The sequence below is a fragment of the Psychroserpens mesophilus genome, from assembly GCF_050617655.1.
In the GTDB taxonomy this organism is placed as follows: domain Bacteria; phylum Bacteroidota; class Bacteroidia; order Flavobacteriales; family Flavobacteriaceae; genus Psychroserpens; species Psychroserpens mesophilus_A.
Genome location: NZ_JBODQC010000001.1, coordinates 115,344 through 173,014, shown reverse-complemented (window position 1 = coordinate 173,014; position 57,671 = coordinate 115,344). Strand labels below are relative to the sequence as shown.

Annotated in this window: 50 protein-coding genes and 2 tRNA genes (2 of these 52 cut by a window edge); 27 read left to right on the top strand and 25 right to left on the bottom strand. The window is 33.3% G+C overall.

Annotated elements, in window-relative coordinates; genetic code table 11:
* On the top strand, positions 1-786 hold the end of the coding sequence (locus tag ACRHNM_RS00715) for a reprolysin-like metallopeptidase (protein WP_431132647.1). The gene continues 2,550 nt to the left of window position 1, outside the view; only the last 786 of its 3,336 coding nucleotides appear in the window; its start codon lies off the left edge, out of view; its stop codon occupies positions 784-786.
* A gap of 52 nt (positions 787-838) precedes the next feature.
* Here ACRHNM_RS00715 and pth read toward each other — a convergent pair whose 3' ends face one another.
* The 3 genes from pth to ACRHNM_RS00700 form a co-directional block, all read right to left on the bottom strand.
* The gene (gene pth, locus ACRHNM_RS00710; RefSeq protein ID WP_431132645.1) at positions 839-1,405 is read right to left on the bottom strand and encodes an aminoacyl-tRNA hydrolase; all 567 of its coding nucleotides are present in this window, start codon (positions 1,403-1,405) and stop codon (positions 839-841) included.
* Positions 1,406-1,551: 146 nt separating this feature from the next.
* A complete protein-coding gene (locus ACRHNM_RS00705) occupies positions 1,552-2,205 on the bottom strand; it encodes a 50S ribosomal protein L25/general stress protein Ctc (RefSeq protein WP_431132643.1) in 654 nt (217 codons plus the stop codon).
* A gap of 24 nt (positions 2,206-2,229) precedes the next feature.
* A complete protein-coding gene (locus tag ACRHNM_RS00700; RefSeq protein ID WP_431132641.1) occupies positions 2,230-3,171 on the bottom strand; it encodes a ribose-phosphate pyrophosphokinase in 942 nt (313 codons plus the stop codon).
* 145 nt (positions 3,172-3,316) lie between these two features.
* Between ACRHNM_RS00700 and ACRHNM_RS00695 the strand changes: the two genes are divergently transcribed.
* Positions 3,317-3,398, top strand: a tRNA-Leu gene (locus ACRHNM_RS00695).
* A 40-nt stretch (positions 3,399-3,438) separates the two neighbouring features.
* On the opposite strand, the gene ACRHNM_RS00690 is transcribed toward ACRHNM_RS00695, so the two are convergent.
* The 5 genes from ACRHNM_RS00690 to ACRHNM_RS00670 form a co-directional block, all read right to left on the bottom strand.
* Positions 3,439-3,888 (bottom strand): LexA family protein, encoded by a 450-nt coding sequence (locus tag ACRHNM_RS00690; protein WP_431132639.1) that lies wholly within the window; start codon positions 3,886-3,888, stop codon positions 3,439-3,441.
* A complete protein-coding gene (locus ACRHNM_RS00685; protein WP_431132638.1) occupies positions 3,879-5,147 on the bottom strand; it encodes a Y-family DNA polymerase in 1,269 nt (422 codons plus the stop codon). Before ACRHNM_RS00685 ends, ACRHNM_RS00690 begins: the two co-directional genes overlap by 10 nt.
* Before the next feature lie 235 nt (positions 5,148-5,382).
* Positions 5,383-5,470, bottom strand: a tRNA-Ser gene (locus tag ACRHNM_RS00680).
* Between the two features lie 65 nt (positions 5,471-5,535).
* Entirely contained in the window at positions 5,536-6,567 is a 1,032-nt protein-coding gene (locus tag ACRHNM_RS00675) for an asparaginase (protein ID WP_431132636.1), read from the bottom strand.
* Positions 6,568-6,569: 2 nt separating this feature from the next.
* Positions 6,570-7,337 (bottom strand): TatD family hydrolase, encoded by a 768-nt coding sequence (locus ACRHNM_RS00670; RefSeq protein ID WP_431132634.1) that lies wholly within the window; start codon positions 7,335-7,337, stop codon positions 6,570-6,572.
* Between the two features lie 51 nt (positions 7,338-7,388).
* On the opposite strand from ACRHNM_RS00670, the gene ACRHNM_RS00665 reads away from it, so the two are divergent.
* A complete protein-coding gene (locus ACRHNM_RS00665; RefSeq protein ID WP_431132632.1) occupies positions 7,389-7,829 on the top strand; it encodes a retropepsin-like aspartic protease in 441 nt (146 codons plus the stop codon).
* 41 nt (positions 7,830-7,870) lie between these two features.
* A complete protein-coding gene (locus tag ACRHNM_RS00660; RefSeq protein WP_431132630.1) occupies positions 7,871-8,503 on the top strand; it encodes a response regulator in 633 nt (210 codons plus the stop codon).
* 708 nt (positions 8,504-9,211) lie between these two features.
* Here ACRHNM_RS00660 and odhB read toward each other — a convergent pair.
* Entirely contained in the window at positions 9,212-10,492 is a 1,281-nt protein-coding gene (gene odhB, locus ACRHNM_RS00655) for a 2-oxoglutarate dehydrogenase complex dihydrolipoyllysine-residue succinyltransferase (RefSeq protein ID WP_431132629.1), read from the bottom strand.
* 66 nt (positions 10,493-10,558) lie between these two features.
* Positions 10,559-13,315, bottom strand: coding sequence for a 2-oxoglutarate dehydrogenase E1 component (locus tag ACRHNM_RS00650; protein WP_431132627.1), 2,757 nt, complete (start codon positions 13,313-13,315; stop codon positions 10,559-10,561).
* Between the two features lie 115 nt (positions 13,316-13,430).
* Here ACRHNM_RS00650 and ACRHNM_RS00645 point away from each other — a divergent pair, with 115 nt between their 5' ends.
* A complete protein-coding gene (locus tag ACRHNM_RS00645; protein WP_431132625.1) occupies positions 13,431-13,958 on the top strand; it encodes an alpha-ketoglutarate decarboxylase in 528 nt (175 codons plus the stop codon).
* Here ACRHNM_RS00645 and ACRHNM_RS00640 read toward each other — a convergent pair.
* Both ACRHNM_RS00640 and ACRHNM_RS00635 read right to left on the bottom strand, forming a co-directional pair.
* A complete protein-coding gene (locus ACRHNM_RS00640; RefSeq protein WP_431132623.1) occupies positions 13,955-14,305 on the bottom strand; it encodes a hypothetical protein in 351 nt (116 codons plus the stop codon). The genes ACRHNM_RS00645 and ACRHNM_RS00640 overlap by 4 nt on opposite strands.
* Positions 14,305-15,279 carry a polyprenyl synthetase family protein gene (locus ACRHNM_RS00635; RefSeq protein ID WP_431132621.1) on the bottom strand — a complete coding sequence of 325 codons (975 nt, stop codon included), beginning with the start codon at positions 15,277-15,279 and terminating at the stop codon, positions 14,305-14,307. The genes ACRHNM_RS00640 and ACRHNM_RS00635 overlap by 1 nt, the downstream gene beginning before the upstream one ends.
* Positions 15,280-15,403: 124 nt before the next feature.
* Here ACRHNM_RS00635 and ACRHNM_RS00630 point away from each other — a divergent pair, with 124 nt between their 5' ends.
* The 11 genes from ACRHNM_RS00630 (at position 15,404) to ACRHNM_RS00580 (ending at position 28,648) form a co-directional block, all read left to right on the top strand.
* Positions 15,404-16,015 (top strand): TetR/AcrR family transcriptional regulator, encoded by a 612-nt coding sequence (locus ACRHNM_RS00630; RefSeq protein WP_431132619.1) that lies wholly within the window; start codon positions 15,404-15,406, stop codon positions 16,013-16,015.
* Between the two features lie 3 nt (positions 16,016-16,018).
* Positions 16,019-17,353 carry a TolC family protein gene (locus tag ACRHNM_RS00625; protein WP_431132617.1) on the top strand — a complete coding sequence of 445 codons (1,335 nt, stop codon included), beginning with the start codon at positions 16,019-16,021 and terminating at the stop codon, positions 17,351-17,353.
* Between the two features lie 17 nt (positions 17,354-17,370).
* Entirely contained in the window at positions 17,371-18,558 is a 1,188-nt protein-coding gene (locus tag ACRHNM_RS00620) for an efflux RND transporter periplasmic adaptor subunit (protein WP_431132615.1), read from the top strand.
* Positions 18,551-22,063 carry an efflux RND transporter permease subunit gene (locus tag ACRHNM_RS00615; protein ID WP_431132613.1) on the top strand — a complete coding sequence of 1,171 codons (3,513 nt, stop codon included), beginning with the start codon at positions 18,551-18,553 and terminating at the stop codon, positions 22,061-22,063. The genes ACRHNM_RS00620 and ACRHNM_RS00615 overlap by 8 nt, the downstream gene beginning before the upstream one ends.
* Positions 22,064-22,276: 213 nt before the next feature.
* Positions 22,277-24,031, top strand: a complete 1,755-nt coding sequence (gene aspS, locus ACRHNM_RS00610; RefSeq protein WP_431132611.1) for an aspartate--tRNA ligase — start codon at positions 22,277-22,279, stop codon at positions 24,029-24,031.
* Positions 24,032-24,076: 45 nt separating this feature from the next.
* Positions 24,077-24,628 (top strand): hypothetical protein, encoded by a 552-nt coding sequence (locus ACRHNM_RS00605; RefSeq protein ID WP_431132609.1) that lies wholly within the window; start codon positions 24,077-24,079, stop codon positions 24,626-24,628.
* Complete coding sequence (locus ACRHNM_RS00600) at positions 24,600-25,406, top strand: tetratricopeptide repeat protein (protein WP_431132607.1); 807 nt, start codon at positions 24,600-24,602, stop codon at positions 25,404-25,406. Before ACRHNM_RS00605 ends, ACRHNM_RS00600 begins: the two co-directional genes overlap by 29 nt.
* Positions 25,406-27,184 carry a chloride channel protein gene (locus ACRHNM_RS00595; RefSeq protein WP_431132605.1) on the top strand — a complete coding sequence of 593 codons (1,779 nt, stop codon included), beginning with the start codon at positions 25,406-25,408 and terminating at the stop codon, positions 27,182-27,184. The genes ACRHNM_RS00600 and ACRHNM_RS00595 overlap by 1 nt, the downstream gene beginning before the upstream one ends.
* Before the next feature lie 133 nt (positions 27,185-27,317).
* Positions 27,318-27,554 carry a hypothetical protein gene (locus tag ACRHNM_RS00590; RefSeq protein WP_431132603.1) on the top strand — a complete coding sequence of 79 codons (237 nt, stop codon included), beginning with the start codon at positions 27,318-27,320 and terminating at the stop codon, positions 27,552-27,554.
* 23 nt (positions 27,555-27,577) lie between these two features.
* Positions 27,578-28,192 carry a MarC family protein gene (locus ACRHNM_RS00585; RefSeq protein WP_431133992.1) on the top strand — a complete coding sequence of 205 codons (615 nt, stop codon included), beginning with the start codon at positions 27,578-27,580 and terminating at the stop codon, positions 28,190-28,192.
* Between the two features lie 264 nt (positions 28,193-28,456).
* Positions 28,457-28,648 carry a cold-shock protein gene (locus ACRHNM_RS00580; RefSeq protein WP_040252334.1) on the top strand — a complete coding sequence of 64 codons (192 nt, stop codon included), beginning with the start codon at positions 28,457-28,459 and terminating at the stop codon, positions 28,646-28,648.
* Between the two features lie 139 nt (positions 28,649-28,787).
* On the opposite strand, the gene ACRHNM_RS00575 is transcribed toward ACRHNM_RS00580, so the two are convergent.
* Positions 28,788-29,237, bottom strand: coding sequence for a nucleoside deaminase (locus tag ACRHNM_RS00575; protein ID WP_431132601.1), 450 nt, complete (start codon positions 29,235-29,237; stop codon positions 28,788-28,790).
* 56 nt (positions 29,238-29,293) lie between these two features.
* Between ACRHNM_RS00575 and ACRHNM_RS00570 the strand changes: the two genes are divergently transcribed.
* Positions 29,294-31,072, top strand: a complete 1,779-nt coding sequence (locus ACRHNM_RS00570; protein WP_431132599.1) for a 1-deoxy-D-xylulose-5-phosphate synthase — start codon at positions 29,294-29,296, stop codon at positions 31,070-31,072.
* On the opposite strand, the gene ACRHNM_RS00565 is transcribed toward ACRHNM_RS00570, so the two are convergent.
* The gene (locus ACRHNM_RS00565) at positions 31,047-31,226 is read right to left on the bottom strand and encodes a hypothetical protein (protein WP_431132598.1); all 180 of its coding nucleotides are present in this window, start codon (positions 31,224-31,226) and stop codon (positions 31,047-31,049) included. The two genes, ACRHNM_RS00570 and ACRHNM_RS00565, sit on opposite strands and share 26 nt — an antisense overlap.
* 113 nt (positions 31,227-31,339) lie before the next feature.
* Positions 31,340-32,683 carry a deoxyguanosinetriphosphate triphosphohydrolase gene (locus ACRHNM_RS00560; RefSeq protein WP_431132596.1) on the bottom strand — a complete coding sequence of 448 codons (1,344 nt, stop codon included), beginning with the start codon at positions 32,681-32,683 and terminating at the stop codon, positions 31,340-31,342.
* A 179-nt stretch (positions 32,684-32,862) separates the two neighbouring features.
* Between ACRHNM_RS00560 and ACRHNM_RS00555 the strand changes: the two genes are divergently transcribed.
* Positions 32,863-35,700 (top strand): TonB-dependent receptor domain-containing protein, encoded by a 2,838-nt coding sequence (locus tag ACRHNM_RS00555; RefSeq protein WP_431132594.1) that lies wholly within the window; start codon positions 32,863-32,865, stop codon positions 35,698-35,700.
* A gap of 46 nt (positions 35,701-35,746) precedes the next feature.
* Complete coding sequence (locus ACRHNM_RS00550) at positions 35,747-36,946, top strand: multidrug transporter (protein WP_431132592.1); 1,200 nt, start codon at positions 35,747-35,749, stop codon at positions 36,944-36,946.
* 64 nt (positions 36,947-37,010) lie between these two features.
* On the opposite strand, the gene ACRHNM_RS00545 is transcribed toward ACRHNM_RS00550, so the two are convergent.
* Positions 37,011-37,370: a toxin-antitoxin system YwqK family antitoxin gene (locus tag ACRHNM_RS00545; RefSeq protein WP_431132590.1), complete on the bottom strand. Its 360-nt coding sequence runs from the start codon at positions 37,368-37,370 to the stop codon at positions 37,011-37,013.
* Between the two features lie 382 nt (positions 37,371-37,752).
* Between ACRHNM_RS00545 and ACRHNM_RS00540 the strand changes: the two genes are divergently transcribed.
* Positions 37,753-38,955 carry a porin gene (locus tag ACRHNM_RS00540; RefSeq protein WP_431132588.1) on the top strand — a complete coding sequence of 401 codons (1,203 nt, stop codon included), beginning with the start codon at positions 37,753-37,755 and terminating at the stop codon, positions 38,953-38,955.
* Between the two features lie 77 nt (positions 38,956-39,032).
* Entirely contained in the window at positions 39,033-41,369 is a 2,337-nt protein-coding gene (locus ACRHNM_RS00535) for an inorganic phosphate transporter (RefSeq protein ID WP_431132586.1), read from the top strand.
* A gap of 51 nt (positions 41,370-41,420) precedes the next feature.
* On the opposite strand, the gene chrA is transcribed toward ACRHNM_RS00535, so the two are convergent.
* Entirely contained in the window at positions 41,421-42,548 is a 1,128-nt protein-coding gene (gene chrA / locus ACRHNM_RS00530) for a chromate efflux transporter (RefSeq protein ID WP_431132584.1), read from the bottom strand.
* A gap of 120 nt (positions 42,549-42,668) precedes the next feature.
* Between chrA and ACRHNM_RS00525 the strand changes: the two genes are divergently transcribed.
* Positions 42,669-43,391, top strand: coding sequence for a DUF6503 family protein (locus ACRHNM_RS00525; protein WP_431132582.1), 723 nt, complete (start codon positions 42,669-42,671; stop codon positions 43,389-43,391).
* A 17-nt stretch (positions 43,392-43,408) separates the two neighbouring features.
* On the opposite strand, the gene ACRHNM_RS00520 is transcribed toward ACRHNM_RS00525, so the two are convergent.
* The 3 genes from ACRHNM_RS00520 to ACRHNM_RS00510 form a co-directional block, all read right to left on the bottom strand.
* Positions 43,409-45,154 (bottom strand): Na/Pi cotransporter family protein, encoded by a 1,746-nt coding sequence (locus tag ACRHNM_RS00520; protein ID WP_431132580.1) that lies wholly within the window; start codon positions 45,152-45,154, stop codon positions 43,409-43,411.
* A gap of 124 nt (positions 45,155-45,278) precedes the next feature.
* A complete protein-coding gene (locus ACRHNM_RS00515) occupies positions 45,279-47,756 on the bottom strand; it encodes a ribonucleoside-diphosphate reductase subunit alpha (RefSeq protein WP_431132577.1) in 2,478 nt (825 codons plus the stop codon).
* A 199-nt stretch (positions 47,757-47,955) separates the two neighbouring features.
* Positions 47,956-48,945, bottom strand: coding sequence for a ribonucleotide-diphosphate reductase subunit beta (locus tag ACRHNM_RS00510; RefSeq protein WP_431132575.1), 990 nt, complete (start codon positions 48,943-48,945; stop codon positions 47,956-47,958).
* Between the two features lie 706 nt (positions 48,946-49,651).
* Between ACRHNM_RS00510 and ACRHNM_RS00505 the strand changes: the two genes are divergently transcribed.
* Positions 49,652-50,386 carry a LytR/AlgR family response regulator transcription factor gene (locus ACRHNM_RS00505; protein ID WP_431132573.1) on the top strand — a complete coding sequence of 245 codons (735 nt, stop codon included), beginning with the start codon at positions 49,652-49,654 and terminating at the stop codon, positions 50,384-50,386.
* Between the two features lie 61 nt (positions 50,387-50,447).
* On the top strand, positions 50,448-52,376 hold the full coding sequence (locus ACRHNM_RS00500; RefSeq protein ID WP_431132570.1) for a tetratricopeptide repeat-containing sensor histidine kinase: 1,929 nt from the start codon (positions 50,448-50,450) through the stop codon (positions 52,374-52,376).
* On the opposite strand, the gene ACRHNM_RS00495 is transcribed toward ACRHNM_RS00500, so the two are convergent.
* Together ACRHNM_RS00495 and ACRHNM_RS00490 are read right to left on the bottom strand one after the other, a co-directional pair.
* Positions 52,373-53,080: a DUF4412 domain-containing protein gene (locus ACRHNM_RS00495; RefSeq protein WP_431132568.1), complete on the bottom strand. Its 708-nt coding sequence runs from the start codon at positions 53,078-53,080 to the stop codon at positions 52,373-52,375. The genes ACRHNM_RS00500 and ACRHNM_RS00495 overlap by 4 nt on opposite strands.
* Before the next feature lie 106 nt (positions 53,081-53,186).
* A complete protein-coding gene (locus ACRHNM_RS00490) occupies positions 53,187-53,753 on the bottom strand; it encodes a DUF3109 family protein (protein ID WP_431132566.1) in 567 nt (188 codons plus the stop codon).
* A gap of 111 nt (positions 53,754-53,864) precedes the next feature.
* On the opposite strand from ACRHNM_RS00490, the gene ACRHNM_RS00485 reads away from it, so the two are divergent.
* From ACRHNM_RS00485 to ACRHNM_RS00475, 3 genes are all read left to right on the top strand, one after another.
* Positions 53,865-54,452, top strand: coding sequence for a MarC family protein (locus tag ACRHNM_RS00485; RefSeq protein ID WP_431133990.1), 588 nt, complete (start codon positions 53,865-53,867; stop codon positions 54,450-54,452).
* A 99-nt stretch (positions 54,453-54,551) separates the two neighbouring features.
* Positions 54,552-54,755 carry a hypothetical protein gene (locus tag ACRHNM_RS00480; protein ID WP_431132564.1) on the top strand — a complete coding sequence of 68 codons (204 nt, stop codon included), beginning with the start codon at positions 54,552-54,554 and terminating at the stop codon, positions 54,753-54,755.
* On the top strand, positions 54,755-55,357 hold the full coding sequence (locus ACRHNM_RS00475) for an FAD-dependent oxidoreductase (RefSeq protein WP_431132562.1): 603 nt from the start codon (positions 54,755-54,757) through the stop codon (positions 55,355-55,357). The genes ACRHNM_RS00480 and ACRHNM_RS00475 overlap by 1 nt, the downstream gene beginning before the upstream one ends.
* A 4-nt stretch (positions 55,358-55,361) precedes the next feature.
* Here the strand turns inward: ACRHNM_RS00475 and ACRHNM_RS00470 are convergent, their stop codons facing one another.
* The 3 genes from ACRHNM_RS00470 to ACRHNM_RS00460 all read right to left on the bottom strand — a co-directional run.
* Positions 55,362-56,969 carry a S41 family peptidase gene (locus tag ACRHNM_RS00470; RefSeq protein WP_431132560.1) on the bottom strand — a complete coding sequence of 536 codons (1,608 nt, stop codon included), beginning with the start codon at positions 56,967-56,969 and terminating at the stop codon, positions 55,362-55,364.
* A complete protein-coding gene (locus ACRHNM_RS00465) occupies positions 56,970-57,401 on the bottom strand; it encodes a deoxycytidylate deaminase (RefSeq protein ID WP_431132558.1) in 432 nt (143 codons plus the stop codon).
* 174 nt (positions 57,402-57,575) lie between these two features.
* On the bottom strand, positions 57,576-57,671 hold the 3' end of the coding sequence (locus tag ACRHNM_RS00460) for a HupE/UreJ family protein (protein WP_431132556.1). It continues 495 nt past the right edge of the window; the window shows 96 of its 591 coding nt (coding positions 496-591); its start codon lies off the right edge, out of view; it ends in the stop codon at positions 57,576-57,578.

Here is a 57,671-nt window from a genome sequence, read left to right as displayed (position 1 = left end):
TGGAGAGTTACGGCTTCTAATTTATGTGATACAGCTCCAGTATCATCTGTATTTAGTTTTACTACTGCCAATGTAATATGCAATGATTTTTTAGATAATGTGCCGCAAGTAATCCCTGCTTTTGCTTTTAATCCGATTATTTCAACAATTAATGTCGATTCAGATCTTTTGGTTGTAGATGTAAATGTTACATTAAATATAACCCATAGTTATGTTGAAGATTTAAATATTACACTTACAAGTCCGTCAGGTACTGTTGTAGATTTAATCATGGGTCAAGGAGGAAATGGAGACAATTTAATTGATACTACTTTTGATCAAGAAGGAACAGATGGTTCAATAACTGGTGCTTCTCCTCCATTTACAGGAAGTTTTATTCCTGAAGGTGATTTATCTACCATTTATGGAGAAACTTCTGGTGGAGATTGGGTATTAACAATAGTTGACGCTGCTTTTTTTGATGGAGGTACATTTAATAGTTTTGATCTTAATTTATGTGTTGAAGGAACATTGTCAGTTGAAGATGAAATTGGTAGTCTTTCAGATGTTGTGATTTATCCAAACCCGAATAAAGGAATGTTTAATGTTAAGATTAATAATTCTAATTCTGAAGATGTGAATATTTCAGTTTTTGACATTAGAGGAAGACGAATTTTTGATAATATATATAAGGGGTCATCATCTTTTAATCAAACAGTAAATCTTAATAACGCTCAATCTGGTGTGTATCTTATTACTGTTGAAAACGGAAACAGAAAGATAACGAAGCGAATAGTAGTTAATTAGAATAAATGTGTTTTGATACTTATTAAAGAGAGGCTTTTTTAAGCCTCTCTTTTTATGTTCCGTTAAATGTATTCATAGTATTATTTACACCTGCAGTTCCAAAAGATTTTATAAGCTCAATAGATTTATCTAGTCGTTCTTTTAATTGTTCAGATTCCTCATCACTCCATTCTCCTAAAACATAATCAACTTGTCTGCCTTTATTAAATTGGTTACTAATACCAAATCTAAATCTATTGTATTTTGTGGTTTGAAGTTTATTTTGAATGTCTTTTAGCCCATTGTGTCCTCCGTCGCTACCTTTTGTTTTTAGTCGAAGACTGCCAAACGGAAGATTGAGATCATCGGTTACGATAAGTAAGTTGTCTAATGGTATTTTCTCTTTTGTTAACCAGTAAACCACAGCTTTTCCGCTTAAATTCATGTATGTGCTTGGCTTTAATAGAATAAAAGTTCTTCCTTTAAACTTATAGGTCGTAATATCACCCAATTTTTGTGTTTCAAATTTAAGCTCTTCTTTCTCTGCTAAGGCATCTAAAACTTTGAAGCCTATATTATGTCTCGTATTTGCATATTGTTCTCCAATATTACCAAGTCCAACAATTAGAAATTTTTTCATAGAATTAGTGTCTTCGATATCTATAGTTGTCGAATTCCATTTAAATAGATTTTTTATAAGCGTCCAGATAATACAAAATTTTTGTAAAAATAAAAAAGCATTCTAATATATTAGAATGCTTTTCGTGTATAAAGAATATGTGAGTTTTATTCTTGAGTTTCAGTTGCTTCTGCTGCTGGAGATTCTCCTCCTTCTGCAGTTGCTTCTGCACCTTCTTCAAGTTCATCTTCGTCTTCATCTTCAGTAAGAATAGCAGTTCTGGCTGTTTTAATTTGAACCACAACTGTATTATCTGTATGTAACAACTTGTAACCTTCGCCTTCAAGAGCAGTAACGTACAATTTGCTTCCAATTTTTAACGGTGTAATATCAGCTTCTAAGAAATCAGGTAAATTTTTAGGTAAAGCTTTCACTCTTAATTTACGTCTGTTTTTACGAAGAACACCTCCATTTAAAACACCTCTAGATGTTCCAATAACATGTACAGGAATATCCATTGCAATTTCTTTATCTTCAAATAAACGGTAAAAGTCTATGTGTAAGATTTTATCCGTTACAGGATGAAATTGAATGTCTTGTAATACGGCATCATACGTATTACCATTGTCTAAGGCAATCACAACTGTATGCGCATTAGGCGTGTATACCAGTTTTGAGAACGCTAATTCAGCTGCTGAGAAATGCACTGTTTCGTCTCCTCCGTATAATACGCAAGGAACCTGACCAGCATTACGTAAGGCTTTTGTTGCTTTCTTGCCTACGCTTTCTCTTTGAGATCCATTGATTGTAATTGATTTCATTGTTTTTGTTTATATTAATATTAATTACATTATAAATTGAGAACTTATTGATTTGTTGTAATGTACATTATGCATGACATTAGCAAAAAGTTCTGCACAACTTAAAACTCTAATTTTAGAATGTTGTTGTTTTAAAGGAATTGAATCAGTAACAATTAATTCTTCTAATTTTGAGTTTTCAAGCTTTTTGTAAGCATCACCAGATAAAATAGGATGTGTGCAAATTGCTCTAACGCTAAGAGCTCCTTTTTCTATCATTAAATCGGCAGCTTTTGTTAATGTTCCAGCAGTATCTACCATATCATCAACTAATACTACATTTTTTCCAGTGACATCACCAATAAGTTCCATATGTGAAATAACATTGGCTTTAGCACGTTGCTTATAACAGATAACAACATCACTTTCTAATGCTTTTGAATAGGCATAGGCTCTTTTAGAACCTCCCATATCTGGAGAAGCAATTGTTAAGTTACTTAAATTAAGTTCTCTTAAGTATGGTAAAAATATAGTTGAAGCAAACAAGTGATCTACAGGCTTTTCGAAAAAACCTTGAATTTGGTCTGCATGTAAATCCATTGTAATAATACGAGTTGCTCCAGCTGCTTCAAGCATTTTTGCAACTAATTTTGCTGCTATAGGAACTCTCGGTTTATCTTTTCTGTCTTGCCTAGCCCATCCAAAATATGGTAGAACCGCTGTAATGTGTCTTGCAGAAGCACGTTTTGCTGCATCAATCATCAAAAGCATTTCCATTAAATTTTCAGGACCTGGATGTGTAGAACCTATAATAAAGACACGAGTACCTCTAATAGATTCTTCGTAAGATGGTTGAAATTCACCATCGCTGTAAGTAGACGTGATAACATTACCTAAAGGCACACCAAAAGAAACTGCAATTTTTTCTGCGAGTTCTTTACTTTGGTTACAAGCAAAGATTTTTGCTTCTGTTGCTAAATTAGGCATATCTAATTGTTTGTTTGATAATGATTTAAACCGCTTACTTTTAACGAGGTGCAAATTTAGGAATTTATTTGGACTGCAAAAGCATAAAAGCTACTATTTTTAATGGATTGTAATAAATTATTTTATAATTTTGCAGTCCGAAATAGCTCAAGTGGCGGAATTGGTAGACGCGCTGGATTCAAAATCCAGTTTCTTCGGAAGTGTGGGTTCGATTCCCACCTTGAGTACTTTAGAACCTTCAACCAAAACGGTTGAAGGTTTTTTGTTTCACATCCTCTTAATCACATGTGTCACAATACCCCAAATTTGAAAATCACTATGTTCTGTAACTAAAATAGGATCGTACACTGGGTTTTCAGGTTGTAGATAGACACCTTCAGAAGTAACTTTTAGACGTTTTACGGTAAATTCACCATCAATAAAACAGACCGCAATTTTATTATGTGAAGGCTCTAAGCTTTTATCAACGACCAGTAAATCACCATCGTCTAATCCTGCTCCAATCATTGATTGTCCGCTGACTCGAGCATAAAATGTAGCTTCTTTGTTTCTAACTAAGGTTTTGTCTAAACTAATTTTATATTCTTTAAAATCGTCTGCAGGAGAGGGGAAACCAGCTGAAATACCTGTTTGGGCTAAAACAATTTCTAAAGATTGGGTGTCGTCTGGAGTATAAAACTCAAGTGCATTTTTGGGAGTTAAGAATTTTAAAGACATTTTACAGTAAGGATTTCGTTAATATTGGTGGTGTATTTTGGAGATAACCGTTCTTGTCGCATTTTCCATGTACGTTTTAAATCTTGATTACCTAATTTTATTTTATGTGATTCGTATTTTTTATTAATGCGATCAATGGTTTCCATCAATGGCTTGTGTTTTGGGTTTTCAGTTGTAAACAAGTTGAGTTGCCGCTCGTTTTTTGGTACTAAACCCATTAGTATGATACCAGCTTTTTTGTAATGTAAGCCTTTTTTATAAATTTCGTTTAAGGCTTCAGTAGCATATTTACTAATAATTAAACTTGAGTCTGTTGGATATGGTAAATTTATAATTGTACTTATAGACTCATAACGTTCCCCTATTTTGTTGTGTTTATTATTTTTTATAAATACATAAACCATATTACAACATGAATGTTGCTTGCGTAGTTTTTCAGCACAACTGGTAGCAAATGTAGAAATACGCTCTTTTAAATTATCAAGATCAGAATAGGTATATTCAAAACTACGTGTTGTAGCAATCGCCTTTTTTTGTTTTATAGGTTCTTCTAACGCTAAAGTAGGAATACCTAATAATTCTTTTTTTAAACGCAAACCCACAACAGCCATATTGGTTCTTACCCATTCATCGCTGAGCTGTGTAAAATCATAAGCGTTGACACAGTGTCTTGATTTTAATCGTTTCTGTAAACCACGACCAATACCCCAAACCGATTCTATTTTTATCCATTTTAAAGCTTTTATGCGTTTGTCTTCAGAATCTATAACATATACACCATTGGTGTGTTTTGGAAACTTTCGGGCAATTTTATTGGCAACTTTAGATAAGGCTTTAGTTGGAGCAATACCGACACATGTAGGAATGCCTGTCCATTTTAAAACGCGCTGTCTAATCTGAAGGCCATAATCATTAAAATCATAATTATCAAAACCCTTAAACTGTAAAAATGCTTCATCAATACTATAGACTTCTACGTCTGGAGTGAATTGTTCTAAAATAGACATTACACGACTACTCATATCACCATACAAGGGGTAGTTTGATGAAAATACTCGAATATGATGTGCTTTAAAAAATGCTTCATATTTGAATGCAGGAGCTCCCATTGGCAAACCCAAAGCTTTGGCTTCATCACTACGCGAAATCACACAACCATCATTATTAGATAAAATGGCAACAGGTTTGTTGTTATATTGTGGTTGAAAAACGCGTTCACATGAAGCATAAAAATTATTACAATCAACGAGTGCGAACATGATATAAAGATAGGATAAAACTTTTAGTTTTAATTCTGTTTTTTTGAGAAGAGAATGTTAAAATTCAGACTAGTTATGTGAATTTTAACTTCAACACATTGGGGATTGACTACGTCCATCTCATAAAGGTTATGCTGGTAATGAGGCAACAGCAAACATTCGTTTGCAACCAAAAAACTCAATAAATTTCCTGAAGTAAACTTCGATAAATTTCTCAATTTTTTTGTTCTATTCGCAGAGAGGAAGGGATTCGAACCCTCGAAACGCTTTTGACGTTTACACACTTTCCAGGCGTGCGCCTTCGACCACTCGGCCACCTCTCTTTTTAATTTAATGAGCGCAAAGAACTATAAAATTTATGAAACTGTAAAATTTGATTTATAATTTATTAACTCATTTCGCCACGTAAAGACGTTTCAAAAATAGTTTTAAATGTTTTCATAGAAATGGCTTCACCTAACATGAACATTAATTTGGTCAATGCAGCTTCAGTAGTGATGTCTTTTCCAGAAATTAATCCTATTTGTTTTAGTTGAGAGCTGGTTTCATATTGTCCCATTATCACACTTCCGCCAGAACATTGCGTTACATTTATAATTGGGATACCTTTTTTTATTGTTTGTTTCAACAAGTCTATAAACCATTGTCGTGTGGTTGTGTTTCCTGCACCATAAGTTTCTAAAATAACACCTTTTAAGTCTGCAGTGGTTAAGATGCTTTTTAAGATAGGTTCAGAAATTCCAGGAAATAGTTTTATTAAAGCAATATTAGTATTGAAGGTTTTATGCACCACCATCTTTTTTCTTATGTTAGGTTTTAATAAGGCGTCTTCTGAAACATTTAAATGCACACCAGATTCTGCTAAATGTGGATAATTTAAGGATTCAAAAGCTTCAAAATGTTCTGCATTAATTTTGGTGGTACGATTGCCTCTGTATAACTTATATTCAAAATAAAGTCCGACTTCCCGAATTACAGCTTTGCCATTTTTTTGAAGCGATGCCATTTGAATGGATGTGATTAGGTTTTCTTTGGCATCTGTTCGCAAATCACCAATAGGCAATTGTGAGCCTGTAAAAATGATAGGTTTTGCTAAATTTTCGAACATGAAACTCAAAGCAGAAGCCGAATAACTCATCGTATCACTTCCGTGTAAAACGACAAACCCATCAAACGTCTGGTATTCTTTTTCTATTATTTCTGCAATTTGAACCCAGTAATCGGGATGCATGTTGCTGGAATCAATTGGGTCATCAAAAGAAATGGTGCTAATATCGCAATCTAGGAGTTTCAATTCAGGAATACGATCAAGTAAATTTTCAAAATCAAAAGATTTGAGAGCTCCAGTATCAGGATCTTTAATCATACCAATGGTACCACCTGTATAAATCAATAAAATATTAGGTTGTGATTGTGACATGATTAAATATTAAAAATTTCTTTTGAATTCTGAGTTGTAATTTCGGCAATTTTTTCTTCGGAAACTTGATAAATCTCAGACAATTTTTCTAAAACCTTTATGATGTATGAACTTTCGTTACGTTTCCCTCGATATGGTTTTGGTGCGAGATAAGGCGAATCAGTTTCTAAAACAATATGTTTCAAATCAATCTGATTTAAAAACTGATCTATTTTTCCATTCTTGAATGTTACTACACCACCAATTCCTAATTTCATATTATAAGAAATAGCTTTATCAGCCTGCTCTAAAGTACCTGTAAAACAATGAAAAATTCCGAAAAGCTTATCATCTTTTTCAGTTTCTAAGACATCAAAAATTTCATCGAAAGCCTCTCTACAATGAATTACAATTGGTAACTCATACCGTTTAGCTAATTGTATTTGATGTTTGAATGCTTTTTTCTGTATGTCTAACGTTGAAGTATCCCAATACAAATCAATACCAATTTCGCCAATAGCATAGAATTGACGTTTGGCGAGCATGTCTTCAACATGTTGTAATTCCTCTTTATAATTATCTTTTACAGAGGTTGGATGTAAACCCATCATTAAAAATATATGATCTGGGTAATCCGTTTCAAGTTGAAGCATTGATTTAGTATGACTAGAGTCTATGGCAGGAATAAAAAAGCGGGAAACATTTGCGTTCAAAGCACGCTGAATCATCTCTTTTCTATCTTCATTAAATGCATCACTATATAAGTGCGTGTGTGTGTCTGTAATTGTCATGTTGCAAAAATAAATGTTTTATAAGACTATATTTGTAAAAAAGTAAATGATATGGAAACCTTAAAAGAATTCCTTTTAAATAAAGGTTATACGAAGATAAAGTTGCATTTAACAAAGACCAACCATTTTGAAATTATAGCCAAAATTAACGGACAAAAAGGCTTGTTTATTTTAGATACTGGCGCATCTAGTTCTTGTGTTGGTTTTGAAGCTATAGAAACCTTTAAGCTTAAGGCAAAAGATAGTGAGGTTAGAGCAGCAGGAGCAGGAGCTACAGATATGTTGACTCAAATATCTAAACGGAATAAATTAAAGATAGGAAAATGGAAAAAAGACAAAGTTGCGCTCATCTTGTTTAATTTAACTCATGTAAATACAGCATTAATTAACCATAACTCTAAACCTGTTGACGGAATTATTGGAGCAGATGTGCTTAAAAAAGGTAAGGCAGTGATTGACTATGAAAAAAAATATTTATATCTAAAGTTGTAAGATTTTATTTATCTTTATAAAAATCCCTCAATTAATAGCAAATGCCTACAATAATCATCGCAGATGACCATCCACTAATTCTAAAAGGGCTTAAAGATTTTCTCATTGAAAAAGAATATAAGGTCATTGCCAGTGCAAAAAACGGAAAGGAAGCGTTTACACTTATTAAAGCACACCAACCAGAAATAGCTATTTTGGACATACAAATGCCTTATCTTACAGGTTTACAGGTCGCTAAAAAGTGTAAGGAAGCAGGTCTTACCACAAAAATTATTATCATCACTTTTGAAAAAAGTGAAGAAATTTACAATGAAGCCAAAACCCTTGGTATTTATGGTTATATATTAAAGGAATTTGCAATTGAAGAAGTCGAGCATTGCATTTCAAATGTGCTACTGGAGAAATCCTATTTTAGTCCAGAACTTATTGAGTATTTAGAAATCAAACAGATGCCTGAGGCGCTCAAAACGCTTACTGAGACCGAAATACGAGTGTTGCAGCTTACTGCTAAAAATAAAACAGCCAAAGAGATTGGAGATATTATAGGCTGTTCAAATAGAACTATTGAAAAACACAAAAGCCATATCAGGTCTAAATTGAAGTTATCTTCTAATTCAAATAGTATAGCGATTTATGCAAAAGAGCAAGAAGAATATTTATCAAAATATACGTAGTTCTACGTATTGTTTGGTATAGCATTAATGGCGAAGTTTGTAATGCTATTAATTCTTTAGGGAGAGTTATTTTACGAAAAGCCTTGAATTGTCATTGATTCAAGGTTTTTTTATTGAAAAAAAGTAAAATATACGTAGAACTACGTATTGCGTTGCATTAATTTAATACCGAAGTTTGTAATGCTATTAATCAATTGTCCTTTTGAAATAAAGGATTAAAGCTCTGAAGTTTTAAGATTTCAGAGCTTTTTTTATAAAATTTTAAATTTTAACATTTTCCAAAAACCTGTTAAACAGACAGTTACAAAAAAAACAGTGCTTTATACGTAGTTCTACGTATTGTGCCACGTTGATTAATTACCGAGTTTTACAGTATGTTATTTATATAGGGATTATGAATAGCAACTAATTAATCTTAATTAACAAGATAATTAGTTTTAGGGTGTAAAGTTCTGGGGTGTTTCATCCCAGGACTTTATCAAAAAAAACAATTTAAAATGACAATAAAATGGATACAATGAAACACAAAACAAGTCTAATCAATAAACTATTTATAACAGGCTTAATTGTGAGTGCTGTTGTAATCATTACGGTAAATATTCTTGTTAATTTTTTTTAGTTATTAGTTAGTTATTTTTATTAGGGGAAAAAGCGCAATCCAAATCTTCGGAATGCGCTTTTTTATTTAAACTGAATATGTAAAAAGGATTACATTTCTAAAGCCTTTTTAATGTTGTTATTCATTAATAATTCTGTTGGATTTTCCAGAGCCTCTTTAACAGCAACTAAGAATCCTACAGATTCTTTTCCATCAATTATTCTGTGGTCATAAGATAATGCAACATACATAATTGGTCTGATTTCTACTTTACCATCTATGGCAACTGGTCTTTCAACGATGTTGTGCATTCCTAAAATTCCACTTTGAGGCGGATTAATAATAGGTGTAGATAACATACTTCCAAAAACACCTCCATTGGAAATGGTAAAGGTTCCTCCTGTCATTTCATCAACAGTAATTTGTCCGTCACGAGCACGAATAGCCAAACGTTTTACTTCAGCTTCAACACCTCTAAAACTTAAATTTTCTGCATTTCTAATCACAGGAACCATCAACCCTTTTGGTCCTGAGACAGCGATACTAATATCACAGAAATCATAGCTTAGCATTTCTTTTCCGTCAATCATTGAGTTTACTGCTGGATACATCTTTAAGGCACGAACCACAGCTAATGTAAAGAAACTCATAAACCCAAGTCCTACACCATGCTTTGCTTTAAAGTCTTCTTTGTATTGATTTCGCAATTCAAAAATAGGAGACATATCAACTTCGTTAAACGTTGTTAACATGGCTGTTGTATTTTTAGCTTCTACTAAACGCTCAGCAACTTTACGTCTTAACATAGACATTTTGCTTCTAGATGTTCCTCGATTTCCTCCAGTTGGAGTTCCCATAGATGGTACAGCATTTACAGCATCATCTTTAGTGATACGACCATCTTTTCCGGTTCCTGAAACAGTAGATGCATCAATTCCTTTTTCAGCAAGTACTTTTTTGGCTGCAGGACTGGCTACTCCTGAAGCGTAAGTTTTATTCGCTGGATTTGGTGCTTTTTCATGATTTGATTTTTCTTTTCCAGAATCCAAATCTTTCATTAATTCTTTAGTTTCCGCTTTATTGGCACCTCCTTCATCACCACCACCTTTGTAAGTTTCAGGTGTATCTTTTGCAGCATCTCCACTCGGTTTTTCTGCGGCAGTATCTATTAAGCAGACCACAGCTCCAACTTCAACAGCATCACCTTCTTCGGCTTTAAGTGTAATCGTTCCACTTGCTTCTGCTGGCAGTTCTAAAGTTGCTTTATCACTATCTACTTCAGCAATAGCTTGATCTTTTTCAACATAATCACCATCTGAGACTAGCCATTCTGCAATTTCTACTTCTGTGATTGATTCTCCTGGAGAAGGAACTTTCATTTCTAAAATCATCGTTCTGTAATTTTATTTTTAAGCGTTTATATGTTTTTTTAATTCCAAATAAAGGAATTTAATACTCTAACGTTGGTTGTTTTTGGATTTATCAAATACGTAATTAATAACTTCTTGATGGCGTTTTTTAGAACGTACACTACTACCTGCAGCAGGTGCTCCATAAGGTCTTCGTGTCGCAGCTCTAAATGATTTTGCTTCTTCTAAATGCATTAACATATGGCTGTAAGCTCCCATGTTTCTAGGTTCTTCTTGAGCCCAAACAATATCATCTGCATTTTTGTATTTTGCAATGGCATCTTTGATTTGTTGTTCTGGTAATGGAAATAATTGTTCAACTCTTACCAGAGCAACATCATCTCTTTTAAGTTCTTCTCGTTGTTCTAATAAATCATAATAGAATTTACCAGTAACAAAAACCAAGGTTTTAACGTTATCGACTTTTACTGTATTATCGTCAATAACCATTTGGAAACTTCCGTTGGCAAATTCATCTACAGAAGACACTACTAAAGGATGACGTAATAAACTTTTAGGTGTAAATACAATTAATGGTTTTCTAAACTCTGCCTTCATTTGCTTACGTAACAAATGATACATATTTGCTGGTGTTGTACAATCCATGACAAACATATTATCTTTTGCACATAATTGTAGATAACGTTCCATACGACCAGAAGAGTGTTCCGCACCTTGGCCTTCATAACCATGAGGCAGCAACATCACTAATCCATTTTGAAGTTTCCATTTATCTTCTGCGGCAGAAATATATTGGTCCAGCATAATTTGTGCACCATTACTGAAATCTCCAAATTGTGCTTCCCAGATGACTAGTGTTTTTGGACTTGCCATGGCATAGCCATAATCAAAACCTACAACACCATATTCAGATAACAGGGAATTGTAAATAAAGAATTTGCCTTGTTTGTCACTAATTTGATTAAGTAATAATATTTCTTCTTCACTATCTTCAACTTTTACCACAGCATGTCTGTGAGAAAATGTGCCTCGTTCTACGTCTTGTCCAGAAATACGAACGTCATAACCTTCTTCTAGTAATGTCCCATAGGCTAAATGCTCTGCCATGGCCCAATCTAATTTATCTTCATCAAACATGGTTTGACGCGATTGTACGAGGCGTTCTATTTTACGTATGAATTTTTTATCTTCAGGTAAATTTGAAATTACTTTTGTGATTTTAGCTAAGCCTTCTTTAGAGAAAGTGGTATCAATGGGTTGCATCATTTTATCTTCAACAACCGTATGATAGTTTGTCCATTCATCTTCCATAAATGGTGTGATGACTGTTTTATCTATTTTTCTTGAATCTTCTAATTTAACTTCAAGTTTGTCTTTGTACTCTTTTTCTAATTCTGCAACATAACCATTGTCAATAACGCCTTCAGCAATTAATTTGGCTGCATAAATGTCTCTAGGATTTTGATGCTTAGAAATGGCTTTATAAAGTTTAGGTTGTGTAAAACGAGGTTCGTCACCTTCGTTATGACCATATTTTCTGTAACCTAATAAATCGATAAACACATCGCGTTTAAATTTCATTCTAAAATGAAGTGCAAATAACATGGCATGAACAACAGCTTCGGCATCATCTGCATTTACATGCATTACAGGAGAGAGTGTCACTTTGCCAACATCTGTACAATAGGTACTTGAGCGTCCATCGAGATAATTGGTTGTGAATCCAATTTGATTGTTCACTACGATATGAATGGTTCCATTCGTTTTGTAACCCTCTAACTGTGCCATTTGAACAACTTCATAAACTAAGCCTTGACCAGAAATAGCAGCATCACCATGTACTACAATTGGTAAAACCTGTGAAGGGTCTTCACTGTATTTGTCGTCTTGTTTAGCTCTGGCTATGCCTTCAACAACAGCACCAACTGTTTCTAAATGCGAAGGGTTAGGTGCAATGTTTAAATTAATTTGTTTTCCACCATCAGTTACACGATTGCTAGTCCATCCTAAATGATATTTTACATCTCCATCAAATACTTCTTGCTCGTAATCTTTACCATCAAACTCGCTAAAAATGTCTTTTGCAGATTTGCCAAAAATATTGGTTAATGTACTTAAACGGCCACGATGTGCCATTCCCATTACAAATTCTTTAACACCGTGATTTGCGGCACTTTCAATAAGCGAATCCAAAGCAGGTATTAAAGATTCATTTCCCTCTAATGAAAAACGTTTTTGACCAACATACTTTGTGTGTAAAAAGCTTTCGAAAGAAACAGCTTCATTTAATTTTTTGAGGATGTATTTTTTTTCATCAGCAGTAAATTGAGGCTGATTGTCTTTAATATTTAACTTGTTTTGAATCCACTGAATTTCTTCAGGTTTTCTTATATACATATATTCAACACCAATTGATTCACAGTAGATTTTTTCTAAGTGATCAACTATATTTTTGAGTGATGCCTTTCCAATACCCAAAATTTCACCTGCAGAGAAAACGGTATTCATATCACTTTGTGAGAGTCCGAAATTTTCAATTTCTAACGTTGGTGCATATTTCCTTCGTTCGCGAACAGGATTGGTTTTTGTAAATAAATGGCCTCTGTTTCTATAACCATCGATAAGCTTAACGACTTGGAATTCTTTTTGAACATGTTCAGGAATTTGAGTCGTAACACCTTCTGCAATTTCACCATCCATTCCATAACTTTCACTTCCGAAGTCATAACCTTGAAAAAAAGCTCTCCAGCTTGGTTCAATAGAATCAGGATGTTTTTGGTATTGTTCGTATAAATCAGCAAAGTATGCTGTGTGCGCTGCGTTTAGAAAGGAATATTTATCCATTATTTGGTATAAGTCGTTTTCGCTTCAACAAAATTTATTCAAAAATACAACATTTACTAAAAATAGGTGTGTTTTTGGTATATTTATAGATGTAATTTAACTCAAATTTTAGATAATGAATTTTTCACCTCTTTTCAATTGTAAAACTTACCTTGTTATTTTTATGATTTGCTCCTCATTATCCTTTTCTCAAAATCAAAATAATGCAAGTGATTTCTGGAACCATGTGCGTTTTGGAGGTGGTCTAGGTCTCAGTTTTGGTGATGGCTTTTTTAGCGGAACAATTGCACCAAGCGGAATCTATGAGTTCAATACAAAATTTGCGGTTGGACTAGGATTAAATGCCACATATAATAAGCAGGACAATTTTTTTAAATCTACTGTTTTTGGAGCAAGTGTTATCGGATTATTTAATCCTGTAAGAGAACTACAGGTATCTGCAGAGTTTGAACAACTTAATGTAAATCGAAAGTTTGATGACCCAATATTTGAAGATGATAATTATTGGTATCCAGCGTTGTTTATGGGATTAGGTTATGGTAGCAGAAATGTGACTTTCGGAATACGCTATGATTTACTTTACAATAAAGATAAAAGTATTTATGCAGATCCATTCATTCCGTTTGTAAGAGTGTTTTTTTAAGAATACTTATGACGAAACCAAACTTTTTGCCATTCACGTTGAAGAATTAAAAAGGTGACATTTTCAGACAGTTGGAGTGTGTCACTCCCATCTAATTGCTTTATTTTTTCTTCTGAAACATCAATGATATATAATAGATTCAAATAGTCGGCAAATTTCTCTTGAATGAGTTTAAAGACGACTTCATGCAGTAGGTATTTTAAACTTGATGGAAGAATGTCTTCTTCAAAATCAAGGTTGATATTAGCAAGTAAAAAATCTTTGTTGATTTGTTGTATCAGTTTTGAATACAGTTCTAAACGTTCGGCTTCAGAAATTAAATTTTCAAAGGTTTGTGGTAGTTGCATTAGACATTTCTGGTCATTAAGTCGTTTCCAAATGCTCTTAGTGCATTTTTATGCTCTTCGGAAATCTTTACACTATTCAATACTGAAAAAGCTTTATTTGTATAATTTTCAATTTCCTTTTTTGTGGCTTCTGAAGAACCACTGGATATAAAAAATTGTTTTACAGCATCTATTTTATCAGTAGGATCTGATGGATTTACACTGTATAAATGCTCTAATTGACGTTTATCATCAGCGCTCGAAAACTCTAATCCTTTTAAATATAAGAATGTTTTTTTATTTTCAATAATATCACCACCAACTTGTTTTCCAAAGGTTTCAGGATTGCCAAAAGCATCTAAATAATCGTCTTGCAACTGAAAAGCAATTCCCAGATTTTTACCAAACTCGTAAATTGAATTTTGACAACTTTCCGAAGCATTAGCAACAATAGCTCCCATTTTCATAGCAGCACCAACCAAAACAGCAGTTTTGTATTCAATCATTTTTAGATATTCTGGAATAGTCACATCTTCACGAGTTTCAAAATCAACATCATATTGTTGCCCTTCACAAACTTCTAATGCTGTTTTGCTAAATAGTTTTGCTAAATCTTGAAAAATTTTTGGTTCATAATTTTCAAATAGCTGATAAGCCATAATAAGCATGGCGTCACCAGAAAGAATTCCGGTATTAAGATCCCATTTTTCGTGAACCGTTTCTTTTCCACGACGTAAAGGAGCATCATCCATGATATCGTCATGAACTAATGAAAAATTATGAAAGACTTCTACACTCAAAGCAGCATCAAGTGCCAGTTTATAATTACAACCAAAAATTTCTGCTGTCATTAAAGTTAAAACCGGACGCAAACGCTTTCCTCCAAGTTGTATGATATAATGAATAGGATTGTAAAGTGAAGTAGGCTCCTTAGGTGTTATAAAAGTGTTGAGGTGATTTAAAAATGCCTCATGATAAGATTGAATATTCTGCATTGCACAAAAATAATGTAAATGCATAAATCTACAATCACACTTTAACTATATGTTAAAAAAAGAATAAAACCAAGGAAACTTTTTTTGTTTTTAAAGTTTCCTATTGTAGCTTTGCACTCAAATTATGAGAGATAAAATTATAAATAAGTCGGAAGAACTCTTTTTAAACTTTGGTTTTAAGAGTGTTACAATGGATGATTTAGCCAATGAATTGGGTATTTCTAAGAAAACCATATATGTGCATTTTCCTAATAAAACGAAATTGGTAGAGGCAACAACGTTGCACATGTTCGAAACTATTTCTTGTGGAATTGACTGTATAAGTCAGTTGAAAAAGAATCCTATTGAGGAAATTTTTGATATCAAACAGTTTGTGATGGAGCATTTAAAAAACGAAAAATCTTCTCCACAATACCAGTTGCAAAAGTATTATCCTAAAATCTTTGCAACCTTAAAGACAAAACAATTTGATGTGATGCAAAACTGCGTTACAGAAAATTTAAACCGAGGAATAAAACTAGAACTTTATAGAGATAACATAAATGTTGATTTTATTTCCAGACTCTATTTTAATGGTATGGTGGCTTTAAAAGATCAAGATTTATTTCCTTTAAAATCGTTTTCTATGAACTCATTGATGGAATATTACATCGAGTATCATTTAAGAGGTATTTGCACATCTAAAGGCTTGGAAACTTTAACTAAATTATTAAAAATCAATCAAATTAATAAATAACTAATGAGAAAAACACTCATATTAATAACAAGTTTAATCTTAACTTCTGTTGGGTTTTCGCAAGAAAAACCTACAAGCTTATCACTTCAAGAGGCTATAGATTATGCTTTACAAAATAACCGAACTGCAATAAATGCAGGACGTGATATCACAGCTGCCGAAAAACAAAAATGGGAAACGATAGCATCAGGTTTACCTCAGGTTAGCGCAGGTATAAATTATCAAAATGCATTAAAGCAACAAGTCACACCTGTCGATATTAATGGTGATGGGATAGATGAAGATTTTGTTTTAGGTGATCCGCAAAATATAACTGCAACTGCAATTTTAAATCAAAAAATATTTGATGGCTCATACCTTGTTGGATTACAGTCTGCGAAAGTATTTTTAGAAATATCAAAAAACGCTAAAGTCAAAACAGATCTTGAAGTTAGAAAATCGGTTATAGAAGCCTATGGTAATGTGCTTTTAGCAGAAGAAAGCATCACGATTTTAAATAAAAACATCGCAGTTCTTCAAAAAAATCTTGAGGAGACAACTAAAATCTTCGAAAATGGTCTTGAAGAAGAAGAAAGTGTAGAACAACTAAAAATCACCTTATCTGGTGTAGAAAGCCAATTAAATAATACCAATAGATTAAAAACATTAGCCTATCAAATGCTAAATATTACGATTGGTTTAGATCTAAATTCTGAAATTGTATTAACGGATGATTTAGAAACTTTAACAGCTCAAAACCTTAGTATAGAATTATTAAATACAGATGCATCTGTTGAAAACACGATTGATTATCAAATTGCTGAAAATGATAAAGTGTCAAAAGAATTATTGGTAAAACTTGAAAAAAGTAAAGCCTTACCAACATTAAATGCATTTATAAATGGAGGTTATGCTGGGTTTAGTGAGTCATTCACTTTTGCTAACAGTTCGCAACGATGGATTGGCTCTTCTATATTTGGAGTTAGTTTAGACATCCCTATTTTTAGTTCAGGTATGCGAAGTGCTTCCACACAGCGTGCTCAAATCAACCTAGAAAAAGCTCAAACCGATTTAACCGAAACCGAACAAAAAATAAAACTGCAAATAGCTTCAGCGAAAAGCGATTACCAGTTCGCTATTGAAGATTATGAAAATAAAAAGGAAAATTTGGCCTTAGCAGAGCGTATTGAAAACAAAAATCAAACTAAATTTTTTGAAGGTATCGCTTCAAGTTTCGAATTACGACAAGCCCAAACTCAATTGTATACAGCGCAACAAGAATTATTACAAGCCATGCTGGATGTTATTAATAAGAAAGCCGCTTTAGAAACCGCATTAAATACCATAACACTAAACTAATCAACCATAAAAACACTATGAAAAATATATATTCACTATTTCTTATCACTTTTCTTTTAGTTTCATGTAGTAGCGAAAAGAAAAATTCTGTAGAAAATGTTATTGAAAGTAACAGTTTAGAAACAATTCGTAAAAAACGTGAAGCACTCGTCAATGAACAGCAAACCATTAACGATAAGATTAAACTCCTGGATGAAAAAATTAAGAGTTTAGATACGAGCAAACACGTTCCGCTTATCACAACATTTACTGCTAAACCTGAAAAATTTGAACATATTTTAGAATTACAAGGAAATGTAACCACGAAAAACCTTTTAGTTATCACGCCAGAGTATAATGGTATTTTAACGCATGTGTATGTAAAAGAAGGACAAAAAGTAAGCAAAGGACAGCTGCTTGCTAAAATTGATGATGGCGGATTGAGCCAGCAACTGGCACAATTAAAAATTCAATCCGATTTAGCAAAAACAACTTACGAGCGTCAAAAACGCCTTTGGGAACAAAACATAGGTAGTGAAATACAATTCTTACAAGCAAAATCAACGTACGAGTCTCAGCAAGAAGCTGTAAATCAATTGCAGCAACAAATAGCTAAGACAAATGTAAAAGCACCTTTTTCTGGAACAATTGATGATGTCATCACAGAACAAGGAAGTGTTGTTATAGCAGGACAATCTCAACTAATGCGTATAGTGAACCTTGACGATATGTATATTGAAGTTGAAGTTCCTGAAAGTTATGTTTCAGATGTTGTAAAAGGAAAAAAAGTTAAAGTTGAACTTCCTGTTTTAGGAAAAACAATAGAGACTAAAATTCGTCAGGCTAGTGATTTTATCAATCCTGCAAACCGAACCTTTAAAGCAGAGATCGAAGTTCCTAATAAGGATAAAGATATTAAACCAAATCTTACAGCAAGATTAAAAATTAATGACTATACCAGCGAAAATGCAATTTTAATTCCACAAAGTGTCATTTCAGAAAATTCAGAAGGAGAACAATATGTATATGTCGTAACTGATAAAAATGCAGAAGGTATTGGTACCTCAAAACGAATCATTATTGAAACTGGAAAAACACAAGGTGATATTATTGAAGTCGTAAAAAATCTTGAGCAAGGTGCTGAGATTATTAAAGAAGGTGCGCGAAGCGTAAAAGATGGTCAAACGGTTGAAGTTATTAATTATAAAGAAGATAATAATGATTAATAAAAAGAAAAAAAATACTGAAAAAGAATTTGGACTCTCGTCGTGGGCAATAAACAACAAAACGACCATGTATGTCCTAATTGCAGTCTTTTTCTATTTAGGTGTTTCTGCTTTTTTTAGCATGCCCAGAGAAAATTTCCCTGAAGTTAATGAGACCAAAATTTATGTGAGTACAGTATATCCTGGTAATACTGCTGAGGATATAGAAAAATTAATCATTGATCCTTTAGAAGACCAACTAAAAACGGTTAGTAACGTGGTAGAAACGTCTTCTACATCTCAAGAAGATTATGGTATGTTGGTAGTTGAATTTGATGAAAACATCACTGTTCAGCGTGCTTTGCAAAAAGTAAAAGACGAAATTGACACCGAAACATCTAATGAAGACTGGCCAACCTTTAATGGTGCTAAGGTAGAACCTGATGTTTTTGAATTAAGTCTTTCTGAAGAAATGCCGATTCTTAATATCAATATTTCTGGAGATTATACCATTGAAAAACTCAAAGATTTTGCGGAATACCTTCAAGATGAAATTGAAGATTTACAGGAAATTAAAAAAGCAGATATCAGAGGCGCTCAAGAAAAAGAGGTTGAAGTAGCTGTAGATATTTATAAAATGATGGCAGCAAAAGTCACTTTCAGTGATATTCTTGGAGCTATCAGTAATGGCAACATTACGCAGTCTGCAGGAAATTTAAAAACCAGCGGACAACGTCGTACGATTAGAATTATTGGTGAGGTAGAAAAGCCTTCAGAATTAGAAAACTTTGTGGTTAAAGCTGAAAATGGTAATGCGATCTATCTTAAAGATGTGGCTACGGTTTCATTTGAAGAAGAAGATAAAACAACCTATGCCAGAAAATCTGGAGAACCTGTTGTAATGCTCGATGTTAAAAAACGAGCAGGAAAAAATATGGTTGCGGCTGCAGAACAAATTCAAGTGATTGTTCAAGATGCCATAGACCATGTTTTTCCGCAAGATTTAGAAGTGTCGATTACCAACGACCAATCGTCTGTAACTATCGGTCAAGTTGATGATTTGGTTAACAATATCATTTTTGGTGTGATACTAGTGGTCACTGTTTTAATGTTCTTTTTAGGATTTAAAAATGCACTTTTTGTTGGGTTCGCCATACCAATGTCTATGTTTATGTCACTTATGATACTAAGCCTTATTGGTTACAGCTTAAATACCATGGTGCTTTTTGGACTTATTATGGGTCTCGGAATGCTTGTAGACAATGGAATTGTAGTTGTTGAAAATGTTTATAGATTAATGGACGAGGAAGGTATGAGTCGCATTGAAGCCGCCAAAAAAGGTATTGGTGAAATTGCTTTCCCAATTATCATTTCAACTTTAACAACAGTTGCTGCTTTTGTGCCATTAGGACTCTGGCCAGGAATTATGGGAGAATTCATGAAGATCTTACCAATCACATTGTCTATTGTTTTAGGATCATCTTTATTTGTTGCTATATTTTTTAATTCGGTTTTAGTATCGCGTTATATGACTATCGAAGATAAGGATATGCCATTGAAACAAATTATTAAAATAACTGTTATTGTAGGTGTTGTTGGGTTACTTATTCTTTTGTTTGGTGGAGCCTACAGAGGATTAGGAACCATTATGATATTTACAGCCATAATGCTTTGGGCATATCGTTTTTTTATCAGAAAATGGGCTAATAATTTTCAAAATAAATCATTAGTAAAACTTGAATCGTGGTACGAAGGTCAGTTGCGTTGGGCATTATCAAAAAGACGTCCGTATATTTTAAGTATCGGTACATTTTTGTTACTAATTGCAGCATTTATTGCTTTTGGAATTTCTTTAGCAACCCAACGTACAAAAGTGGAGTTTTTCCCAGATAACAAACCAAATCAGATTATTGTTTATATCGAATATCCTGAAGGTACAGCTATAGAAAAGACAAATGCCATCACTAAACAAATTGAAAAACGTGTGTACGAGGTTATCAACCAAGATCAATACATGGATGGTGACAGAAACGTCTTAGTAGAAAGCGCTGTGTCACAAGTTGGAGAAGGTGCTGGAAATCCACAGACCGATATGGGTTCTACTGCCGAAATGCCTCACAAAGCTAAGATTACAGCTTCTATGAGAGAATACAAATACCGTAGAGGAAAAGATAGTGAGTTATTGCGTCAAAAAGTACAGGAAGCATTAGTGGGTATTTATCCAGGAGTTTTGATTTCTGTTGAAAAAAATGCAGACGGTCCACCTGCTGGATCTCCAATTAATATTGAAATTGAAGGTAGTGATTATAACGAACTCATTGCAACTGCAGAGCGAATGCGTGAGTTTATTAACTCTAAAAACATAGCTGGTATTGACGAACTTAAAATAGATGTTAATAAAGATAAGCCAACAATGCTAGTTCAAATTGACCGAGAAAAAGCTGGTGAATTAGGCATTAGTGCCAGTCAAATAGGGAATCAATTACGAAACTCAATTTTTGGTGCTAAAGCTGGAATATATAAGGAAGATGGTGACGACTTTGATATCTATGTGCGTTTTAACGAAGCTAATAGATACAATACCAGTGCATTGTTCAATCAAAATATTACATTTAGAGATAATACAGGACAGATTAAGGAAATCCCTTTGTCTGCGGTTACCATGCATAATAATAATTCAGGATTTAGTGCTATAAAACATAAAGACACAAAGCGTGTTGTTACTGTGTATTCAGCTTTAGCACCAGGTTTTACTGATGCAGGAGCCATTGTAACACAGATTCAAAATGAAATGAAAAGCTTTGAAGGTTTACCTGAAGATATAAAAATAGATTACACAGGTCAGATTGAAGAACAAAACAAACAAATGACTTTTCTAATGGGAGCATTTTTTACAGGATTGGGATTAATTTTCTTCATTCTTATTTTTCAGTTTAACTCAGTTTCTAAGCCTACAATTATCATGCTTGCCATATTTTTAAGTTTTATTGGTGTGTTTGGCGGAATCGTACTTTCTGGAAGTGCTTTCGTAATTATGATGACCATGGTTGGTATTATTTCACTTGCGGGAATTGTTGTTAATAATGGTGTGGTGCTTTTAGATTATGCACAACTTTTAATGGATAGAAAGAAAAACGAATTAGACCTTGAAGAAACAGACTATTTAAAAAACGAAGATCTTTTTGAAAGTATTGTTAAAGCAGGAAAAGCGCGTTTAAGACCAGTAATACTTACCGCAATTACGACCATTTTGGGGTTAATTCCGTTAGCTATTGGTTTAAATATCAACTTCTTTACACTATTTGCCGATTTTAATCCTAATATTTATATGGGAGGAGATAATGTCGTGTTTTGGGGACCATTAGCATGGACTGTTATTTACGGATTATTAATTGCAACTTTCTTAACACTGATTGTAGTACCAATTTTATTCTTCTTAAGTATAAAACTTAAAATGTGGTTACGTATAAAATTTACATCTGAACCTTTAAGGGCTTCTGAAGTAGCAGCAGAACAAGTAAGTTAGTATAGATAAAAGAATTGAAACTCAATTCTAACAGCACACATTTGATGATATACAAATGTGGAAGAACCTTTTAAGGAATGAAAAAGGTTTGATTAATAGCGGAAAAAGCCTCGACAATTGTTGAGGCTTTTTTATTCAAAAATCATTTAACTTCATTAAATTTGCATCCTCATACATCGAAGCAATCGCCAAGGTGTAAATTAAAAATACGATATGTACAGAAGTCATAATTGTGGTGAATTAAGAGCATCACATATCAATACAGAAGTTACTCTTGCAGGTTGGGTTCAAAAATCACGTGATAAAGGATTTATTGTTTGGGTAGATTTACGTGACCGTTACGGCATAACACAATTAGTGTTTGATGAAGAGCGTACGTCTAAAGACATGATGCAGCAAGCTCAAGATTTAGGTCGCGAGTTTGTGATTCAGGTCAAAGGAACTGTTATTGAGCGTGCCTCCAAAAACCCTAATATGCCAACTGGTGATATTGAGATTTTAGTGTCTGAATTAACAATTTTAAATAAAGCACAATTACCTCCTTTCACAATTGAAGATGATACTGATGGAGGCGAAGAACTGCGTATGAAATATCGCTATTTAGATATTCGTCGTAATCCTGTAAAAAACAGCTTGATCTTTAGACATAAAGTGACCCAAGAAGTTAGAAATTACTTATCAAAAGAAGGGTTTATTGAAGTGGAAACACCTTATTTAATCAAATCAACACCTGAAGGAGCCCGTGATTTTGTTGTACCTTCTCGTATGAATGAAGGTCAGTTTTATGCACTTCCACAATCGCCTCAAACCTTCAAACAACTCTTAATGGTTGGTGGCATGGATAAGTATTTTCAAATCGTAAAATGTTTTAGAGATGAAGATTTACGTGCAGACAGACAACCAGAATTCACACAGATAGACTGTGAAATGGCATTTATTGAGCAAGAAGACATTTTAAATGCTTTCGAAGGTTTAACACGTCACTTATTAAAAGAAGTCAATGGTGTTGAGGTAGAGAAATTTCCAAGAATGCTTTATGATGATGCGATGCGTCTTTACGGCAATGATAAGCCAGACATTCGCTTCGGAATGGAGTTTGGAGAATTAAATGATGTGGCTCAACACAAAGATTTTGGTGTGTTTAACTCGGCTGAATTAGTTGTTGGTATCGCAGTTCCTGGCGGAAATAATTATACAAGAAAAGAAATAGATAAATTAATCGATTGGGTAAAGCGTCCGCAAGTTGGAGCCCTAGGAATGGTGTATTGTAGATATAATGAGGATGGAACCTTTAAGTCTTCCGTTGATAAATTTTACGATCAGGATGATTTGGCAAAATGGGCTGAAAAAACTGGAGCACAACCTGGTGATTTAATCTGTATACTTTCAGGTCATACGCATAAAGTTAGAGCGCAATTAAGTGCTTTACGTATGGAATTAGCTGAGCGTTTAGGATTGAGAGACCCGAAATCATTTGCTCCGCTTTGGGTAATGGATTTCCCTTTATTAGAGTGGGATGAAGATACAGAGCGCTATCACGCAATGCATCATCCGTTTACCTCACCTAAACCTGGACAGCTAGAATTATTGAAAACAAATCCTGGCGACGTAAAAGCGAATGCTTATGATTTAGTTCTTAATGGAAATGAAATTGGAGGCGGTTCTATTCGTATTCACGATAAAGAAACACAAGCCTTAATGTTCGATTATTTAGGGTTTACACCTGAAGAAGCTAAAGCACAATTTGGGTTCCTTATGGACGCTTTCCAGTATGGAGCACCTCCTCATGGTGGACTCGCTTTTGGGTTGGATAGATTGGTCGCCATTCTTGGCGGACAAGAAACCATTCGAGATTTTATAGCGTTTCCAAAAAACAATAATGGTCGAGATGTCATGATTGACGCACCTGCTCCAATTGATGATGAGCAACTAAAAGAATTAAGTTTAAAGCTTAACTTAAAATCATAAATAGAAAATCCTGCTTCATGCAGGATTTTTTAGTAGATTTAATCAATGGGAATAAAAAAGGGTTTTAAAATATTAGGAATTATTCTTGGCGTTATTGTAATAGCTATAGCTTGCTTTGTAGGTTATGGTTATTATATGTTTAGTGCGAGTTTGATACCCGAAAATGAACCTTTTGAACATGCATCTCATTATATTGATCCTGAAACGGCATTGCTAAATGAAGGATTTCATGTTTGTAATGAAAACTACATTGCACAATATTATAACACACCAGAGTTGCCTTATCCGAATGGGAAGAATGGTTTTAGAAATTATATAAATCTAGCTTATGTGAATGATAACTATTCAGATTCTGGATATCTAAACATAAGGTTTATCATTAATTGTGAAGGGGAAGCTGGTCGATTTGTGATTCACGAAAACAATCTAGATTTAGAGCCTCATACCTTCAGTGAAGATTTAAAAAATCAATTGTTTAAACTTACTTCAGAAGCCAAAGGGTGGAAACCAATTTTTTTATACGAAGAAGCCAGAGATTCATATATGTACGTATCATACCGAATAGAACATGGAGAGATTACTGAAATTATTCCTTAGTATCGTTTTAGTGTTTTCAGTGCAGTCTTGTGATTCGAAACGAGAACGTGCTGAAGCTGTATATAAAAGAGCCATTCATTATCCGCAAGGATCGATGATGAGTATTAATGGTATCAAGCGAGCAACAGAAATTGATTCCACATACCAGCAAGCAGTTTATGAGCTTTCCGTAGCTTATTTAAAACGTGGCTTACCTCATAAGTGGAAACCACAATATAATAAAGCGGTTCTTTTAGATTCTGTAGAACGTATTCCGTGGAGAGGCTATTTGTATCTTTGGTTTTACAGAGATTATGAAAACGCCATTGCAGATTTTGATGCTAGTGATACACTAACACCAAAATTTATTGATGCACCTCAAGGTCATAGTGTCGATTACTGGAGAGGGATTTGTTATTTAGGATTAAAGGATTATAAAAACTCAATCGCCTATTTTGATAAATACATCAATACTGAAATTGAAGAGTCAGGTGAAGATTGGGTTGAGGTTACTGCATTTTTATACAGAGGAATTGCTTACTACGAAACAGAGAAATATGAACAAGCACTTTTAAATTTTGATAAGCAACTACAATATTCAAGAAATCGGAGTGCTGATGCGAAATATTACAAAGCCCAAATTTTTAAAAACCAATATAAAACTGAAGATGCCAAGGCTTTAATTGAAGAGGCTATTAACGATTACGATATAGGTTATTATAACCATAGACCTTATGTTGAAACACTACGTCAAATTTACCCAGAAGATTTAGAAGCACTAAAATTAGAATTACAATAATGTCAATTCAAAGCATTATAAAACATGTATTATTATTGAGATACAAATACATCTCGCAGAAGAATTTTGTGTTTTTATTAGCGATGCTTATTGGTTTATTGTCTGGATTGGTTTCTGTAACTATTAAAAATATCACCTATAGTATTCAGTGGGTGTTAGATCACCTCGCGATAGTCTCTAGAAATAGTATTTATTTTATTCTGCCTGTCATCGGACTTTGGCTGGTGTATTTGTTCGTCAAATATGTATCCAAACAAAAAGTAGAACACGCTATACCCAGTATACTATTTTCATTGTCTAAAAAGAATGGTTTACTCAAGCCAAGTAAAATTTATTTACCATTAATTACAGCGCCAATAACAGCTGGTTTCGGAGGCTCAGTTGGATTACTTGGTCCTGCAATCGCTTCAGCATCTGCTGTAAGTTCCAATATTAGTCAGTTGTTTCATGTTGACAGAAAGACTAGAACCTTATTGATTGGATGTGCTGCGGCTGGAGCCATTGCATCTATTTTTCAGTCGCCAATTGCAGCGATTATTTTTGCTATAGAAGTTTTTAGTTTAGATTTAACATTCGCTTCATTATTACCATTATTGATTGCATCAGTATCTTCAGTGCTAACCTCTTATTTTTTTGTTGGAAATAGTGTGCTTTTAAACTTTAATGTATCAACACCTTTTGCTTTAAGAGACACCTTGTTTTTTTTGATTTTAGGCATAGGAACTGGGATAGCCTCCATCTATTTCTCAAAAATATATTTTGCGGTCTATAAATTTTTCGAACGTTTCAAAACCAGCGGACAAAAACTCATAGTTGGAGGTTTGGCCATTGGTGTCATGTTGTATTTTATTCCGCCTCTCTATGGAGAAGGCTTTGGATTTATAAACGATTTACTGGATGGTAATCACTTGCATGCTTTGGGAAAAACACCTTTCGATAATCATTTAGATAATATTTGGGTGGTTATTGCTTTGTTAATCGGAATCACAATTTTTAAAGCAGTTGCCATGACCACTACTTTTGCAGCAGGAGGAGCAGGAGGAATTATCATTCCAACCATGGTTATGGGAAGTGCCTTGGGAAACGTAGTTGCAAAAATTATTAATAATATCGGACTAGGATTTCAAGTGTCTGAATCTAATTTTACGCTCATTGGTATGGCAGGTTTGATTGCTGGAGTTTTACACGCACCATTAACAGCTATTTTTTTAATTGCAGAAATTACAGGAGGCTATCAGTTGTTTGTTCCACTGATGATTACGGTATCTATGTCTTTCATTATTACTAAAAATGCCATAGATCATACAATTTATACTAAGGAACTTGCCGAAAAAGGAGCATTATTGACACATGATAAAGATCAATCAGTCTTAACATTAATGCAATTAGACAGCGTTATAGAACAAGATTTTACAGTGCTTTATCCCGAAATGTCTTTAGGTGAGATGCTCCATCAAGGTGTGGCCAAGTCGAGCCGAAATTTATTTCCGGTTGTTAATAAATACCAGCAAATGGTGGGCATTATTTTATTAGATAATATTAGAGATGTCATGTTTGACCAGACACTTTATGAGTCAACAACCGTTGAGACCTTTATGCATAATCCACCAGAGCATATCTATTATGAAACAGATTCCATGAAAATCGTAATGAAAAAGTTTCAGGATACAGGAGCCTGGAATCTACCTGTGATTAAAGAGGGAATTTACTACGGATTTGTTTCTAAATCAAAACTATTAACCGCTTACCGAAGAGAATTGATTAATTTTACATCTTAGATGAAATAATAACCATAAAATGAGCTGAGTTGTCAGTTCTGGCACAGTCGAGAACTTAGAATTAATGGTTTTATAAATAAATGAATCAGCTTATTGTGACAGATTAAAAGTTTTTGTTAAACACAATCCTATTATGAAATATATAATTCTTATCGCATTTTTAGCCTCTTTTGGAAGCATTGTTTGTGGTTTTTTATTAGAGGTAGAATATTCTCAAAAGCTCATAGGTTTTGGTGTTTTAGGACTTGTAGTTATTGTTTTCCCGCTGTTTTCTTACCATCGATGGAAAGATAAAAATGTTAAAGATTACATGTTGAGTAAAGAAAACCTGGACAAAATGCGAGAAAGTCAAAAAGAGAAAGACTTTTAAAACATCAAAAATTGATATCAATGGTGGCAGAAATTATCACTAAAATTTTCTTTTTAATTGCAGTAATTGACCCACTTGGTTCAGTTCCTGTTTTTTTAGAAGCTACAAAACAATTAGATTTAAAACATAAACGAAAGGTAGCAATCAGAGCCTCTTTTATTGCTTTTCTTATTCTTTTATTTTTTATAGTCGTCGGTCAGTTTATTCTTGATGGGATGGATGTTACCCTTGATGCATTTCAGATATCAGGAGGTGTTATATTATTTTTGTTCGCATTGACCATGATTTTTGGTGAAGGCAAACCAGAGTCTGAAAAGCATTTAATAAATGATTATAAACACGTCACTATATTTCCTGTTGCAATTCCATCTATTGCTTCACCAGGAGCAATAATGGCAGTTGTTTTATTAACAGATAATAATGTGTACTCTATCCAACAGCAGGCAATTACTACAGGATTAGTTTTTGTTGTAATCATGATAACCATGTTAGTTTTATTAGGCGCAAGTATGGTTCAAAAAAGAATTGGTGAATATGGAATTACAGTCATTAGTAAGGTCATGGGCTTGATATTGGCTGCCTATGCAGTTCAAAGTATACTTAGTGGCTTAAAAGATTTCTTTGTAGTGCTGAGATAAAGATAATTCAACACAAGTTATTATGCAGTTTAGGGACCTCTATGATTTCGAAAACCTCAATATTTACAGGTCGTTCGTATCTAATGATTAATCTAACATCACTTAATTTGACTGGTCAAGTACTAAGACTAGAATTATTAAACATAATACATTGATTTTTTAATATGTTAACTTTCAGTAATTTAAAAAAATACAATAAATTAACACATGACATCATTTTATACCGTACATTTGTAACTTAAATTAATTTTATATTTTATTACCATGACTGGAACAGTTAAATTTTTCAATGATTCAAAAGGATTTGGATTCATTACCAACGACGAAACAGGAAAAGACATTTTCGTACACGTATCAAACCTTAATGGTGTTGAGTTGCGTGAAGGCGATAGTGTAGAGTACAACGAAGAAGAAGGAAGAAAAGGGATGGTTGCCGCTAACGTGCAAGTTCTCTAAGAATATACTTTATTACAGTTTCAACGTCTAACGAAAGTTAGGCGTTTTTTTTGGGCGTTACCACAAGGGTCGCGCTCTCACTACTCGCTTTCTGCGAAGAGCTCAAACAAGCCGTTCCATCGCTAACGCAAATTGTAACTCAATTCAAATTCCGTTTTTCAAGAAAGAAGCGCTTCATAAGTGAAGAGGCTTCTTCAGCTAGAAGACCAGAAACAACTTCAGTTTTAGGATGAAGTCTCGTCCCTAAAGTTTTAAATCCGCGTTGTTCATCACGAGCACCAAATACAATTTTAGAAATCTGACTCCAGTACAAAGCTCCAGCACACATCTGGCAAGGTTCTAATGTGACATAAAGTGTGCAATTGGTTAAATACTTTCCACCTAAAAAATTAGCAGCAGCAGTAATGGCTTGCATTTCAGCATGTGCAGTAACGTCGTTTAATAATTCGGTAAGATTATGTGATCTGGCAATAATCCGATCATTAATAACGATTACAGCACCAACAGGAATTTCACCTTTATCATAAGCCGCTTCAGCCTCAAGCAAAGCTTTTTTCATAAAGTACGTATCGTCAAAAGGGTTTTTCATTTATACAATAGGTTCTTAATCAAAAATACAATTTCAAATGGTACATTTGCAATGGAATGAAAAAATTATTAAATCATATCAATTTCCCTTCAGATTTAAGACAATTAAATCAAAACGAGTTGCCTCAGCTCGCCAAAGAGCTACGTGAGTTTATTATTAATATCGTAGCCACTAAAGAAGGACATCTTGGTGCTAGCCTTGGTGTTGTAGAATTGACAATAGCATTGCATTACGTGTTTAATACTCCTGAAGATTTGCTCGTTTGGGATGTTGGTCATCAGGCTTATGGTCACAAAATTCTGACAGGACGAAAAGCGGTTTTTCATACCAATCGCCAGTTTGGTGGTATTAGCGGATTTCCAAAACGAGAGGAAAGCAGATATGATGCGTTTGGTGTCGGCCATTCATCAACGTCTATTTCTGCTATTTTAGGAATGGCAATTGCTTCTAAACTTAAAGGAGAAAACAAACATCATATCGCAGTTATTGGAGACGCATCTATTGCCAGCGGAATGGCTTTTGAAGGTTTAAATCACGCTGGTGTTACCGATACTAATATATTGGTCATTTTAAATGATAATGCGATTGGAATTGATCCAAGTGTTGGTGCTTTGAAACAGTATTTAACCAACGTTAAAAAAGGAAAAGAAAAGCAAGATAACATCTTTGAAGCACTAAATTTTGATTATTCAGGTCCAATTGACGGACATGATTTACCAGTTTTGATTTCAGAATTAGAACGTTTAAAAACAATTAAAGGACCAAAGTTCTTACATGTTATTACAACTAAAGGAAAAGGTTTAAAACAAGCTGAAGCCGATCAGGTCAAATATCACGCACCAGGAAAATTTGATGCACAAACTGGAGACATCCATGTGAAATCTGCTGTAAGCCAACCACCAAAATTTCAAGATGTTTTTGGATATACCCTTGTTGAGTTGGCGAGAAAGAATAAGAATATTGTTGGGATTACTCCAGCCATGCCCACAGGAAGTTCTTTAAAGTTTATGATGGAGCAAATTCCAGAGCGAGCTTTCGATGTTGGTATCGCTGAGCAACATGCAGTCACTTTAGCTGCAGGAATGGCAACACAAGGATTAATTCCATTTTGTAATGTTTATTCTACTTTTTTGCAACGAGCCTATGATCAGGTAATCCATGATGTGGCACTTCAAAAACTTCCTGTAATTTTTTGTCTAGATCGTGCTGGTTTGGTTGGTGAAGATGGTGCAACGCATCATGGCGTTTTTGATCTGGCATACTTACGCAGTATACCAAATTTAATCCTGTTTGCTCCCAGAAATGAGTTAGAGTTGCGAAATATCATGTACACTGCCCAATTAGGATTAGATCAACCAATTGCCATTAGATATCCAAGAGGGAGAGGTTCTGTTTTAGACTGGAAGCAACCTTTTTGTAAAATAGAAATGGGTAAAGGTGAATTATTAAAAGAAGGGAGTCATCTAGCTGTGCTAAGTATAGGAACTGTTGCTGATGTGATTACTGAAGCACTTGAAAATGTTAGTAATTATGATGCGATTGCTCATTACGATATGAGATTTGTAAAACCTTTAGACGCGTTTTTATTACACCATATCTTAAAAACATATACACATATAATTACTGTTGAAGATGGAACGGTTTCTGGAGGTTTTGGAAGTGCTGTTATTGAGTTTGCATCAAAATACAACTATAAAACCACAATACAGGTATTAGGAATTCCTGATGTTTTTGTGGAACATGGGAGTAAAGAAGATTTACAGGCATCTTTAAACATTGATGCAACAAGCATATGCAACATTTTAAATACTACTCTTGGTCTTCTAAATCTGTAGTCGCTATATCTATATCTGATTGCTCAACAGACTGGTATATTTCGGCAGAATTTCGATACTCAGGATTTTTATTGTTTGTGATATCATTTAACATAATTAAAAACGCTAAAGTCACAAAAAAGATAACAACGACAAACTGGATATTTTTTCTCATAATAGTAGGTGTTATGATTTGGGAATATCAATATAGGTAATTATGCAGATAAAGTGCAAATTTATTCGATGAAATGCATTAAATAAAAAAGATAACAACTGGTTTCTTTTTCATTACAAATGGTTTCCTTTTAATTTATTAAACGTTAGAATAGCGTTTCTATCAGATAATTTGGAAATATAAAAGCATACTGATAATAAGTTTTCGTATAAACTATCTTGCTTGACGTTCATGTTTTTTGGGAAGACTTTTAATATTAATTTGTCAAAACTTGATAAATTCCCTGAAAAATTGTTGGATACGGCTGTTGTGAAAATCTCTAAGAGTTCATTAATGACTTTGAATCCTGCAATTTCCTTATCTATAACATCCTTAGACTGGTAAATGTTTTCAACACTTAGTTTGATGATGTCTTTTATTTGAGCTTCATATTTACTGTGGTCTAATAGAGCTTTTGAGTAGGTTCCGTTGAGAATGTCTTCTTCATTAGCCATGAATAATTCAACAGCTTCAGTAATTAAGGTGTTAATTGCTAATGCTCTTAAGTAACTTACTCTATCTTGTGTCGTAGATAATAGGTTGTATTTTTTAGTGTTAATAGTGTCTCTTACCAGTTTAATCAAATACTCGAGAGCATATTCTTCTTGAATTAAACCAAGATTTATACCATCTTCAAAATCAATAATAGTATAACAAATATCATCTGCAGCTTCAACTAAAAACGCTAAAGGGTGTCTGCAAAAACTAATGTCATGTTCTGCACCTCTTTTAATAAGGCCAAGTTCTTTAGCAACATCTGAAAATGCTTCAGTTTCACTTTGGAAAAATCCATATTTTTTATCTGCGATATGTTTTGTTGGTTTTTTAGGAAGCGATTCCTTAGGGTATTTCATAAAAGCACCAAGTGTTGCATAACTAAGTCGTAAACCACCTTCCCTTCCTTGTCTGCTTTCGGTTAAAATTTTAAACCCATTAGCATTACCTTCAAAATCACAAAGATCTTGATATTGCTTGTCTGTTAATTCAGCTTTAAAACGCTTACCTTCACCTGTTTTAAAAAACTCACCTATTGATTTTTCACCACTATGACCAAAAGGCGGATTTCCAATATCATGCGCTAAGGAAGCAGCCGCAACGATAGTTCCGAAATCATTAGCTCGATAGCCTAATGCATCTTTTAAATGTGGATGTTTTTCAAGAAGTTTTTGACCAACTTTTCTTCCAAGAGACCTTCCTACAACACTAACTTCTAAACTATGGGTTAGTCGCGTATGTACAAAATCGGTTTCAGATAATGGAATCACTTGAGTTTTGTCTTGAAGGCTTCTAAATTCTGAAGAAAATATAATTCTGTCATAATCAACTTCAAAGCCTAATCGCGTTTCATCTTGTTCTTTACGTAATCTTTTATGTGTATCACCAAAACGTTTAAGAGATAATAGTTGTTCCCAGTTCATAGTAAATTTTTAAGCTTATGCAAGATAACATATCAATGTTAATTTATTGTTTCCTTTGGCCAAAAAAAAGGAAGACCTCATAACGTTGAGGTAACTTTTTTATGATTTAGGTTTAACCTCAAATTAACCTTGACTTTACACAATGACAGTTTCTTTGCAGCAACAAATTAAAACAACTAATGAGAATATTTGTATTACTAACGATACTGTTTTTTACAACACTAGGATTTGCTCAAAATACTGGGTCTATTGCTGGAAAATTGATAGATAAAGAATATAACGACGAGCCATTAGCTTTTGGTAATGTTTTAATTAAAGGAACCACAACTGGTACAACATCTGATTTTGATGGATTATATGGTTTTGAAAACTTATCTCCAGGAACTTACGTTTTGGTATTTAGCTTTGTTGGTTATGAGCCTAAAGAAATTACTGTAGAAGTTATTGCTGGTAAAGTAACAGAAGTTAACGTTCCTATGTCTGCAAGTGCAGCTTCTTTAGATGAAGTTGTTATTACAACCACAACTCGAAAAGAAAGTGAAGCTGCTTTATTGCTTGATCAAAAGAAAGCCTTAGAAATTAAGCAAAGTATAGGTGCTGAAGAATTATCGAGAAAAGTAGTGAGTAATGCAGCTGGTGCAGTTGCTAAAATCTCTGGAGTTTCTAAGCAAGAAGGATCGAGTAATGTTTATGTGCGTGGTTTAGGTGACCGTTATCAAAACACAACTTTTAATGGATTATCATTACCATCAAATGATATTAATAAAAAGAATATTGATTTAGATTTATTTGCATCAGATATTATTGAAAATGTTTCCATTAGTAAAGCATATTCAACCAGATTCTATGGTGATTTTTCTGCTGGTAATGTCGACATCTCATCAAAAGACTATAAAGGCAATGGTTTTTTCGACTTTGAAGTGGGATCCTCTATAAACACAAATGCGTCTGGTAAGAATTTTGTAAAAAGTGAAGGGACCAGCTATTTCGGTTATTATAACAGATATGATAATAATCCGTTTGCAATTGTTTTATCTCATGGAATCGATCCTGTTGAAGGGTATACACCTGTAGCAATAAATTTTGGAGGATCTTTTGGTAAGTCTTTCAATTTTAAAAATGGAGAACGATTAAGTATTTATGGTACAGGTTCATTTAATAATGGATTTGAATATAGAAGAGGTGTAACAACCGACTATACTAATGTAGAGAAAAAATCATTCGAAGATTCAGAAGAATATGAATACACGACTCAAACCACAGCAATGCTTGGTTTGAATTTTAAGGTTGACAGTAACAACTCATTCAGATTTAACTCATTATTTATCAACAGTTCATCAGATAAAGTAGGTTATTTTGGTATTGATGGTTTGGGTAGAAATAGAGATGCCATTTCAAATACAGATAAAGGGTTTTATCAAATGAATGTGCAGTTTAATCAAAACCTAATATATGTTAACCAATTAATGGGTAAACACAATTTTGAAACATTAGATTTAGATTGGGCTGTTGGTTATAATCTGGTTAATGCACATGAACCAGACAGAAAACGAATTAGTTTAGAAAACTATGATACTGTATTTGATAATGACCCTTCAACTAATCCGATATTTTATAGTAATGTAGATTTTGATAACCAGCGTTACTTTCAGAATATAGATGACGAAGAACTCAATAGTGCTTTAAATTTAGCTTACACTCCTAATGAGGCACTTAAGTTTAATTTTGGTTACAATGGAAGAACTAAAGAGCGTAGCTTCGACAACAACCGTTATGGTTATGATATCATTGGTTCTCAAACTCAAGTTAGTGATCCCAACGCTTTAAATAATTTTTTTACTTTAGATAATCTACAGGTAAATCCGAACGGAAATGGACTATATACGATAAAAGTATTTAGACCAATCCCAACTTCAGCTGATGGCAATCAAACTTTAGGAACAACTAATCGACCTGGTTTAAGTGAAAATACTTATCAAGGAACTTTAGAGGTTTATGCAGGATATGTCAATGCAGAAATTAAAGCAGGTGATAAATGGTTGTTTGTTCCTGGTGTACGTGTAGAGTCTTTTACTCAAGATATAAGTTACGATGTTATTAATCAAGGAAATGAAGGTGTTGGAAGCAGAGCATTTTCAGATGTTGTTTACTTACCAAGCTTAAATATCAAGTACAGTTTAACAGAAGATCAAAACTTACGTTTTTCTGCAAGTCAAACCATATCTCTTCCAGAGTTTAAAGAAGTTGCGCCTTTTGTATACGAAGGTGTATCGCAACGAATTGGTGGTAATCCAGATGTATTAGGGTACTCAGAAATTTTAAATTTAGACCTAAAGTACGAGTGGTTCATGAGTAAATCTGAAATAGTATCTGCTGCAGTATTCTACAAACAAATAAACGATCCTATTAACCAGGTTGTGGCATTTGATGCTACAGGAACACAACGTTTTTTCAGAACAGGCAATCAAGCTCAGGTGATTGGTTTTGAAGCAGAAGTGAGAAAAAATATCATCATGAATTCAGCAGAAGATAATGACACTGCTAAATTATCTGTTGGCTTAAACGCAACATACATTCATACTGAACAAGATTTATATGAATCAATAGATGGATCTTTATTTGACGTAAGTTTTAGAAATGATAGTGAAGAATTACAAGGGGCTTCACCATTTATAGTAAATGCTGATATTAACTATTCACCAACCTTTGGAAACTATAAGCCTGCTGCAAACTTAATATTCTCTTATTTTTCTGATAGAATTGATGCATTAGGTTCTGGACAATTAGGTAATGTAATTGAAAAGGGACTACCAAATTTAGACTTTGTACTTCAAAATAAAATTTCAGAAAAATTTGAAATCAATTTTGCAGCCAGAAACCTTTTAAATCCAACAGTACAGTATTTCAGAGAAGGGACTTCAGTTGGTGATGTCTTGGTAACTTCTCCTAATGGCAAAGATGTTACCAATTATGAAAGAGGTATTGATTTATCATTACAACTCAAATACAAATTTTAAACAGAACAATAAACGAAAACCAGAACTTTAATTAAACACAAAAACAATGAAAAATAATTTAATACTAGGATTAGCAATTATCACAATGCTTGTTACAGCTTGTACATCAGACGATACTGCAGATATTATTATTAATGATAATAGTGTCACAAATAATAATAGTGGTGGAAATAACAATGGTCCACAATCGATTTTCTTATCAGGAACTTATACCACTGATTTAGAATTAGATGCTAATAATAGTTATGTTGTAAATGGACCATTAATTATGGCTTCTGGGACAACATTAACAATTCCAGCTGGTATGACTATCGAAGCATTAGCTGCAGGAGCAAATGTATACATAGCCATTTCTCAAGGTGCCAGAATAATTGCTAATGGTACTGCCGACAGTCCGATTATCTTAACGTCAGATGCATCTTCTCCAGCCGCTGGAGATTGGGGAGGATTAATTTTATTAGGAAAAGCGCCTATCAACTCGGTATCAGGAACAGCCACATCTACTTCAGAAATTGCAAGTTTGCCTTACGGAGGAACAAATGTTTCGGATGATTCAGGAATTTTAAGATATGTACGAGTAGATTATTCTGGTGGTGCAGCAGATGGACAGTCTGAAAACAACGGATTCTCTTTTTACGGAGTTGGAAACGGAACAATTGTAGAGTACATTCAGGCTTATGAAGGTAAAGACGATGGAATTGAATTCTTCGGAGGAACTGTAAATGCTAGTTTTATATCTGTTGTAAATGCTCAGGATGATTCTATTGACTGGACTGAAGGTTTTAGTGGAACAATTACTAATGCTTATGTAAAACATGGTTCAGAACACGATAAAGGTATTGAGGCTGATGGTTATAATACAGACATCGGAAATAACTCAAGTCCAATTTTCTTTTCAAAACCAACGGTTAACAATCTGGCTATCTATGGAAATGGATCAAGTACTGGCAACGAAGCGATTCGTTTAAGAGCAGGAACACAGGGTATCTTTACGAACGTTTATATTGAAGGATTTGAAGAAGGGTTTGATTTAGATGGAGATGCAGGATCAACAAGCTCAAACCCAACAGGAGCAGGAGTTTTAAACGGAGATTTAACTGTTACAGATGTAACTTTTGTCGATGTTATTTTAAACTTAAAAAATGATACTGGAGAGACGTTTTCCGAAACAGATTTTATTTCTGGAATCGGTAATGGTGTTGCTACAGATTATGCAACTTGGGGATCTGGCTGGACCATTCAATAAGTAATTTATGATATCATAAAAAAAGGCATCCAATTGGATGCCTTTTTTAATTTTAATGTAATTCTTAGTTTCGAATGGCAACAGACGTTTTGTTGTCCCATTCAGTAACACTTGTGATAGCGTTTTTTGTATAATCTACTTCTGTTAAAGTGGTGTCATTCCAATAAAACCACTTGCCGACTTTTTTCCCATTATCATAATTCGCCGAAATTAATTTTTTGCCTTCAGTATTAAAACTTAACCACTCACCATGAAGTTCTCCATCTGCAGTATAGAAACCTGTTTGGCTCACTACTCCATTGTCATGATAGTAAATAACTTCAATTAAATTGGTCTTTTTATTAAGCTTTAAATCTCGCTCTTGTTGTGCAAAAGCAACCACCGAAATCAATAATGCAAAAAATAAAATAAATTGCTTCTTCATTGTTATGGGTTTATTTGTTATAAATCAAAGATAGGCATTTATTAACATTAAAGCAATAATTAGGTAACATTAAATTAACATTAAAACCCCTAAGTGTTGATAATCAGTTTTTTGTGATATTAAATTGTATGTGATTTTTAATAATTACTTAATATTTAGATGATATTTAAATTACGTTTAAGAATGATATTTGCTATGTATTTTAAAATACATTATTAGTTTTTCATATAATCTATTAGTTTTTGTCGACTATATTATCATGAATTCTAAAATGGCTGCTTTTGGCCAAAGCAGCCTTTTTTTATTTGTAATCTTAATGGTTAGTTAACATTAAGTTAACACTAGTTTTAGTTCTTTGCAGTGACAAAAACTAATACCTCAAATGAAATCTAAATTAATTACTGCGCTTATACTGTGCACTGTTTTTCTTTCTAAAGCACAGGAGATTAGTGATACATCATTTGGAAAGGGTATGATAAACTTTGTGGCTAAAGACAGCTCTTTTAGCATAAAATTTGCACCTCGTTTTCAAGTTCGTTCTATTTCTTCATGGGATCATGATGGTGACCAGTATGCAAGTCCTGAGCATAATTTTATTGTAAGACGTGCACGATTAAAATTTGATGGTTTTGCTTACAGCACTAAGCTTAGATATAAAATAGAGTTAGGATTATCTAATAGAGATCTTTCTGGTGCCAATGAGTTTAATAGAAATACTCCTAGATACATACTTGATGCAGTTGTCATGTGGAATTTTGCTGGTAATTGGGAACTTTGGGCTGGACAAACTAAACTGCCCGGAAATGTGGAACGTGTAGTGTCTTCTGCAAACTTGCAATTAATTGACCGCTCTTTGTTAAATAGCCGATTTAATATTGATCGTGACTTAGGGATTCAATTACGTCATAAAACAAAACTAGGTACTAATTTTTTGATACGAGAAAAAATAGCTGTTTCGCAAGGAGAAGGTCGAAATGTTTCTGAAGGAAATGAAGGAGGATTACAGTATACAGGACGTTTAGAATTTTTGCCTTTTGGAATATTTAAATCTAAAGGTGATTACAGTCAATCTGATTTAAAGCGTGAAGAAAGTCCAAAATTAATGGTTGGGTTCACCTATAACTATAATCAGGATGCCGTAAGAGAGCGAGGATTTTCAGGTGATTATATGATAAGAACAGATGGTTCAATATATGAAACTGATCAAACTACAATTTTTGCAGATGCCATGTTTAAATATAGAGGGTTTTCATTTATGGGTGAGTATGCAAAGCGAACAGCAGAAGATGAAATAGCTACAGAAATAGATGAGATTACGCCAACAGGTGATGTTGTTTTAACCGGTAACGCTATAAACTTGCAGGCTGGATACTTATTTACTAGCAATTATGAAATAGCTGCACGTTACACAGCAGTAAATTTCGAGAGCATTACAGGTGCACTTCCAAGAGAACAATATACACTTGGAGTTAATAAATTTGTTGTAGGTCATAAATTAAAAGTACAGTCAGATGTTAGTTATACAACTCTGGATGGAAATGAAAATAATATTACCTTCAGACTTGGTTTTGATATTCACTTTTGAATCTGAAAAAATAACAATTAGGTAACGTTATACTTAAATAGACTAAAGATATTTGCAAACTTATTTTAATTAAAATTATGGATAACATTTATTTATATATGATCATTGCCTTAGCCTTATTAGCTATTGCTGATTTGGTTGTTGGTGTTAGTAATGATGCGGTGAACTTTTTAAATTCTGCCATCGGATCTAAAGCTATTACATTTAAAACAATTATGATTGTTGCTAGTCTTGGAGTTGCAGTTGGAGCTGTGTTTTCAAGTGGTATGATGGAAGTTGCACGTAAGGGTATTTTTAATCCTGGTGAATTCATGTTTAATGAAATCATGATTATTTTCATGGCAGTAATGATTACAGATATACTTTTACTTGATTTTTTTAATTCTGTTGGGATGCCTACATCGACAACAGTATCTATTGTATTTGAATTATTGGGAGCAGCAGTTGCAATGGCTCTCATAAAAATAGGTCATGATGGTGGAAATTTTGATGATGTAATCAACTATATTAATACGTCTAAAGCTTCACAAATTATATTTGGAATCCTGCTTTCCGTCGTCGTCGCATTCTCTATTGGTGCCATAGTTCAATGGGTGTCAAGGTTGCTTTTATCGTATAATTTTGAAAAGAAAGCACATTGGGTTGGTGCTTTGTTTGGAGGATTTGCATTAACCTCAATTACCTATTTCATTTTCATGAAAGGTTTAAAAGGAACTTCTTACGCAAATGAATCCTTTAGCATTCTTGGAGGTGCTTCAATGAAAGATTTTCTTGAAGAAAAAGTATTATCGATAGTTGTAGTAAGCTCAATAATTTGGTCATTGTTATCCTATGTTTTAATCGCTTTTATAAAGACCAATATTTATAAACTTATTATCATTGTAGGTACTTTTGCGCTTGCTTTAGCATTTGCAGGTAATGACTTGGTAAACTTTATCGGTGTGCCTGTCGCAGCTTACAATGCATTTGTAGAATGGACTGCTTCAGGTATGGCTGCAACTGAATTCCCTATGAATGTTTTAGCCGAAAAAGTACCGACAAACAATTGGTTATTATTTGCCGCAGGTATGATTATGGTATTAACTTTATGGTTTTCTACGAAAGCAAAAAGTGTTATAAAAACATCATTAGATTTATCCAGCCAAGGAGAAACACAGGAACGATTTCAGCCAAATTTCTTGTCTCGAGGGTTTGTAAGAACTGCTATGTTAATGTCGCAAATGTCAACATATGTCTTGCCAGAATCATGGCAGGTAAAAATTGATAAACAATTTGAAGCTCCAGTGGTAAAATTATCAAAAGATAAAAAATTCGACCTACCAGCTTTCGATTTGGTAAGAGCTGCTGTTAACCTTATGGTGGCTGCTGTTTTAATATCAATTGCAACATCGTATAAATTACCATTATCAACAACCTATGTAACTTTTATGGTGGCAATGGGTACCTCTTTAGCCGATAGAGCTTGGGGAGCAGAAAGTGCTGTTTACAGAGTTGCAGGTGTAATCAATGTCATTGGAGGTTGGTTCTTTACAGCATTTAGTGCGTTTACTGCAGCTGCATTTGTAGCGTATTTATTGAACTTAAATTTAAAAGTAATGTTTCCAATTTTACTGGTAACAGCTTTTGGGTTATTGATCAGAAGTTCGATAGCGCACAATAAAAAATCTAAAGAAGTAAAGGCCGAAGACAGTTTGACAAAAGCAGAAAGTAGTTCAGTACAAGGTGTTATTCATGAAAGTGCAGGAAATATTGCTAATGTGGTAAAACGTGGAAATAGAATTTACACAAATGCTATTAAAGGGCTTGCTAAACAAGATTTAACACTTCTTAAAAAGAACAAAAAACAGGTTGTGAAATTATCTAATGAAATTGATGATTTACGTGATAACATCTTTTATTTTATTAAAAACTTAGATGAGTCGAGTATAGGTGCCAGTAATTTTTATATTAATGTTTTGGGATATCTACAGGATATGGCTCAGTCTTTAGAGTACATTTCGAAGGTAAGTCATAAGCATATCAACAATAACCACAAAAAATTAAAATTCTCTCAAATTAAAGAATTAAAAGAAGTTGATGATAAAATGGAACTTTTATTCAATGATACTAAAGCGGCTTTCGATTCCAGATCTTTTGAAAAGATTGGAGCCATTTTAGACGAAAAGTCTCAGGTGTACAGTTTAGTAAAAGAAAAAATTCAGAAACAAGTTGAACGTACTAGAACTGAAGAGTCAAGTCCTAAAAACACAACCTTATATTTCAGTTTATTGTTAGAGACTAAAGATTTATTGAATGCAACCATGAGTCTTTTAGAGGAATATCATAGTTCTCATGATAGTTCTGTTAAACCTGCAACCATTGCAGTTGTTGATGAAATAGTTGAAAATGTAAAATCTTCAGATCAAGAAGAGTAACGTATCATTTATAATTCGATTTTAAGCCATCATAATTTTGTGATGGTTTTTTTATGGTGTTAAAGTGACTAAAATAAACCCTAAAACTGCACCAATAACAATGGTCCAAATGGTGCTTAGTTTTGTTTTAAAGGTTAGTAAAGTAGCTGTTAAAGCAATTGTAATGCTTTGCCATTCGATAAGTGTTTCCTTAGACATTGTAATCAATACAGCTAACATGACAGCAACAGCTGCAACATTTACCGAATCTAAAAAATAGCGTAGTGTTATTGAATTACGCATTCTTGGGATAAATGGATTAAGTATTAAAACAAATAAAAATGAAGGTAGAAAAATTCCAGTAGTAGCTACCAATGCTCCTGTAAACCCAGAGAGTTGATATCCAATAAATGTTGAGGTAGATAATACAGGGCCAGGAGTAAACTGACCTATAGCAATAGCATCTATAAGTTCAGCTCTAGTTAACCAACCACGAGTTACCAATTCTGCATCTAAATATGCAAAAAGAACATAGCCACTTCCATAGAGTATAGCTCCAACTTTTAAGAAGATTAAAAAGAGTTTTCCGGTAGAAATCTTAACTGCTATTGAGTTTGCTCCAAGAAACATTAGAAAAGGTGATATGGTATTAAGATGAGATGTTGCTTTAGTTTTTATATAGAAATATAACATTCCTAAAACACCAGCAGATAATAAAGCTACAATTTCATTTACACCTAAAAAACTTGATATTAATACCAGTAAACCGAGAATAATAAGTTCTATACTTTTTATTGCCTTTTTGCCAAGTTTTAAAATGGCCGAAGCTATAATAGCCAGTACAGCAGGTTTAATTCCGTAAATGAATGGCTCTACCTCAGGTAAGTGTCCGTATTTTACATACAAATACGCTAAAATTGCTGTTATAACTGTTGCCGGAAAAATAAAAGCGATGCCAGCTACAAATAAGCCTGTTTTTCCTGCACGTTCGTAACCGCAGTGCATTGTCATTTCTGTAGAATTCGGACCAGGAATTAGATTAGTCGTTCCTATTAAATCAAGAAAATAATCCCTTGTCATCCATTTGCGTTTTTCAATAATCTCATCTTCCATCATTGCAATATGCGCTGCTGGACCTCCAAACGCAAAACAACCTAGTTTAAAAAACACGTGTGCAACCTCTTTTAATTTAGAATCCATATTATGAATTTAAATGGCTTACTTAAAAAAAACATATGCTAACTTCTTAGGTTTCAAATATAAGGTTCTTCAGTTTAAATGAAATAGTCTAAATTCGTAAACGCTAAAATTAATTTCATCATGAAACCCTTTATATGTGCATGCATCTTAATCTTTTCTTTCAAATTTTTAACAGCTCAAAACATTAGTGGTGCATCGCTTTTAAAAATGGCAACTCAATACCATGACCCAAATCATCAGTGGAACACTTTTAAAGGAGAATTTGATGTCGTTATGGAAATGCCCAACCATACTAAAAGAACAAGTCATATTACAATTGACCTTCCTGCTGAATATTTTAAAGTGAAAGCAACTCGAGATTCTGTAGTCACTGAATATACAATTGATAAAGGAGTCTGTAGTATGTCTTTAAATGGTAAAACAGGTTTGAGTAAGGCTGAGTTATTTTCAAATAATCTAAGTTGTGAGCGTGCCAATATGTACAAAGATTATTACACCTATTTGTATGGTTTACCTATGAAACTTAACGATAAAGGCACACGCATTTCTGAAAAAGTTGAAAAGAAAACTTTTAAAGGAAAAGACTATTTGGTCTTAAAAGCCACTTATGATGTCTCTGTTGGAAGTGATGTCTGGTATTTTTATTTTAATCCTGAAACGTTTGCTATGGAGATCTATCAATTCTTTAAAACAGATGAGGAAGGCAATTTGAAACCAGATAGTGGAGAATATATTGTGTTATCTGAAACTGAAACTATCAATCAAATTAAAATGCCTAAAGTAAGAACTTGGTATTATAATAAAGACAATGCTTATTTGGCTACAGATATTTTAAAACGTTAGTTTAGGTGGCTGAAACACTACGTTCCATTATCAAGTAAGTTGTCTTTTTTGCCATAAAGTAAGTCTGCAGTATCAATTAAATTATTGATAATATCATTTACATTATCGGTGTCATTAACCAGTGAAGAGGCCATGTTAACCGTAATTAAATCTTCTCTAATGAGTTTGTCTAATTTAGTGCTGCTTTCATGTTTATGCTCACGAGCATTTTGCTTCATTTTTTTAAGTGTGTTGTGATATGTTTCATTGTCTTTTTCAGTTCTGAAGAGGTGAATTACTCGTAAAACTGTGGCAACTCTTTTTCTCAATTTATCATATTCTTTTTGAATGTGTTTGTTTTCAGAATTCAAGTACATTGATATGTTTCGACTTAATTCATTTATATCTTTAATAATTTCAACCATTTTTCTATTTGCTAATTTTATTTCGCTAATCTGCTGGTTCTGAATTTCTGTCAAATCAAGCTCGCTTTGTGTTTTAGTTGCATAATTAATAATTTGACCATAGATGCTTTTCACTCTTGTGATGTATTCTTCACGAATGTCTAATTCAAAAAGTACGTTTGATTTCTTGATTATTTTTTTAAGATTTTCAGTCGATTTTATATCACCTCTATGAATGTTTAAAGCATGAGCAACAATTTCAAAAATGGTTTTCTTAAACAAATATTTTGATTCTTTAAGCAAAGCTGAAATGGCAGTTTCAGGATATTTTAATACGGCTTTTTTTAAGAATTTAGGTTCATCAACTTTGACCTCTGCTTCTAATTTTTCTGGTACGATCTTTTCAACCAATCGAGCAATTGGATTTACGAACCAGATTAATAAACAGGTATTCATAATATTAAACGCTGTATGAAATAATGAGATTGAAATAGGTATTGCAGCTGCTGTAATATAAGGAGATTCAGAACCCAAAGTTTCAGCTAGCCAGCCAATAAATCTTAAAAACGGATAAAATAAAATAAGAACCCAAATCACACCAATAATATTAAATACCAGATGTGCTCTTGCTGTTCGTTTGGCTTTATAACTTGCAACTATAGCCGCTAAGTTGGCAGTGATGGTTGTTCCTATATTTTCGCCTAAAACCATTGCAGCTGCCAATTCAAAAGGAATCCAGCCTTCAGCAGTCATGATTAGAGTTAAAGCCATCGTTGCACTTGATGATTGAATAACAACAGTTAAAGCAGTACCTATGAGTAAAAAAAGCAAGATAGAAACAAAACCAAGATTGGTATACTGACTTAAAAACGCCAGTATTTCAGGATTGTTTTTAATGTCTGGCATGGCTTCTTTTAGAAACTGAAGACCAATAAAAAGTAAAGCAAATCCAATGATAAAACTTCCCCAATTATCGAAGTTTTTTCGTTTTGAAAAGGTGAATAAAAATCCGAAACCCACAAGAGGTAAAGCCATAGCACTCATACTTACTTTAAATCCTAATATGGTAATTAACCAAGCTGTTATGGTGGTTCCGATATTGGCTCCCATAATGACACTAATAGATTCTATAAGTGTTAATAATCCTGCATTTGAAAAGCTTACAACCATCAACGTCGTTGCAGAAGAAGATTGAATGACAGATGTGATAAAGAAGCCTGTAATTACTCCAAAAACTCTATTAGATGTCATTGTGGCTAAAAACGACCGAAGCTTATTTCCTGCGAGTTTTAATAAGGCATCACTCATCACTTTCATTCCAAAAAGGAATAAGCCTAAAGCTCCAATAAGCTGTAAAATGTCATAAAAACCGTAACTCATGTGTTGTCAATAGAGGTTTAAAGTAGTATAAATTTAATTCAAATTCAAATAGAAGTGTTCATTAGAAATAAAACAAAAAAGCCAACTCTTTTGAGTTGGCTTTTTTTACACTTAAATTTAAAAATTACGAACCACACATTAGGCAATCGTCACCTTCAGCTTCTTTAGCTTGTGCAATGAGTGCTTTCATTTCTTCGGCTGTCATTGGTTCTGTTTCTAACTTTTCGGTTGTTTGCTTTGCGAACTTTGCAGCTGTTTCAGCAGCTTTTTGTTGTTTTTGTACTACGTTATCTACTGCAACTTCTTGTGTTTCAGCAACTGATTCTGCTTTTGCCTGTCTTGTAATTGTTACCTTTTTAGCATCTACAGCACTCTTGGTACGTAAGTAGTACATTCCTGTTTTTAAGCCACTTTTCCATGCATAAAAATGCATAGATGTTAATTTAGCCATGGTTGCACCTTCCAAGAATAAGTTAAGTGATTGCGATTGGTCAATAAAGTAACCACGTTGACGAGACATATCTATAATATCTTTCATAGACATTTCCCATACTGTTTTGTATAATTCTTTAATATTTTGAGGAATGCAATCTACATTTTGTATAGATCCATTAGCTCTCATAATTTCGTTCTTTAAGTCTTCATTCCAAAGTCCTAATTCTACTAAGTCTTCCAGTAAATGTTTATTAACAACAATAAACTCACCAGATAATACACGACGCGTATAAATGTTAGAAGTATATGGCTCAAAACACTCGTTGTTTCCTAGAATTTGAGATGTAGACGCTGTTGGCATTGGTGCCACCAATAAGGAGTTGCGTACACCATTTTTAAGGACTTGTTTACGTAATTTTGTCCAATCCCAAAGTCCGCTCAACTCTTCATCTTTAATTCCCCAAAGATTGTATTGGAATTCTCCTTTACTAATAGGAGACCCTTCATAGCTTTCGTAAGGACCATCTGCTTTTGCTTCTTCCATACTTGCTGTTACTGCAGCAAAATAAAGCGTTTCAAATATATCGTGATTTAACTTTTTAGCTTCATCACTTGTAAAAGGCATTCTTAATTTAATAAATGTGTCTGCTAATCCTTGAACACCTAACCCAACTGGTCTGTGACGGAAATTAGAGTTTTCAGCTTCTTTTACAGGATAGTAATTTCTATCGATTACTCTGTTTAAGTTTTTTGTCACACGTTTCGTGATTCTGAATAACTCTTTGTGATCAAATTCACCATTCTTCACGAACATTGGTAAAGCAATTGATGCTAAATTACATACAGCAACTTCGTCTGGAGACGTATACTCCATAATTTCTGTACATAAGTTTGAAGAGCGAATGGTTCCTAAATTTTTCTGGTTAGACTTACGGTTTGCAGCATCTTTGTACAACATGTAAGGTGTTCCAGTTTCAATTTGAGATTCCAATATTTTTTCCCAAAGTTCTCTGGCTTTTATGGCTTTGCGACCTTTACCTTCCGCTTCATATTTAGTGTATAATGCTTCAAATTCTTCGCTGTGTACATCACAAAGTCCAGGACATTCATTAGGACACATTAGCGTCCACTGAGCATCTTCCTGAACACGTTTCATAAACAAATCTGGCATCCACATCGCGTAGAATAAATCACGAGCACGTAATTCTTCAGCACCATGATTTTTTTTCAAATCTAGGAAACTCATAATGTCTGCATGCCATGGTTCGATATACATGGCGAAGCTTCCTTTACGCTTTCCACCACCTTGATCGACATAACGTGCTGTATCATTGAATACTTTAAGCATTGGAACGATACCATTGCTTGTTCCGTTAGTTCCAGCAATATAGCTTCCTGTAGCACGAATATTATGAATAGATAAGCCTATTCCTCCTGCAGATTGTGAAATTTTAGCGGTCTGTTTTAATGTATCATAAATACCATCAATACTGTCGTCTTTCATTGTTAATAAGAAACAAGATGACATTTGTGGTTTTGGCGTTCCTGAATTAAATAGTGTTGGTGTAGCGTGTGTAAAGTATTTTTTAGACATCAACTCGTAGGTTTCAATAGCTGCTTCTAAATCGTTAAGATGAATACCGATAGATACTCTCATTAACATATGTTGTGGTCGTTCAGCTATTTTACCATTCAATTTTAAGAGGTAAGAACGTTCAAGTGTTTTAAACCCGAAATAATCATAACCAAAATCACGATTATAAATGATTGCAGAATCTAATTGTTCTTTATTGTCTTTAATGACTTTATAAACTTCGTCACTTAATAAAGGTGCTTTTTTTCCTGTTCTCGGATTTACATAAGTATATAAATCTGTCATGACCTCGCTAAAGGTCTTTTTTGTGTTTTTGTGTAAGTTAGATACCGAGATACGAGCAGCCAAACGTGCATAATCTGGATGAGCAGTTGTCATTGTTGCTGCTTGTTCTGCAGCTAAATTATCCAATTCACTGGTAGTTACACCATCGTATAAGCCATCAATAACTCGCATTGCCACTTTAATTGGATCAACAAGTTCGTTAAGTCCGTAACATAATTTACGAACTCTTGCCGTAATTTTGTCGAACATTATTGGTTCTTTTCTTCCGTCTCTTTTTAATACATACATACCTTACACATTTTTAGTTTTTTCTGAAACGACCATTCAGAAAAAGGGATTAGTTAGTTACTATTAATCAGTAGGAGGCTGATTAACAGTTGAATTATTTTTTAATTTTTATATATTGAAATTAAAACTGGTTGAAAAACTTTCGCTAGTTGTATAACTAAAGAACTACGTTGCCAGTTAAAATAATTTTGTTTTTGTTCTAGAAATCGAAATTATCTGAGCCAAAATCGTATTTATTTTCTTCTTCTTCTTTGTTAAGAACACCAGCTTTTTGATATTCGGACACACGTTTTTCGAAGAAGTTTGTTTTTCCTTGTAATGAAATCATATCCATGAAATCAAAAGGGTTTGCTGTATTATAAACTTTTTCACAGCCAAGATCCTGAAGTAAACCATCTGTTACAAACTCTAGATATTGTGACATTAATTTAGAATTCATACCAATTAGGCTTACAGGAAGTGATTCTGTAATAAATTCTCTCTCTATGTTTAAGGCATCAACCAAAATTTCTTTAATACGATCTTTTGGGACTTTGTTTATTAAGTGATGCTCATGTAGGTGCACGGCAAAATCGCAGTGCATTCCTTCATCACGTGAAATCAACTCATTAGAAAACGTTAAGCCTGGCATTAAACCACGTTTTTTTAACCAGAATATTGAGCAAAATGAACCAGAAAAGAAAATACCTTCAACAGCAGCAAATGCAATTAAACGCTCAGCGAAACTTGGAGATTCTATCCATTTTAATGCCCAATCTGCTTTTTTCTTAATTGCAGGAAAGGTTTCAATAGCATGAAATAATTTGTCTTTTTCTTTTTCGTCTTTAACATAGGTGTCAATCAATAAAGAATACGTTTCACTATGAATGTTTTCCATCATAATTTGAAAACCATAGAAAAACTTGGCTTCGCTATATTGAACTTCGTTTACAAAGTTTTCAGCTAAATTTTCGTTGACGATACCATCACTAGCAGCAAAAAATGCTAGTACGTGCTTTATAAAGTAACGCTCATCGTCAGTTAATTTACTTGTCCAATCGGTTAAGTCTTGATGTAGATCGATTTCTTCTGCAGTCCACATACTCGCTTCAGATTTTTTATACCATTCCCATAGATCATGATGTTGAATAGGAAAAATAACGAATCGGTCTTTGTTTTCTTGCAAAATTGGTTCTACAACTTGAGACATTTTAATTGTGTTTTTGATTTAAAAATTCATTGAAAAATTTCGTGTGATTTGGGACTAACAAAGATTGAAAAATGTATGAGATATTTTACCGTTTTTTCGGAAACCTTTTCAACAAGTTTTTAACAATTGATAAATTGATAAAAAATTTAAACATTTGTTAAAAAAAATCATAAATAACTGTATATCAATTAATTAAAATTAAAAAAATAAATTAAAAAAAGTAAGTATAATCCTATTAAATGAGCAGTAGCAAGCGATGTTTACTGCTTCGAATAAATTGTGAAATGATGTTCAAAAACAAACAAAAAAAGAGAGCTTTAACAAGCCCTCTTCAATCCCTAATAATTAATTAAACTAACTAAAATTATTAATAGTTAATAGTAATATGATGACCTTAAAATAAAAAAGTCAGGTTTGACCCTGACTTTTTATGATTAATAGCATTTAATCAAAATAGTGAATCCCCACGATCACTCTTTATTTTAATACAAAATGTATGGTCGGTCATTAATTGGTGTCGTCAAATATGAAGCTTTTAAGTTAATACTCAAATTGAATTTGTGTAGTTGGTAATGAAAAGTGTATAGTTGGTATTGTCAATTTTAAGCAAACCTTTAAAAGTCTATTTTTAACACAATACACACAAAAGAAGGCTAACCATACATATTGCAGAAATTTTATTACTTATTATTATATATTTGATATTATGATAAAAGCAGTAATAGTAGACGATGAGCCAAAAGCTATCCAAAGTTTATCCTGGGAGCTTTCTAATTTTAGTAGTGATATTGAAGTCATTCAAACTTTTTCAAATCCAGAAGAGGCTATCGTTTATCTTAATGCTAACACTCTTGATTGTTTGTTTTTAGACATACAAATGCCAACGATGGATGGTTTTCAGTTTCTGGAAAAATTATCTAACAAAGAGTTTGCAGTAGTCATTACAACGGCCTATGATGAATATGCTATAAAGGCATTAAAACATGAAGCTATTGATTATTTATTAAAGCCTATAGATTCTGACGATCTTGAGGCAACGATTGAAAAAATAAAAAAGCACAATTACAGAGCTTTAAATGTTTCAAAAATAGAAGAGGTTCTCACTAATTTTAATGGTAAGCTTGATAAAAAGCGAATTACAATTAATACCGATGGGAAGCTTATTTTTTTAAACATTGATGATATTCTTTATGTAGAATCTGACGGAAACTACAGCACCATTTTTTTAGAGGCAGCTCAGAAATTAGTCATTACAAAAAAACTAAAAGAGGTTGATGCTATTTTGCCAGAGTACTGTTTTTTTAGAATACATAATTCGTACATCATCAATCTTAATAAGATTAAAGAGTTTATTAAAAGTGAAGGTTATGTGGTGATGCAATCCAATCATAAAATTCCTGTCGCTAGACAGCGAAAATCAGATTTTTTAGAGAAATTATAAGATGAATCATCTTCAAAACATACTCATTTACATTGTCAAAATTAAATTGTTAGTGGTTTTGATGTTTTGTTTTACGGTATGCTTTGCTTTTCAGGCACAGGATAATTTAGAGTCAGACTTTAGTTCTAGAATAAAGACGATTACAACTTCTAAGCCAAGAGATTATACATTATTGGATTCTGTGTTTTCAGAATTTAAAAAAGACACCATAAAAATGAACACTTTAGCTCGCATGTCTAAAGTGTCCAGCTATCCAGAAGGCGAAAGCTTTGCATTAAATGCTTTAGGTGTGTATTTTAGAAATAATTCGCTTTATGAACGAGCCATTAAAATGCACGAAAAAGCGAATGCCCTTGCCTTAGAGACTAATAATTTAGAGTTAAGAGTTGTCAATCTTAATAATATAGGTGTCGTTTATAGAAGAATGGATCTTGTAAAACCTGCATTAGATTTTCATACAAAGGCTCTTGATATTGCCAGATCTGTAGATAATCCTTCAGAAGAAATAAAATATAACATTGCCGTTTCTCAAAACAGTATTGGTAATATTTATTTGGTGCTCGAACAATATGAACTTGCTAAGCGTCAGTTTCAAAAATCTTTAATAATTGAAAAAGAAGCAGATAATAAATTAGGGTTGGCCATCAATTATCAAAATATAGGTTTTGCTTATGAGGCTCAAGGAGAATTAGATAACGCATTGAGGAATTACGAACGTTCTTTAGACTACAATAATCAAATTGATTCAGAACTTGGACGTGTGATTTGCTACAATAGTATTGGGAAAGTATATATTAAACAAGAACAATTTAATGATGCTAAGCTTATTATTGAAAAAGCGCTTGAAAAGGCATTAGGTATTGGAGATCAGTTTTATGTAGCATCCTCTTACATTAATTTGGGGTGGGCTCAAAAGCATTTAGGGTTGAATGATTTGTCTGAAATAAATCTGAAAACAGGTTTGAATCTTGCAAATACATATGGTTTAAAATCTTCGATTGTTGAAGCCCAGAAACATTTGTCGGATTTATATGAATTAACCAATAAGCCAAATTTAGCCTTAAATGCTTACAGAGAGGCAGTTGAATTAGAAAAAACCATTGCTAATGACCGTAATTTGAGGTATGTTAATGATGTTATAATTCAATACGAAAACGAAGCTAAAAACAACCAGATAAAAGCATTAGCTGATGAAAATGAATTGGTAAAATCCAGATTAGAGCGCAATAAAAAATTATTTTGGTATTCAATACTCGCTTTAGCAATACTTGTTGCCATCATGATTGCACTTTACAGAACCAGGCAATTGAAACAAGAAAAGCATATACTAACACTTGAGCAAGATATGTTGCGAAGTCAGATGAATCCACATTTTATTTTTAACTCGCTTAATTCTATCAAACTATATATTATTAATAATGAAAAAGAAAATGCAGTGTACTATCTTAATAAATTCTCGAAACTTATTAGGAAAATTTTAGTAGCCTCTACTGAAAAGGAAATTTCTTTAGCAGATGAATTAGATACGATGAAGCTTTATATGAATATTGAGAACATAAGATTTTCTAATGAAATCCGTTTTGAAATTAATATTGAAGACGATATCAATACAGCTGGTATAAAAGTGCCCTCAATGATTTTACAGCCTTTTTTAGAAAACGCACTTTGGCATGGCTTATCATCTAAAAATGAAGGTGAAAAAAGAATTACACTTTGTGTCTATCGAACAAGTGAAAACTTTGTAAACATTTCAATAGAAGATAATGGTATAGGAAGAATACGTTCAACAAAAATCAATAAAGGTAAATTGTTAAAGCGAAAATCTGTTGGTATTTCGCTAACCAAAGCAAGATTAGCAAATTTTTCTAAAGGTTATGTAAGCGATTACAAAATCACGATTGAAGATATTTATGATCGTAATCATAAAGCACAAGGTACAAGAGTTGTTGTAGAAATCCCTACAATATCTATAGTTTCAAAAGCTGTTTAATTACCAAAGGTACCCATCATAGAATTGTATTTAGTAGTGTCAATTGAAAAATCAGTTTTCTCAAGCCCAATACACTCCATAGTCATGGTGTTTTTATCATTTTTTTTGTCGGTATACATCATTTCCATCATAAGACCATTTTTGGCATATTTTGCCATGATGCTAGGGTTAAATCCTTTTGGAATCGTTTTTTGATTCATTCCCCAAACTTTATTAAAACTTAAAGGCACATCGTCTGTAATGTAGAATCTAATTTTAGAATCATTGCTTTCTCCTTCAAATCCCTCACAGTGATATCCTAGAATGGTTTTAGATTCAATTTTTTTAAAGGTAACGTCATCAGAGGAGTTTTCAGACATGAAATTGCTTTCATGTATGCTGGATTTTTGCAGCATTTTATTTCCCATCATTTCCATAAACATTAAGTTGACACCACGAGAATTATCAGTAACCATAAACATCTTGGTGTTGTTGTTTCCTTCAGTCATTGCTGAGGTGTCAAACCCAAAATATTCAGCATCTTTTTTTAAATAATAATCAAGTTGAGCGTCATTTTTTTTGTGAGTTATTTTCAATTTATAGACGTAGTCAAAATCATAGGTCTTTGGCAACTCTGCATTAGATTTCGTTTGCGCTGAAATATGACATAAACAGAAGAAAAAGGCAAAGTAAAAGGTAAGTCTAATAGTGTGTTTAGTTTTCATAAGTTTAAAAATTGTAGAATTAACAATCTGAAAATTAAACAAATAAAAAACAAATATGAAATGCTATTGTATAATTGGCTGAAGATATTGTATTGTTGGTAAATCGCTATTTATAAGTTTCAGCTACTTTTTCTAATTCTGTATACCAATCCTCACCAAACTTTCTGATTAATGCCTCTTTGACAAATTTGTAAACCGGAACCTGAAGTTCTTTGCCTAAAACACAAGCGTCGTCGCAAATGTCCCATTTGTCATAATTTACTGCAGAAAATTCAGAATAATCCTTAATTCGAATAGGATATAAATGGCAGGAAACAGGTTTTTTCCAAGAGACTTCACCTTGGTTGTAAGCTTCTTCTATGCCGCAAAGAGCCGTTTTTTTGTTATCAAAAATAACATAAGCACAATCTGCTCCATCAATCAAAGGTGTTTCAAAATCTCCAAATTCTGTAGTGATGTGTGTGCCTTGAGCTTCAATGGCTGCAATACCTTCTTTACGTAAAAAAGGTTTTACTTTTGGGTAGATGTCCTTCAAAATTTTCACCTCTTTAGAATCCAGAGGAGCGCCAGCATCACCATCAATACAACACGCACCTTTGCATGCCGAAAGATTACACACAAAATCTTTTTCAATAATGTTTTCAGAAACAATAGTTTTTCCTAATTGAAACATGGAGGTTTTAACTTTTAAACAGGTTGCAAAAATAGTTAAACTTTACCATTTTTTAACGTTATAAATCTTTCTTAAAGACTTACTTTTGCCGAAAATTTGGAAGTCATGGATATTCAATTGAATTTTAAAGAAATATTTACTGCATTTATGGCTCTGTTTGCAGTTATTGATATTGTTGGAAATATTCCAATTATTATTGATTTACGAAAAAAAGTTGGACATATACAAAGTGAAAAGGCATCAATAATAGCAGGTGTAATTATGATTATTTTTCTATTTATAGGAAAGAGTTTGCTTAATTTGATTGGTATTGACGTAAATTCTTTTGCAGTTGCAGGTGCATTTGTCATCTTTTTTATTGCCTTAGAAATGATTTTAGGAATAACCTTATATAAAGACGATGGTTCTGGCGCAATGACAGCCTCTGTATTTCCATTGGCATTTCCACTCATTGCAGGACCTGGAAGTTTAACGACCTTATTATCTCTAAGAGCCGAATTTGCTATTGAAAACATAATTATTGCAGTTATATCTAACGTTATTGTTATCTTTATTGTGCTTAAAACGTCTACTAAAATTGAACATGTTTTAGGTAAAAATGGAATAAATATTATTAGAAAAGTGTTTGGTGTGGTGTTGTTGGCCATTGCAGTAAAACTCTTTGCTCACAATATTAAAGCGCTTTTTGAGCTCGCATAAATTTAGATTTTAAAATGAGCCATGCCAATTATTGAAATTAACCGAAGTGTTTTATGGTGAATTACACCTGACCAACAAAGAATAAATAAAAATAAACAGATGAAACTATTTACCATCATCATCACAGTTATTGCTATTGCGCTAATTGGGTATAATGTTACTCAAATTAATTTAGAAGCTCCTTTTGAAGGGCAAAGTGTTGTTGCCCTTATTACGATTTTAGCTTCCCTTTGTGCAATTGCTTTATTACAGATTTTGAGATTATCTAAAAAAGTAGATCAACAACTTAAAAACAATAACTAATGTTTGATGTGCTTGTCGTAGGAGGAGGAGCTGCAGGCATGTCTTGCGCTTTAGTTTTAGGCTCTGCAAAGTCTAAACTTTTTGCTAAAGACAAACGCATTGGGATTGTTATGCATCAAAGAGCATCTCACTTACAAACAGCACTATTTAATAATGTGCTGGGTTTAGCTCCAGGAACCACAGGAGCATCTGTTTTAGAAGATGGGAAAATGCAGTTAGCTCAATTGTATCCTCATGTTGAGCAAATTGAAAATGAAAAAGTAATATCGATTATTAAAACTTCGGAAGGATTTCTCATTACGACTAACAAAAACACCTATGAATCAAAATTGGTTGTTGTTGCTGTAGGTTATACAAATTTAGTTTCAATTGAGGGACTTGATGCCTACCTGGAGCCTCACCCAAGAGCAGCCATTGAGAAAGAGCGTATCTGGTTGAAGAACCACAATCATATAGTCGACAAAAATCTTTATGTAGCAGGTACGATGGCTGGATGGCGAAGTCAGTTTGCTATAGCTTCAGGAAGTGGAGCACAAGTAGCAACAGATATTTTAACACTATGGAATGACGGTAAGCACACCAAAATTCACGATAAAATTTAGTATTCTACTCGTTTAGAGTCTCATTAGACTTACTCAGCAAAATGACCTCTTCAATCATGATGTCAGTTTGGTTGACAATTTGTTCAGAAACATTACTGTTGTATAATTGACTGGCTAATTCTGCTTTTATAAGTTGTTTCATTTGATTGTAATAACTAACAAATGAAATATCAGTTCTTTCTTTTAAATTGAGAAAATCTTGAAACTTTTCAACCACTGCATCATCAACATTAAAGTTATTGATAAAGTCTGAAGCACTTATGCTATCATAAACAGTTCGGTCTTTATCTAATTCTTCAAATACAAAATTACTAACGTAACCTCGACGTTTGATATAGTTTAGGGTTTCATTTTGAGCACTGGTATTGAGTGGAACAAAAACATCAGGAATAATGCCACCACCTCCATAAACTACCTTGCCATTTGGAGTTGTAAACTTTAATGAATCTGAAATTTTAATATTTTCAGAGTTTTCAAATTCACCATTTCTAAGACGTTTATAATAATCGTTATGGTAGTCTTTGTTATTGCCATTATCATAAGGACGTTGAATAGAACGACCAGTGGGTGTGTAATATCTGGAAACGGTTAGCCGAACTGCACTGCCATCTCCAAGAGACATTTCACGTTGTACCAAGCCTTTACCATAACTACGTCTTCCTATAATGGTTCCTTTATCATTATCTTGTAAAGCTCCAGCAACAATTTCACTTGCTGAAGCAGAGTTTTCGTTGATAAGAATATACACATCTCCTTCCTCAAAATCACCACGTCTTGTAGCAAAGCTTTTTTCAATATTACCAGCTTTATTTTTAGTGAATAATATAAGTTTATCGTCTTCTAGAAATTCATCAGCAATTTGTTCTGCAATTCCCAGAAAACCACCAGGATTATCACGAAGGTCTAGTGCTAATTTTGTGGCACCTTGTTCTTGAAGTTTACGCAATGCTTTTTTAAATTCTTTATAGGTAGACTCTGCAAATCGATTAATTTTGATATAGCCTAAATTGTCAGTTAGCATATAAAATGCCTCTACACTTTTTATAGGAATATCTGAATATTTCACCTTAAAGGTTAGTAATTCTTTTTCACCTGGTCGATAGACTTTAAGGGTAATCTTACTGTTTTTTTCGCCTTTTAGTTTTTTAACAATAGCCTCATTAGTCCACTCTCTTCCATAGATAGAATCACCATTTGCCATAATGATTCGGTCTCCACCTTTGATGCCTGCTTTTTCACTTGGACCACCTTCAATAGATCTAATTACGGTTACTGTATCTTTATACGTATAAAAGCTAACTCCAATACCAACAAAATCTCCTTTCATATTGTCGGTAACCCGTTGCATTTCACTTTTTGGAATATATATAGAATGCGGATCGAGATTATCTAATATACCATTAACAGTAACGTCAACAATACTGTCTGTGTTTACTTGGTCAACATATTCATAATCGATATAATCTATAAGTCTGTTGAGTTTGTCTTTTTTGCTATTGGTAGTAAACAAGCGATCAGAGGTGTCTGTGAAATTTAGCTTTCCACCAATAAATACACCAAGAGCGATGGCAATTCCTAATAATAATGGTATGTATTTTTTTTGAAAGTTCATTTACGCTGTTAAATCTTCGATGAGTTCCAGAGCTATTCCAGCTTTTTTTAGAAACTGAAGTCCAGAGTCATCTTTATATCCTTCATGATATACAACACGAATGATGCCAGCTTGATGTATAAGCTTGCTACATTCTTTGCATGGCGAAAGTGTAATATATAAAGTAGCTCCTTTGCCAGATTGTGTTGAGGCTGCTACTTTAAGGATGGCATTGGCTTCGGCATGAAGTACATACCACTTAGTATAACCATCGTCATCTTCACAGTAATTTTCAAACCCAGTTGGAGTTCCATTATAACCATCAGAAATAATCATTCTATCTTTTACAATTAAAGCACCTACTTGTTTGCGTTTGCAATGTGAGAGTTTACCCCATTCTTTAGCAATTCTTAAGTAGGCTTTATCATAACGAAGCTGTTTTTCTTTCGACATTTTAATTTTTTAAAATCTTTATAACGAATATAATCGGTTCATATTTTAATTACAAAGTATTATAGCTTAAAGGTGAACACTTTTCAAAAGTAATGATTATAAAAAAGGGATGAACATTAAATTTTGAGGATTACGTTAAAGTTTTACAAAAAAACAGATTGCTTTCTTAATTTTTTAAGAGAAGATGCTGCTATTGATAAGTATTGGAATTAAGCTGCCTAAAACAATAGCCGAAATTACCATAATCCAATCCCGTTTAGAAAATCTAAA

Coding starts and splice junctions, on each gene's coding strand:
- ACRHNM_RS00700 (WP_431132641.1), bottom strand. CDS start 3,171: ATGCCTAATTTAGCAACAGAAGCAAAAATCTTTGCTTGTAACCAAAGT.
- aspS (WP_431132611.1), top strand. CDS start 22,277: ATGTACAGAAGTCATAATTGTGGTGAATTAAGAGCATCACATATCAAT.
- ACRHNM_RS00535 (WP_431132586.1), top strand. CDS start 39,033: ATGGATAACATTTATTTATATATGATCATTGCCTTAGCCTTATTAGCT.
- ACRHNM_RS00525 (WP_431132582.1), top strand. CDS start 42,669: ATGAAACCCTTTATATGTGCATGCATCTTAATCTTTTCTTTCAAATTT.
- ACRHNM_RS00665 (WP_431132632.1), top strand. CDS start 7,389: ATGGAAACCTTAAAAGAATTCCTTTTAAATAAAGGTTATACGAAGATA.
- ACRHNM_RS00540 (WP_431132588.1), top strand. CDS start 37,753: ATGAAATCTAAATTAATTACTGCGCTTATACTGTGCACTGTTTTTCTT.
- ACRHNM_RS00640 (WP_431132623.1), bottom strand. CDS start 14,305: ATGCAACTACCACAAACCTTTGAAAATTTAATTTCTGAAGCCGAACGT.
- ACRHNM_RS00630 (WP_431132619.1), top strand. CDS start 15,404: ATGAGAGATAAAATTATAAATAAGTCGGAAGAACTCTTTTTAAACTTT.
- ACRHNM_RS00480 (WP_431132564.1), top strand. CDS start 54,552: ATGAAACTATTTACCATCATCATCACAGTTATTGCTATTGCGCTAATT.
- ACRHNM_RS00600 (WP_431132607.1), top strand. CDS start 24,600: ATGGAGAGATTACTGAAATTATTCCTTAGTATCGTTTTAGTGTTTTCA.
- odhB (WP_431132629.1), bottom strand. CDS start 10,492: ATGATTTTAGAAATGAAAGTTCCTTCTCCAGGAGAATCAATCACAGAA.
- ACRHNM_RS00510 (WP_431132575.1), bottom strand. CDS start 48,945: ATGTCTCAAGTTGTAGAACCAATTTTGCAAGAAAACAAAGACCGATTC.
- ACRHNM_RS00570 (WP_431132599.1), top strand. CDS start 29,294: ATGAAAAAATTATTAAATCATATCAATTTCCCTTCAGATTTAAGACAA.
- ACRHNM_RS00465 (WP_431132558.1), bottom strand. CDS start 57,401: ATGTCGAAAGAAAAACAGCTTCGTTATGATAAAGCCTACTTAAGAATT.
- ACRHNM_RS00575 (WP_431132601.1), bottom strand. CDS start 29,237: ATGAAAAACCCTTTTGACGATACGTACTTTATGAAAAAAGCTTTGCTT.
- pth (WP_431132645.1), bottom strand. CDS start 1,405: ATGAAAAAATTTCTAATTGTTGGACTTGGTAATATTGGAGAACAATAT.
- ACRHNM_RS00520 (WP_431132580.1), bottom strand. CDS start 45,154: ATGAGTTACGGTTTTTATGACATTTTACAGCTTATTGGAGCTTTAGGC.
- ACRHNM_RS00605 (WP_431132609.1), top strand. CDS start 24,077: ATGGGAATAAAAAAGGGTTTTAAAATATTAGGAATTATTCTTGGCGTT.
- ACRHNM_RS00670 (WP_431132634.1), bottom strand. CDS start 7,337: ATGACAATTACAGACACACACACGCACTTATATAGTGATGCATTTAAT.
- ACRHNM_RS00490 (WP_431132566.1), bottom strand. CDS start 53,753: ATGTTTCAATTAGGAAAAACTATTGTTTCTGAAAACATTATTGAAAAA.
- ACRHNM_RS00620 (WP_431132615.1), top strand. CDS start 17,371: ATGAAAAATATATATTCACTATTTCTTATCACTTTTCTTTTAGTTTCA.
- chrA (WP_431132584.1), bottom strand. CDS start 42,548: ATGGATTCTAAATTAAAAGAGGTTGCACACGTGTTTTTTAAACTAGGT.
- ACRHNM_RS00660 (WP_431132630.1), top strand. CDS start 7,871: ATGCCTACAATAATCATCGCAGATGACCATCCACTAATTCTAAAAGGG.
- ACRHNM_RS00675 (WP_431132636.1), bottom strand. CDS start 6,567: ATGTCACAATCACAACCTAATATTTTATTGATTTATACAGGTGGTACC.
- ACRHNM_RS00475 (WP_431132562.1), top strand. CDS start 54,755: ATGTTTGATGTGCTTGTCGTAGGAGGAGGAGCTGCAGGCATGTCTTGC.
- ACRHNM_RS00650 (WP_431132627.1), bottom strand. CDS start 13,315: ATGGATAAATATTCCTTTCTAAACGCAGCGCACACAGCATACTTTGCT.
- ACRHNM_RS00500 (WP_431132570.1), top strand. CDS start 50,448: ATGTTTTGTTTTACGGTATGCTTTGCTTTTCAGGCACAGGATAATTTA.
- ACRHNM_RS00555 (WP_431132594.1), top strand. CDS start 32,863: ATGAGAATATTTGTATTACTAACGATACTGTTTTTTACAACACTAGGA.
- ACRHNM_RS00550 (WP_431132592.1), top strand. CDS start 35,747: ATGAAAAATAATTTAATACTAGGATTAGCAATTATCACAATGCTTGTT.
- ACRHNM_RS00635 (WP_431132621.1), bottom strand. CDS start 15,279: ATGCAGAATATTCAATCTTATCATGAGGCATTTTTAAATCACCTCAAC.
- ACRHNM_RS00470 (WP_431132560.1), bottom strand. CDS start 56,969: ATGAACTTTCAAAAAAAATACATACCATTATTATTAGGAATTGCCATC.
- ACRHNM_RS00565 (WP_431132598.1), bottom strand. CDS start 31,226: ATGAGAAAAAATATCCAGTTTGTCGTTGTTATCTTTTTTGTGACTTTA.
- ACRHNM_RS00515 (WP_431132577.1), bottom strand. CDS start 47,756: ATGTATGTATTAAAAAGAGACGGAAGAAAAGAACCAATAATGTTCGAC.
- ACRHNM_RS00560 (WP_431132596.1), bottom strand. CDS start 32,683: ATGAACTGGGAACAACTATTATCTCTTAAACGTTTTGGTGATACACAT.
- ACRHNM_RS00645 (WP_431132625.1), top strand. CDS start 13,431: ATGAATTTTTCACCTCTTTTCAATTGTAAAACTTACCTTGTTATTTTT.
- ACRHNM_RS00595 (WP_431132605.1), top strand. CDS start 25,406: ATGTCAATTCAAAGCATTATAAAACATGTATTATTATTGAGATACAAA.
- ACRHNM_RS00705 (WP_431132643.1), bottom strand. CDS start 2,205: ATGAAATCAATTACAATCAATGGATCTCAAAGAGAAAGCGTAGGCAAG.
- ACRHNM_RS00590 (WP_431132603.1), top strand. CDS start 27,318: ATGAAATATATAATTCTTATCGCATTTTTAGCCTCTTTTGGAAGCATT.
- ACRHNM_RS00685 (WP_431132638.1), bottom strand. CDS start 5,147: ATGTTCGCACTCGTTGATTGTAATAATTTTTATGCTTCATGTGAACGC.
- ACRHNM_RS00505 (WP_431132573.1), top strand. CDS start 49,652: ATGATAAAAGCAGTAATAGTAGACGATGAGCCAAAAGCTATCCAAAGT.
- ACRHNM_RS00580 (WP_040252334.1), top strand. CDS start 28,457: ATGACTGGAACAGTTAAATTTTTCAATGATTCAAAAGGATTTGGATTC.
- ACRHNM_RS00690 (WP_431132639.1), bottom strand. CDS start 3,888: ATGTCTTTAAAATTCTTAACTCCCAAAAATGCACTTGAGTTTTATACT.
- ACRHNM_RS00495 (WP_431132568.1), bottom strand. CDS start 53,080: ATGAAAACTAAACACACTATTAGACTTACCTTTTACTTTGCCTTTTTC.
- ACRHNM_RS00615 (WP_431132613.1), top strand. CDS start 18,551: ATGATTAATAAAAAGAAAAAAAATACTGAAAAAGAATTTGGACTCTCG.
- ACRHNM_RS00625 (WP_431132617.1), top strand. CDS start 16,019: ATGAGAAAAACACTCATATTAATAACAAGTTTAATCTTAACTTCTGTT.
- ACRHNM_RS00545 (WP_431132590.1), bottom strand. CDS start 37,370: ATGAAGAAGCAATTTATTTTATTTTTTGCATTATTGATTTCGGTGGTT.